Source organism: Streptomyces sp. MS191 (assembly GCF_008042125.1).
Classification (GTDB): Bacteria; Actinomycetota; Actinomycetes; order Streptomycetales; family Streptomycetaceae; genus Streptomyces.
Genome location: NZ_RDBI01000065.1, coordinates 120,204 through 166,422 on the forward strand (window position 1 = coordinate 120,204; position 46,219 = coordinate 166,422).

Genomic DNA, 46,219 nt, shown 5'->3' on the forward strand with positions numbered 1-46,219 from the left:
CGGTACCGCCCGCTCCCCCGTCCCGCCGTCCCGGCCCGTCCCGTCAGCGGATGCGGCCCCGCTTCGCCTCCATGGCCGCGCGGCCCGCCGCGCCCTTGCGCTTCCAGTCCTTGAGGATCTCGGCACGGACGCGGGCGTCCGTCTTGGCGACGATGCGCTGGTTCTCGCGCAGCAGCTTGCGGTAGCTCTCCAGCCGGCGGACCGGCAGCACGCCCTCCTCGACGGCGGCCGTCACCGCGCAGCCCGGCTCCGACTCGTGGGCGCAGTCGTGGAAGCGGCAGTCGGCCGCCAGGCCCTCGATCTCCGAGAAGACCTGGCCGACACCGGTCTCGGCGTCCCACAGGCCCACGCCCCGCAGCCCCGGGGTGTCGATGAGGACGCCTCCCCCGGGCAGCAGGAGCAGGTTGCGGGTGGTCGTGGTGTGGCGGCCCTTGCCGTCCACGTCACGGGCCGCCTGGACGGTCATCACGTCCTCGCCGAGGAGCGTGTTGGCGAGCGTCGACTTGCCGGCGCCGGACGCGCCGAGCAGCACGCTCGTCCCGCCGGAGACGACGGCCGAGAGCACTTCGACGCCCTCACCGGTCGCGGAGCTGACGGGCAGCACCTGCACCCCCGGCGCCGTCGTCTCCACGTCCTCGRCGAGGTACGAGAGCCCCGTCGGGTCGGGGACGAGGTCGGCCTTGCTGAGCACGACCAGCGGCTGCGCGCCCGACTCCCACGCCAGGGCGAGGAATCGTTCGATACGGCCGAGGTCCAGCTCGACGGCGAGCGAGACCGTGATGATCGCGTGGTCCACGTTCGCGGCGAGGATCTGGCCCTCGGACCGCTTGGAGGAGGTGGACCGCGCGAAGGCGGTCCTGCGCGGCAGCAGCGTCCGTACGTACCGGGGGTTGCCGCCGACGGGTTCCACCGCCGCCCAGTCACCGGTGCAGACGACCTTGAGCGGGTCGTGCGGTGTCACGAAGGCGGTGTCGGCCCTGATGAGGCCTTCGGTGGTGACGAGGTCGCACTGCCCGCGGTCGACGCGGACGACGCGACCGGGGAGCAGTCCCTGCTCGGCGTGGCGGGCGAACTCCGCCTCCCAGCCCGCGTCCCAGCCATAGGGAGCGAGGGCGTGCGAGGGCGAAGCCTGAAGAGAAGTGGAAGCCTCGGAAGAGGAGAAAGACAAGGGGAACCCTTCGAAGGGTGGCCCCGGCGGCGCGCTCCGCGCGCGGAAGTCGAGTGGGTGTCAGCCGGAGACCACAGGGGTGGGAACGATGAACTCCTGAATGCGGGCAGCGCCCGTCACCATGACAGTCATCAATGTCCTCACCTCCTGCTTCTTCTCGACGATCCGACACCGTCCTCCTCGGGAACGGACAGGCGACACCCTAGCCCCGCTCCAGGGCGCCGCACCACCGATTTAATCGGACACCTCACCCGCCGGCATCAGCTGCGGAACCGGTACGACCGTCCCTGCTGATCCCCGGCATCCGGGCGGAGGCCACGGCGCACCGTGCTCCGTGGCCTTCGTGGTCGTCCGCGGCTCCACGGCTTTCGTGGTCAGCGGGCCCCCTGAGCGGCGGCCGAGACGGCCCTGTCCGCCGGGGAGTCCGGGCCCGCCCGTTTTCGGTGTCGGGGCCCCTGCCGGCCGCTCCCGGTGACCACGAGCCCTCACCGGCCACGGAACGCGCGACGGTCCATGACGCGAGGTCGCCGTTTTCGCACTCCACGAGAGCGTGGCCCGGCGGACGACGTCCCGGCCGCCGGGGACGGGCGGCCCGCCGACGGCCGCGGTCGCCTCATCGGACGAAGTCGCGAGTCAGCTGGGAGACGTTCTCGCTGACCACCAGCCAGGCATGTTCCACACAGCCCACGTTGGTGTTGGCCGCTCCCGACAGCACCGTGCTGCTGTCGGGGTTGATCAGTTCGTCGCAGGACGACCAGAAGGTGCCGTAGTTCACCGCGCCAGGCGTCTCGTCACCCGAGTTGAGCTGGGTCAGGAAGGAGCTGCCCGTGGCCATCTCCTTGCAGGACGCGAGCGCCCAGTCGCAGACCTGGGCCGCGTTCGTCCCGTGGTTGGGTCCGCCCAGCGACACCCAGTCGTCCACGTACGAGGTGCCGCCCAGGAACTTCAGGTACCAGCGCGAGCCCAGGCCGCCCATCGAGTGCGTCACCACGTCCACCTTGGCCGCACCGGTACGCGCTCGCAGCGCGTTGACCTGGTCGCGAATCTGCTCGGCCGTCGTCACATTCGACTGGAACGGGTTGTAGGACATCGCGTAGAGCCGGTCGGCCGGCCAGCCGGAGGCCTTGAAGTCGGCCACCATCAGATCGAAGTTCCATGCGCCGCCCTTGTAGCCGTGGACGAACAGCACCGGGTCGGGCGTGGCCGCCTGGGCCGGCGCCGAAGGCACGAGAACGGCCGCCGTGGCGGCGCAGGACAGCGCGATCGCGGCCAAGGCACGTCTGAGTGGGCGCATCGGGGCTCCTCGGGTTGTCGGGAGCCCACAGGGTGCGGTCGCCCACACCGTGCTGCCATCGGTTGAATCGCCAGTCTTTACACGGGAGTAACTTCCTCCTAACTTCAACGACCGTGACGCAAGTTTCAGCAAGTTTGACGCATGCGCCTGTTGACGATGTCGCGCTCGCCGCGCAGCCGCCGCATGGGCAGGCCTCCGTGCCCCTCTCCGAAGGCGTCGCCGTCCGCGTCCTTCGCGCTGTCCACGGCCACTCCACAGCCGCCGCCGAACTCGCCGCCACCCTCACCCCCGGCGAACGCACCGGTCAGTTGCCGCTACCGGACCCCCTCGCCCGCCGGCTTCCCACCACCGAGGGCCACCGGGCCCGGCTGGCCCGCCTCCCCGCACCGAGCCGCCGGTTGCTGCTGCTCGCCGCCGCCGACCAGCACCCGGTCGACAGCCGGGCCTTCCTGCGGGCGGTCGCCGCCACCGGACTCGACACCGCCGACCTGGCCCCCGCCGAGGAGGCCGGGCTGGTGCGGTCCACCGCCGCGGGGCCCGTATTCCCCGACGCCCTGCTGCGAGCCGTCGTCTATGACAGCGCCCGCCCCGAAGACCGGCGATCCGCCCATCAACTGCTGGCCCGCGTCCTGGACCCCCGGTCCGAGCGGGGCCCCTGGAACTGGCACCGCGCCTGTGCGGCCCTCGGCCCCAGTCGGCGGCTGGCAAGGGACCTGGCCGCCGCTCCCGCACCCGACCCCGTCACCGCCTCCCACCATTGCGAACGTGCCGCACTGCTCGACCCCGACCCTGAAGGGAGGCTCCGCGGTCTCGCCACCGCCGCGGTTCACGCCTGGCAGGGCGGCCAGTCGGACCGGGCCCGCACGCTGCTCGCGGCCGCCGAGCACCTCGCCGCCAGGGTCTGCGACGGCGACTCCCGCGTCCCGCTGCTGCGCGGCATCATCACGCTCCGTTCCGGCCATGCCCCAGCGGCCCTCGACGACCTGGCCGCCGCGGCGACCGGCGAACCGCACACCCCGGCGCGCGCCGTCCGGGCCCTGGCCCTCGTCGCCGAAGTGGGCCACTACACCGGCGACCTGCGCCGCTGCCATCAGGCCGCCCGCGCATCCGAGGCCCTTGCGCGCCGGTGCCCGCCCTCGGCCGACCCGGCCGTCCACGCACTGCTCGCCGGGCTGATCGGCACGGCCGCTTCCGGGCGGGGTCGCGACGGAGAGGGCATCGATCGGCTGCGCGAGTCCGTCACCGAAGCCCGACGCAGCGACGACCCCGCCGCCCTGGTGCTCGCCACCGTCTCAGCCCTCTGCCTCGGCGACGACGACCAGGCCCTCGCCGCCTCCCGCCACGCGGAAACGGCTGCCCGCGCCCAGGGCGACGCGGCCGCCCTTCCCCGGGCGCTGGAGTTCCGCGCGTACGCGGAGGTGTGGTCCGGGCGGCTCCCCGCCGCCACGTCGACGGCCTTGCGCGCTCTGCGCCTCGCCCACGAGACCGGCCAGGACAACATCGCCTGCCATCTCCAGGCCGGACTCGCCCTCATCGCCGCCATCCAGGGCGACGCCGGCACCTGTCTGGCCCGTGTCCGAAGCGCACAGGCTCACGCCGCAAGCCACGGCCTCGGGCTCGCCACCGCCCTGAGCATATGGGCCCTGGCCTATCTCGACCTGACCCGCGGCCTCCCCGCCGAAGCGGCCTCCCGGCTGCGCGCACTCGCCCGTATGCGACCAGGTGACGGACACCCCGCCATCCGCCGCCTCGCCACTCCCCACTACGTCGAGGCAGCCGCCCGAGCAGGCGACGAGCCCGCGGCCCGGGCCGCCCTCGCCGCGTACGAGCGCTGGGCCACCACTGCCACCAGCCCGTCCCATCTCGCGCTCGTCGCCCGTTGCCACGCCCTGCTCGCCACCGGCGAGGAGGCCCTCGACCGCTACCGCGAGGCCCTGGAGCTGCACGACGCGGACGGCCGCCACCTCGAACGCGCCCGTACCGAGCTGCTGTACGGCGTCGCCCTGCGCAGAATGCGACGGCGTACGGAGGCCCTCGACCGGCTGCGCTCCGCCCATCAGGCGTTCGAGCGGTTCGGCGCACTCCTCTGCGCCCAGCATGCCGCCGCGGAACTGCGTGCCATGGGCGACTCCACCCCCCGCCCAGCCAGTACCGCAGCCGAGGGTTCCGGTGGTGCGCCGACCGCCCCAGCGCTCCAGGCCCTCACCGCCCAGCAGTTGGTGGTCGCCCGGATGGTCGCCGAGGGCGCCACCAACCGGGAGATCGCCACCCGCCTGACCCTCAGCCCGCGCACCGTCGACCACCACCTGCGCAGCGTCTACGCGCGGCTCGGCATCTGCTCCCGGGTCGAACTGGTCCGTCTGGTGGACGCCTGAGTCCGACCGACTCGGCTTGCGCACGCGGGGCGCTTCCCTCGACCWCGCGWGGTCGAGGAAGCGTTCGATACGGCCGAGGTCCGGCTCGACGGCGACCGAGACCGAGACCGTGGTGATCGCGTGGTCCAGGTTCGCGTCGAGGATCCGGCCTCGGACGGCCCGCCGACCGGTCTCGGCCGACCGCCGCCCGGCGGGACCCCGGCCCGCCGGAGCCACCCCCGACGCCTCGCCCGGGTCGGCCGGATGGAGCACCACGCAGGCGGCGGGCCGGCGGAACTCCGATGCTGAGTCGGACGCGACCCGCCGGACGGCCGCCCGCCCGGCACCCCCAGCTCAGGAGGAACCCTCGTGCCGGCACGCCTCGCAGTCCGCTCCCGTACGCGCTCCCGCTACCGCTCCCGTACGCGCCTGTCCGTCGCGGCGCTCTCCGCCGCCGCGGCGCTGTGCGGCCTCGTGCAGCCCGCGCAGGCGGCGGCGACACCGCCGTCCCCCGAGCGGAACCTCCAGCGGGAGCTGGAGGAGATCGTCGCCACACCCGGCGGACCGCCCGGGGTGATCGCCCTGCTCCGCCGAGGGAACCGGACCGAGGTCGTCCGGGCCGGCGTCGCCGACGTCGAGACCGGCCGGCCGCCGCGGGCGACCGACCACATGCGGCTCGCGAGCGTCGCCAAGGCGTACAGCGGTGCCGTCGCCCTGCGCCTGGTGGACCGGGGCGTTCTGCGGCTCGACGACACGATCGGGAAGTGGCTGCCGACGCTGCCGGCCGACTGGCACCGGGTGAAGCTCCGTCAGCTGCTGAACCACACCAGCGGACTGCCCGACTACACGTCGGCGCCCCGGTTCCTCGAGATCCTGAGGGCGGACCCCCGGCACCACTTCGACTCGCGCCGGCTGCTCGACTTCGTCGCGGACCAGGACCTGGCCTTCACCCCGGGGTCGCAGTACGCGTACTCGAACTCCGACAACATCGCCGTCGCCCTGATGGCCGAGGCCGCGACCGGCCGTCGCTACGAACGGCTCCTGGAGCAGCAGGTGTACCGGCCGCTCGACCTGCGGCAGACCAGCCTTCCCGCGGGCTACCGGCTGCCGCGGCCGTACCTGCACGGCTACGACGTCACCCCGCCCGCCGCTCCGGAGGACATCAGTGAGGTCCTGAGCGCCTCCGGCATCTGGGCCTCCGGCGCCGTGGTCGCCACGCCGAAGGACCTCGCCTCCTTCATCAGCGGCTACACGAGCAGGGACTACCTCTCCGAGCGGACCCGTCGGCAGCAGCGGACGGTCGTGCCGGGCGGGGCGTCCGAGCCCGCCGGACCGGGGACGAACGCGGCCGGACTCGGGATCTTCCGCTACACGACCCGCTGCGGGGTCGTGTACGGCCACACCGGCAACTTCCCCGGCTACACCCAGCTGGCCGCCGCGACACCCGACGGCAAGCGGTCCCTGACGTTCTCGATCAACACGCAGACCAACAAGACGACGAAGCCGGAGCTGCTGGCCCGGGTGCGCGCCGTGCAGGAGGACTTCGTCTGCGCCCTGCTGCGGAAGCGCTGAGCCGTCCCGCCGGCCGGACACACGGCCGGCGGGGCCGGGTCCCCGATGACCGGGGACCCGCCGCGCGGCCGGGGCGGGCGGGCCACCCTCCGCCCGGACCGCCACGCCACGTCCGATTCGTACAAGACGTCCGCGCCGGACCCTGCCTACGGTGCGGGCATGAACGCACCACGACTCGATGTCATCGGCCTGGTGGTCTCCGACATGGCCGCCTCGCTCGCCTTCTACCGACGGCTCGGGCTGGACCTCCCGCCCGGAGCCGAGGACGCGCCGCACGTGGAGGCCGACCTGCCCGGCGGGATGCGGATCGCCTGGGACACGGAGGACGTCATCCGCTCCTTCGACCCGGGCTGGACCCGCCCGGAGGGCGGCGACCGGATCGGCCTCGCCTTCCGCTGCGGCACCCCCGAGGAGGTGGACGCGACGTACGACTCCCTGGTCGCCGCCGGCCATGCCGGCCACCTGAAGCCCTGGGACGCGTTCTGGGGTCAGCGCTACGCGGTGGTACTCGACCCGGACGGCAGCGGCGTCTCGCTCTTCGCCCCGAACGCTCCCGACGAGACGGACGCCCCCTAGGTCCTGTCCGGGATCTCGCGCCGGGCCGCGGCGTACGCGCCGACCGTCGTGCCGGCGAGGGCGCGCATCTCGCGGGCCAGGTGCGCCTGGTCCGCGCAGCCCGCGGCGATCGCCGCCTCCGCGAAGGGCGACCCCGCCCCGACCAGGGCGAGGGCGCGCTGCAGTCGCAGGATCCGGGCCAGCGTCTTGGGTCCGTAGCCGAAGGCGTCCAGCGACCGCCGGTGCAGTTGCCGGGCGCCGAGCCCGACCGCGTCGGCGGTCTCCGCGACCGGCCGCCCGGCGTCCAGCCGGGCCGCGACGGCCCGCATCAGCGGATCCGGCGCCGGGGAGTCCGCGGCCCGCCGCAGGACCAGGTCCTCCAGGGCGACGGCGGGGTCCGCGGCTCCGGCGATCCGCTCGCCGAGCCGCCGCGCCTCCGCCCCGCCCCACAGGGCCCCGGCGTCGACCCTCCGGTCGCGGACCTCCCGCGCCGGCACCCCGAGGATCGCCGGCGCGTCACCGGGTGCGAAGCGGATCCCCGCGTACTGCCTGACCGGGCCCTCGGGAACGTACGCCCGGGTGTCGGGGCCGGCCACGAACAGCCGCCCGTCGGACCAGAGCAGGTCCATGCAGCCGTCCGGCAGCACGGGGTACGGGCCGTCCCCGGTCCCGGGCCCGACGGTCCGGGACCAGACGACGGCACCGTCCAGCCGTGAGGGACGCTCTTCGTACACCCCTCCAGGGTAGGCATCGAGGCGGCGCGAGCGGGGGGCACCTCCCGGGTGAAGCCCAGGGGGAGCGGCTTCGAACACGGGCCCCGGGCCCGAGCCCTCGGTCCTCCCCCACCCCGTGACCCGGGCCCCTCAGTCCTTCTCCCACCCCGAGTGCAGGCGTGACTTCACGTCGTCCGGCGGCAGGAACTTCGACCAGCGTTCCGGGAACTCCGACGGCATGTCCGGGTCGTCGTCGTCCACCTCGTCCGCCTCCGCCCGCAGTCGGGCGACCAGGTCGGCGGCCTGGGCGGCACGGGCCCGGTCGGAGGCCTCGCGGGCCGCGGCGGTGGCGACCGACGGCCAGACGCGGTCGATCGCCGCGTTCACCGCCGCGCCGACCAGCACCGCGAAGGCCGAGATGCCGATCCAGAGCAGCACGGCGATCGGCGCCGCGAGGGAGCCGTAGATCGTGGGTCCCTCGACCTGGCTCGTCAGGTAGATGCGCAGCAGGAAGCTGCCGAGCACCCACATGCCGAGGGCCACCAGGGCGCCGGGGATGTCCTCGATCCAGGGCGAGCGGACGGGCACGGAGACGTGGTACAGCGTGGTGAGGAAGGCGACCGAGAGCAGGATGACGGCCGGCCAGTACAGGACGGAGACGACCTCCGTGCCCCAGGGCACCAGCTCCACCACGCGGTCGGGGCCGACCACCGCGAGCGGGAGGACGACCGCGCCGATGATCAGGGCCACGATGTAGAGCAGGAACGCGAGGAGGCGGGTCTTGACGATGCCCCGGTGTCCGTCGAGGCCGTACATCACGGTGATGGTGTCGATGAAGACGTTGACGGCGCGCGATCCGGACCACAGGGCGATGGCGAAGCCGAGCGAGATGAGCTCGGGCCGTTTGCCCTGGGTGACGTCGTCCAGGACCGGTTTGGCGATGTCGCGGACGCCTCGGTCCGACAGAACCGTTCCGGCGGCGTTGAGGATGTTCTGCTCGATGCTGGCCACGGTGTCGGTGTTGGTCCAGTCGTCGGCGTAGCCGAGGAGCGCGATCATGCCGAGCAGCAGGGGCGGGAGCGACAGCAGCGTGAAGAACGCCGCCTCGGCGGCGAGGCCGAGGATGCGGTACTCGATGCACGAGTTGACGGTGTCCTTCAGGAGCAGCCAGACCAGCTTCCGCTTCGACACGTTGCGGTAGAGGACTCGGGCCCGGTGGAGTCTGCTCCCGGGCCGCCGCTCGGGTGTTTCGTTTGCTGCCTGCACCTCCTTACCGTATCGGCATGGCAGCCGGCACCCACACCGTGACCAACCAGGCTCCGCCCCTGGTGGGATATGACGTCTTCATGTCCGACCGGGCCCTGACGGAGGCGGTGGAACGACATCTGACACCCGAGGTCTTCGCGGAGGCACGTGAGGAACTCGTGACCCTGGGCCGGGCCGCCGGTTCGGCCCAGGTGCGGGAGTGGGGCGAGCTCGCCGACACCTGCCCGCCGCGGCTGCGGACGCACGACCGGTACGGGAACCGGATCGACGAGGTCGTGTTCCACCCGGCCTGGCACCGGCTGCTGGGCAAGGGGGTCAACGCGGGGCTGACGGACGCGTGGGGCCGTCCGGGTGGTCATGTGCGGCGGGCGGCGGGCTTCCTGGTGGCGTCGCAGGCCGAGCCGGGGCACGGCTGCCCGCTGTCGATGACGCACGCGGCGGTCCCCGCGCTGCGCACGGATCCGGAGCTGGCCGCCGTCTGGGAGCCGCTGCTCACCTCGCACGTCTACGAGCAGGGCCTGCGGCCGCCGCGGGAGAAGGCCGGGGTGCTCCTCGGGATGGGGATGACCGAGAAGCAGGGCGGCAGCGACGTCCGGTCCAACACGACCGAGGCGCGTCCGCTGGCCGAGGACGGCACGTACGTGCTCACCGGGCACAAGTGGTTCTGCTCGGCGCCGATGTCGGACGGGTTCCTGGTCCTGGCGCAGGCCCCCGGCGGTCTGACGTGCTTCCTGGTGCCGCGGGTCCTGGAGGACGGCACGCGCAACGCGTTCGCGATCCAGCGTCTGAAGGACAAGCTCGGCAACCGGGCGAACGCCTCCGCCGAGGTGGAGTTCGACGGGACGACGTGGGCGCGCCGGGTCGGCGAGGAGGGCCGCGGGATCCGGACGATCATCGGGATGGTGGCGGCGACCCGGCTGGACTGCGTGCTGGGGTCGGCGGCGCTGATGCGGCAGGCGGTGGCGCAGGCCGTGCACCACACCGCCCACCGCCGGGCGTTCGGCGGCGTGCTGATCGAGAAGCCGTTGATGCGGAACGTGCTGGCCGACCTGGCGCTGGAGTCGGAGGCGGCGACGGTCCTCGGGCTGCGGCTGGCCGCCGCGTACGACACCGACTCGGAGGCGGAGCGGGCGTTCCTGCGGATCGCCGTGCCGACGGCGAAGTTCTGGGTGACCAAGCGGTGCACGCCGGTCGTGGCGGAGGCCCTGGAATGCCTGGGCGGCAACGGCTACGTGGAGGAGTCGGGCATGCCGCGGCTGCTGCGCGAGTCGCCGCTCAACTCGATCTGGGAGGGGTCGGGGAACGTCCAGGCTCTGGACGTGCTGCGTGCGCTGCAGCGCGAGCCGCGGGCGCTGAACGCGTTCCTGACGGAGGTGGGGAGGGCGCGGGGCGAGGACCACCGGCTCGACGGCGCCATCCGGGGGGTGCTGACCGAGCTGGCCGACCTCGACGGGATCGAGGGGCGGGCGCGGCGCCTGGTGGAGCGGATGGCGCTGGTGCTGCAGGGCTCGCTGCTGGTGCGGTGGGCGCCGCCCGAGGTGGCGGACGCCTTCTGCGCCTCGCGGCTGGGGGGCGACTGGGGATCGGCCTTCGGCACGCTGCCGACCGCCCTGGACCTGGGCGCGGTGGTGGAGCGGGCGCGTGCCGTGGGCTGAGGTCCCGTCAACCTGCGGGCGCGTCGGACGGTCGCGCGCGGGTGCAGCTGCGGGGCGGGTGGTTCGCGTCCCGCGTCCCCGCGCATCCGTTCCGTCCGCGCGTGCCAGGGGTGGACCCGAGGGGTCGGCACGCGCGGAAAAGCCGGGGGTGGTGCTGCGCCGACACGGCACCACCCTCGGCTGTTGCACCACCCTCATGCACCTGGCGGGTGTCCGCCAGAGTTGCAAAGGGTTGCAGGATTACCCGAACCGTCCTTCACCGGGGAGCACCGGGCGGCACGATGGGCTCCGACACTCCGGAAATCTGCAGAACCGATACAGCACCGCAGGTGGCTGGGAGAGACCGATGAAGAACACGCAGCTCGACATGCACCGGCTCGCCGCCATGGACGCCGCCCAGGCCACACGGCTGCTGTACCGGGTACGGGAGGAGACCCTCGCGGGCCGCACGCCCCCGATCGCGCCCCGCCCGGTGATCGACGCGTCGTGGCAGCGGATGTTCCGGCTGGGCGTCGATCCGGACCAGGGCACCAGCAGTGTGCTGCTGCGCCGCGACGAACTGGAGGAGCGGCGGCGCACGACGGTCCTGGGCGAGGTGATGCGGACCCTGAGCGAGGGACTCGCGGCGATGGCCGACGCCTCCCTCCAGATCATGGTGGTGACGGACGAACAGGGCCGGGTGCTGTGGCGCGAGGGGAACCTCGCCGTGATGCGGCAGGCCAACGGCATCTGCCTGGAGGAGGGCGCGGCCTGGACCGAGCACACCACCGGCACGAACGCGGTGGGGACGGCGCTCGCCATGCGCCGGCCCGTGCAGGTCCACTCGGCCGAGCACTACGTCCACACCCTGCACCGGTGGACCTGCGCGGCGGCCCCCGTGCACGATCCGCGCGACCAGCGTCTGCTGGGGATCGTGGACGTCAGCGGTCCGGCGTCGACGTTCCACCCGGCGACGCTGGCGCTGGTCGGCTCGGTCGCGCAGCTCGCGGAGGCGGAGATGCGCGAGCGTCATCTGCGATCGATCGAACGGCTGCGGTCGGTGGCCGCACCGATCCTCTGCCGGGTGGGGGGCCGGGCGATCGCCGTCGACACCCACGGCTGGACGGCGGCGGTGACCGGGATGGCGCCCCAGGACCGGATCGCCCTGCCGAAGTCCTTCCGCGCGGGGCGGGTCTGGCTGCCGTCGCTGGGGGCGTGCGCGGTGGAGCCGCTGCCGGGCGGCTGGCTGCTGCGGGTGGACGACGAGGAGCGTCCGGAGTCAGGCGGGCCGGTGGTCCCGGCGAGCAGCGTGGTGCTCGACCTGAGCCGGCCGCGGCGCTGGTCGGTGGCGGTCGCGGGGGCGGCGGGCAGCTGGACGCAGGAGCTGAGCCCGCGCCACGCCGAGCTGCTGTTCGTGCTGGCGCTGCACCGGGACGGGCGGACGGCGGCACAACTGGCGCAGGACGTGTTCGGGGACCGGACCCGGACCGTGACGGTACGGGCGGAGATGTCACGGATCCGACGGAATCTGGCGGGGGTGCTGGCGCACCGTCCGTACCGCTTCAGCGAGGAGGTCGGGGTGGAAGTGCTGCGCCCGCCCCACCCGGAGGACCTGCTGCCGCACTCGACGGCGCCGGCGGTACGGGCGGAACGGGCGAACCGCGCGGAACGGCGGAGGTAGTAGGGAAGAGAAGGAAGAGGGCTGTACAGGGCCCCGGGGACCGAAGGGCGCCCGGGGTGGCCCTGCGGACACGACCTAGAGCTTGCTCATCTTGTTGTACGGGCTCACGATCCGCCGTTGCGCCGAGCCGAAATCCACGACAGCCGCGATTCCGTCCTCGATGCCGACGACGCGGCCGAGGCCGTACATGTCGTGGGTGACCTTGTCGCCTACGGCGAACTCCTTGGGGGGCAGCGCGACCGGGGCCTTGAAGGGGCTGGTGGGCAAATGGCGCTTCGGTGCAGATGGCTTCGTCATTGCCCCCAGTATGCGCCAGCGCGCACCCGTTCGGTGCGGCCGTCCGGCTCCCTTTCTCGCTCGGGGGGCCGGGACGGCCACCCGCGGCCGGGCCCGCGCGGCGGATCGCGGGCGCCGACACGGGCGCGCGACCCGTTCCGGTGCCCGCCGGACCGCCGCGGACCGGATGCCGGAGGCGGGTGTCCACGATCCGGACAGTCCGTTCACGGCGGCGGGGGCCGCCTGGGCGTCGCCGCCGCGGCCGTGATGCGATGAGCGCATGAGCACTACTGTCACCACCTGGTCCCTCGAACAGACCTCGCCGTCCGATCTCCGCCCCGCCGTCGCGCCGGAGGGTGACGACCTCACGATCGTGCGGGCCGAGGTGCCCTCCCCCGAGTTCAGCCGCTTCCTCTACACGGCGGTCGGCGGCGACATCCACTGGAACGACCGCTTGCACCTGTCCTACAAGGAGTGGCAGGAGATCGTCGAGAAGCCGGGGTCGGAGATCTGGGTGGCGTACGAGAAGGGCACGCCGGCCGGGTACGTGGAGCTCGACCCGCAGGACGACGGCGTCGTGGAGATCATCTACTTCGGGCTGATCGCCTCCTTCCGGGGTCGCCGGATCGGCGGTCACCTGCTGACCGAGGGCGTGCGGCGGGCCTGGGACCTGGCCGAGCGCTGGCCCGACCGCGAGCCGACGCGCCGGGTGTGGCTGCACACCTGCTCGCTGGACGGCCCGCACGCGATGGACAACTACCGGCGCCGCGGCTTCCGGCTCTTCGACACCAAGGTGGAGGAGGCCGAGGAGACGGCGACCCCGGGCCCCTGGCCGGGCGCCCTGGGCTGACGCCCCCGCCCCGCCGCCGGACACGCCGGGGCCGGTCCGTCCGGGCCCCGGACGCAGAACCCGGACGCTGAACCCGGCCGCTCGGCACCAGGGGCCCGGCCCCGCCCGTACCCGTACCTCCCGGACGCGGCGGGCGGCACCCGCGGCGCGCCGCCGAGGGCCCCGGAAACGGCGCCCCGCGCGCGCCCCGCGCCGGGCCGCTCCCACCCCGCCTGCGGACCACGGACCCCGACAGGCCCCCGGCGCACGACCCTTGGGCACCGCCCGCCGAAAGTGACCCACAGCACACCGTCTCGCCATGCGGGACGTCTGTGTCCACATCCTGGACGAAGCTGGACTGGGTCCAAAGTCCCGTGACACGCTTCCGTCATGTCTGGAACTGGAATTGCCTTGGTGAGTCGGCGGCACGTCGACCTCGGCCGCATGTCCAGCGCCATCTGTCCGGCGCGCTGAGAGAACCAGCACCGCCGCGATCACTTCTCTGCCCGACCCTGCTGCGCACCGCCGCGCCATCATCACACCTGCGCGCGAGTGTGCAGGTCAGAGCCGCCCTCCCGCAGTCCCGAAGGACGAAAAGCCATGGCCGCCACCCCGGAAAACCCCGCACCCGCCACGCCCCGCCGCAAGGTGAGCCGTCACCGTGGCGAGGGTCAGTGGGCCGTGGGGCACTTCACCCCGCTGAACGGCAATGAGCAGTTCAAGAAGGACGACGACGGTCTCAATGTGCGGACACGCATTGAGACGATCTACTCGAAGCGTGGATTCGACTCGATCGACCCCAACGACCTCCGCGGGCGCATGCGGTGGTGGGGCCTCTACACCCAGCGCAAGCAGGGACTGGACGGCACCAAGACCGGCGTCCTGGAGCCGGAGGAGCTGGACGACGAGTTCTTCATGCTCCGGGTCCGTATCGACGGCGGCCGGCTGACCACCGAGCAGCTCCGGGTGATCGGTGAGATCTCGCAGGAGTTCGCTCGGGGCACGGCGGACATCACCGACCGGCAGAACGTGCAGTACCACTGGATCCGGATCGAGGACGTCCCCGAGATCTGGAACCGCCTGGAGGCCGTCGGCCTGTCCACCACCGAGGCCTGCGGCGACACGCCCCGCGTCATCCTCGGCTCCCCGGTGGCCGGCATCGCCGAGAACGAGATCATCGACGGCACGCCCGCCATCGACGAGATCCAGCGGCGGATCGTCGGCAACAAGGACTTCTCGAACCTGCCCCGCAAGTTCAAGTCCGCCGTCTCCGGATCTCCGCTCCTCGACGTGGCGCACGAGATCAACGACATCGCCTTCGTCGGCGTGCACCACCCGGAGCACGGTCCCGGCTTCGACGTCTGGGTGGGCGGCGGCCTGTCCACCAATCCCAAGCTGGGCGTCCGGCTGGGCACCTGGGTCTCGCTCGACGAGGTCCCGGACGTCTACGAGGGCGTCATCTCGATCTTCCGTGACTACGGCTACCGCCGGCTGCGCACCCGCGCCCGCCTGAAGTTCCTCGTCGCCGACTGGGGCGCGGAGAAGTTCCGCCGGGTCCTGGAGGACGAGTACCTGAAGCGGAAGCTGACGGACGGGCCCGCCCCCGAGCAGCCCGCCGGCCGGTGGCGCGATCACGTCGGTGTCCACCGGCAGCAGGACGGCCGCTTCTACGTCGGCTTCGCGCCGCGCGTCGGCCGGGTCGACGGAGCCACGCTCACCAAGATCGCCGAGATCGCCGAGGCGCACGGTTCGGGCCGGATCCGCACCACCGCCGAGCAGAAGATGATCGTCCTCGACATCGAGGAGGGCCGGGTCGACTCGCTCGTCTCCGCCCTGGAGGCCCTGGACCTGCGGGTGAACCCCTCGACCTTCCGGCGCGGCACGATGGCCTGCACCGGTATCGAGTTCTGCAAGCTGGCGATCGTCGAGACCAAGGCGCGCGGCGCGTCCCTGATCGACGAGCTCGAGCGCCGCATCCCCGACTTCGACGAGCCGATCACCATCAACATCAACGGGTGCCCCAACGCCTGCGCCCGTATCCAGGTGGCGGACATCGGCCTCAAGGGCCAGCTCGTCCTGGACGACGACGGCAACCGGGTGGAGGGCTACCAGGTCCACCTGGGCGGCGCACTCGGCCTGGAGGCCGGCTTCGGCCGCAAGGTCCGTGGCCTGAAGGTGACCTCGGCCGAGCTGCCGGACTACATCGAGCGGGTCCTGGAGCGCTTCCGCAAGGAGCGCGAGGACGGCGAGCGCTTCGCCACCTGGGCGGCGCGCGCGTCCGAGGAGGCCCTGTCATGAGCGAGCGTGCCGCGCCGTTCCACTGCCCGTACTGCGGCGACGAGGACCTGCGCCCGAACGAGCAGGGCCACGGCGCCTGGGAATGCCGGGCATGCGGTCGAGCCTTCCAGCTGAAGTTCCTGGGGCTGCTCGCCCCGGGCACTTCGAGCGATTCCGACGGAGGGGAAGAGATATGACGACGACTCAGGTCACTGAGGGCGCCGATCTGAAGGACCTGGCCGAGCGGGCCGGGCGCGACCTCGAGGACGCGACCGCGCTGGAGATCCTCCAGTGGGCCGCCGACACCTTCGGCCGGGACTTCTGCGTCACCTCTTCCATGGAGGACGCCGTCGTCGCCCATCTGGCGTCACGAGCCCTGCCCGGCGTGGACGTCGTCTTCCTCGACACCGGCTACCACTTCCCGGAGACCATCGGCACCCGTGACGCGGTCGACGCGGTGATGGACGTCAACGTCATCACCCTGACCCCGCGCCGGACGGTTGCCGAGCAGGACGCCGAGCACGGCCCGGCGCTGCACGACCGGGACCCCGACCTCTGCTGCGCCCTGCGCAAGGTCAAGCCCCTCGAGGAGGGGCTGGCCGCCTATCGCGCCTGGGCCACCGGTCTGCGCCGCGACGAGTCCCCGACCCGGGCGAACACCCCGGTCGTCGGCTGGGACGAGAAGCGGCAGAAGGTCAAGATCTCCCCCATCGCCCGCTGGTCGCAGGACGACGTCGACGCCTACGTCGCCGAGCACGGCGTCCTCACCAACCCGCTGCTGATGGACGGTTACGCCTCGGTCGGCTGCGCGCCCTGCACCCGCCGGGTCGTGGACGGCGAGGACGTCCGCGCGGGCCGCTGGGCCGGCCGGACCAAGACCGAGTGCGGACTGCACGGATGACGGACACTCAGGAACTTCAGGAGAAGCACGTGACGGGTGCCACCATCTGGCTGACCGGGCTGCCCAGCGCCGGCAAGACCACCATCGCCCACGAGCTGGCCGGCCGGCTGCGCGGCGAGGGCCACCGCGTCGAGGTCCTCGACGGCGACGAGATCCGCGAGTTCCTCTCGGCGGGCCTCGGCTTCAGCCGCGAGGACCGGCACACCAACGTGCAGCGGATCGGCTTCGTCGCCGAACTGCTCGCCTCCAACGGCGTGAAGGTCCTCGTCCCGGTGATCGCTCCGTACGAGGACAGCCGCGAGGCCGTCCGCAAGCGTCACATGACCGAGGGCACGCCCTACGTCGAGGTGCACGTCGCCACTCCGGTGGACGTGTGCTCGGTACGCGACGTGAAGGGGCTGTACGCCAAGCAGGCCGCGGGCGAGATCAGCGGGCTGACCGGGGTCGACGACCCGTACGACGAGCCGCGGAACCCGGACCTGCGGATCGAGTCCCAGAACCAGACCGTGCAGGAGTCCGCGGCGCAGCTCCACGCGCTGCTCACCGAGAGGGGTGTCGCATGACGACCGTCGCTCATGTCCACGACGCGACCGACAGTCCGTTCGCGCTGTCGCACCTGGACTCCCTGGAGTCCGAGGCCGTGCACATCTTCCGTGAGGTCGCGGGCGAGTTCGAGCGGCCGGTGATCCTGTTCTCCGGCGGCAAGGACTCCATCGTCATGCTGCACCTGGCGCTGAAGGCCTTCGCGCCGGCCCCGGTGCCGTTCACGCTCCTGCACGTCGACACCGGGCACAACTTCCCCGAGGTCCTGGAGTACCGCGACCGCACGGTGGCGCGCCACGGGCTGCGCCTGCACGTCGCGTCGGTGCAGGAGTACATCGACGCGGGGAAGCTGCGCGAGCGTCCCGACGGGACGCGCAACCCGCTCCAGACGGTGCCGCTGACCGAGGCGATCCAGCAGCACCGTTTCGACGCGGTGTTCGGCGGCGGTCGGCGCGACGAGGAGAAGGCCCGCGCCAAGGAGCGCGTCTTCTCGCTGCGCGACGAGTTCTCGCAGTGGGACCCGCGCCGGCAGCGGCCCGAGCTGTGGCAGCTGTACAACGGCCGGCACGCCCCCGGCGAGCACGTCCGGGTCTTCCCCCTGTCCAACTGGACCGAGCTGGACGTCTGGCAGTACATCGCCCGTGAGGGGATCGAGCTGCCGGACATCTACTTCGCCCACGAGCGCGAGGTCTTCGCCCGCAACGGCATGTGGCTGACCGCCGGAGACTGGGGCGGCCCCAAGGACACCGAGACGGTGGAGAAGCGGCTGATCCGCTACCGCACCGTGGGGGACATGTCCTGCACCGGCGCCGTCGACTCCGACGCCACCACGCTCGACGCCGTCATCGCCGAGATCGCCGCGTCCCGACTGACCGAGCGGGGCGCGACCCGCGCCGACGACAAGATGTCCGAGGCCGCGATGGAAGACCGCAAGCGCGAAGGGTACTTCTAGCCATGACGAGCACCACCGAGCAGTTCACCGACGTCTCGGCGACGACCCTGCTGCGGTTCGCCACGGCCGGCTCCGTCGACGACGGCAAGTCGACCCTGGTGGGCCGGCTGCTGCACGACTCCAAGTCGGTGCTGACCGACCAGCTGGAGGCCGTCGAGCACGCCTCCCGCTCCCGCGGCCAGGAGGCACCCGACCTGGCCCTGCTCACCGACGGCCTGCGCGCCGAACGCGAACAGGGCATCACCATCGACGTCGCCTACCGCTACTTCGCGACGGCCCGCCGCCGGTTCATCCTCGCCGACACCCCCGGCCACGTGCAGTACACCCGGAACATGGTCACCGGCGCCTCCACCGCCGAACTGGCCGTGGTCCTGGTCGACGCCCGCAACGGCGTCGTCGAGCAGACCCGCCGCCACGCGGCGGTCGCCGCCCTGCTGCGGGTGCCGCACGTGGTCCTCGCCGTCAACAAGATGGACCTGGTGGACTACGCCGAGCCCGTCTTCGCGGCGATCGCCGAGGAGTTCACGACGTACGCCTCCGAGCTCGGTGTCCCGGAGATCACCGCGATCCCGATCTCGGCGCTGGCCGGCGACAACGTGGTGGAGCCGTCCGCGAACATGGACTGGTACGGCGGTCCCACCGTCCTGGAGCACCTGGAGACCGTCCCGGTCAGCCACGACCTGACGGCCTGCCACGCACGCTTCCCGGTGCAGTACGTCATCCGCCCGCAGACCGCCGAGCACCCCGACTACCGGGGCTACGCCGGTCAGATCGCGGCCGGTGCCTTCCGGGTCGGCGAGCGGGTCACCGTGCTGCCGTCGGGCCGGACCTCCACCATCTCGGCGATCGACGCCCTCGGTGAGCCCGTCGACATCGCCTGGGCCCCGCAGTCGGTCACCATCCGGCTCGCCGACGACATCGACATCTCCCGCGGCGACCTGCTCGCGCCGGTCGACGACGCCCCGGCGACCAGCCAGGACGTCGAGGCGACGGTCTGCCACGTGGCCGACCAGCCGCTCGTCGTGGGCCAGCGGGTGCTGCTCAAGCACACCACGCGCACGGTCAAGGCGATCGTCAAGGAGATCCCATCGCGGCTGACCCTGGACGACCTCTCCCAGCACCCCGAGCCGGGGCAGCTGGTCGCCAACGACATCGGCCGGGTCAAGGTGCGCACCGCCGAGCCGCTCGCGCTCGACGCGTACGCGGACTCGCGCCGCACCGGTTCGTTCCTGCTGATCGACCCCGCGGACGGCACCACGCTCGCCGCCGGCATGGCGGGCGAGTCCTTCGCCGGCGCCAAGGCCGCGGCGGCCGTCGCCCCCGCAGACGAGGAAGGGTGGGACTTCTGAGATGAGAAACGACGTCTACGCCACGTTCGCCAAGGAAGGCGGCCGGGTCGGCTCCGGTGCCCTCGGTGCGGGCCGGGGAGGTGTCGCGCGATGTGCGTGCTGACGCCGATGCGCCGCGCTCGCGGCGCCACCCCGCTCCACCTCCGACATCACCGACGAAGAACACTTCGAAGACCCTGAGGGGAACCCGTGCCTGCCTCCCGTACCACCCTGCGCCGCTCACTCGCCGCCGCCGCGGCCCTGCCGCTGCTGATCGGCGCGCTCGCTTCCTGCGGCTACGGCTCCGAGGCCAAGAACGACGAGAAGAAGGTGGCCGCCGAGGGTGAGAAGCTCTCCGCCGACACGGTCCGGCTCGGGTACTTCCCGAACCTGACGCACGCCACCGCCCTGGTGGGCGACCAGGAAGGCATCTTCCAGAAGGAGCTGGGCGGCACGCAGCTGAAGGTCTCCACCTTCAACGCCGGCCCCTCCGAGATCGAGGCGCTGAACGCCGGCTCGATCGACATCGGCTTCATCGGCCCGTCGCCGTCCATCAACGGCTACACCAAGTCCAAGGGCTCCAACCTCCGCATCGTCGCCGGCTCCGCCTCCGGTGGGGTCAAGCTCGTGGTGAACCCGGACAAGATCAAGACCCTGGACGACATCAAGGGCAAGAAGATCGCCACTCCGCAGCTCGGCAACACCCAGGACGTGGCGTTCCTGAACTGGATCTCCGAGAAGGGCTGGAAGGTCGACGCCCAGAGCGGCAAGGGCGACGTCTCCGTGGTCCGCACCGACAACAAGGTGACGCCCGACGCCTACAAGTCCGGTTCCATCGACGGCGCCTGGGTGCCGGAGCCGACCGCGTCGAAGCTCGTCAGCGAGGGTGCCAAGGTGCTGCTCGACGAGTCGGACCTGTGGCCCGACAAGAAGTTCGTGATCACGAACATCATCGTGTCGCAGAAGTTCCTGAAGGAGCACCCGGACGTCGTCGAGGCGGTGCTGCGCGGATCGGTGAAGACCAACGCGTGGATCAACGCCAACGCCGACAAGGCGAAGGCCTCCGCCAACGCCAAGCTGAAGGAGCTCTCCGGCAAGGCGCTGGGCGACAAGGTCATCGACGGCGCATGGCCGTCGATCCAGTTCACCAACGACCCGCTGGCCGCCACGCTGCAGGCCCAGGCGGACCACGCGGTGAAGGCCGGTCTCCTCAAGCAGCCCGACCTGAACGGCATCTACGACCTGAAGCCGCTCAACAAGGTCCTGAAGGCCGCGGGGCAGCCCGAGGTCGCCGACGCCGGTCTCGGCGTCAAGTAACCCTCGAATAAGCCCAGTTCAGGTTTCCCAGGAGGTGACGACCATGGCCACGACCGCGACGATCGCCAAGGCCGAGGACCGTGCGGCGGTGACCCACGCCGCCCGGCTCGAGCACGTCTCGAAGTCCTTCGGCGGACCCGCCGGTCAGCAACTCGTACTCGACGACATCTCTCTCGATGTCGCCCCGGGCGAGTTCGTCACCCTCCTGGGGGCCTCGGGGTGCGGCAAGTCCACCCTGCTCAACCTGGTCGCCGGACTCGACCGGCCGTCCGCGGGGTCCATCGAGACCCCCGGCGGCCGGCCGGCCCTGATGTTCCAGGAGCACGCCCTCTTCCCGTGGCTGACCGCGGGCAAGAACATCGAACTGGCCCTGCGGCTGCGCGGGGTGCCGAAGGCCGAGCGCCGCGACGAGGCCGAGCGCCTGCTCGAACTCGTCCGGCTCAACGGCTCGTACGGCAAGCGGGTGCACGAGCTGTCCGGCGGCATGCGGCAGCGGGTCGCGCTGGCCCGGGCCCTGGCCCAGGACAGCGATCTGCTGCTGATGGACGAGCCGTTCGCGGCGCTCGACGCGATCACCCGCGACGTCCTGCACGACGAGCTGACCCGCATCTGGCGCGAGACGAAGCTGTCGGTCCTCTTCGTCACCCACAACGTGCGCGAGGCCGTGCGGCTGGCCGAGCGCGTGGTGCTGCTGTCGTCCCGTCCCGGCCGGATCGCCCGGGAGTGGACCATCGAGATCCCGCAGCCGCGCCGCATCGAGGACGCCGCCGTGGCGGAACTCTCCGTCGAGATCACCGAAGAACTGCGTGGGGAGATCCGCCGCCATGGCCAGCACTGACACCACACCCAAGACCGACGACCTGGCCGGCCTGGAAGCGGGCCTGGACGCGCTGGACAGCGTGCAGATCCGCCGGACCCCGGTGCGCGAGGTCCTGCTGAAGAAGGTCCTGCCGCCCGTCCTGGCCGTCGTGCTGGTGCTCGTGGTCTGGCAGCTCCTCGTGGTGGCCGAGGTCGCCGACGAGGGCAAGCTGCCCTCTCCCGGAGCCGTCTGGGAGTCCCTCTCCGCGATGTGGCTGGAGGGCACGCTCCTCGAGGTGCTGTGGACCAGCGTCTCCCGGGCGCTGCTCGGCTTCCTGCTGGCCCTGGCGATCGGCACCCCGCTCGGGCTCGTCGTGGCCCGGGTGTCCGTGGTGCGGACGGCGATCGGCCCGATCCTCTCGGGTCTGCAGTCGCTGCCCTCGGTCGCCTGGGTGGCACCCGCGGTGCTGTGGCTCGGGCTCAACGACCAGATGATGTTCGCCGTGATCCTGCTGGGCGCGGTGCCGTCCATCGCCAACGGTCTGGTGGCCGGCGTGGACCAGGTGCCGCCGCTGTTCCTGCGGGCCGGCCGGACGCTCGGCGCGACCGGCCTCAAGGGCGCCTGGCACATCGTGATGCCGGCCGCGCTGCCCGGATACCTCGCGGGCCTGAAGCAGGGCTGGGCCTTCTCGTGGCGCTCGCTGATGGCCGCGGAGATCATCGCGTCCTCGCCCGATCTCGGCCTGGGGCTCGGTCAGCTGCTGGAGAACGGCCGGAACAACTTCGACATGCCGGGGATCTTCCTGGCCATCATCCTGATCCTGCTCGTCGGTGTCGCCATCGACCTGCTCGTCTTCAGCCCGCTGGAGCGCGCCGTGCTGCGCCGCCGCGGTCTGCTGGTCAAGAGCTGAGAGCGCCGTGAACGGCCCCGTCCTCCTCGTCATCGCCCACGGCAGCCGCGATCCGCGGCACGCGGCGACCGTGCGGGCGCTGGTCGCCCGCGCCCGGTCGCTGCGGCCGGGGCTGCGGGCGGAGACGGCGTTCCTGGACTTCGACCTGCCGTCGGTGGGCGGGACGCTCGACCGGCTCGCGGCCGAGGGCGTGCGGGACGTGGTGGCGCTGCCGCTGCTGCTGACCCGCGCCTTCCACGCCAAGGCGGACATCCCCGCCGTCCTGCGGCAGGCGCCGCCCGTCCTGCGGGTCCGGCGGGCGGAGGTCCTCGGCCCCTCGCCGCTGCTGGTGGCGGCGGTGGAACGGCGGCTGTACGAGGCCGGGCTCACGCCCGGCGACAAGAGCTCGACCGGGGTCGTCCTTGCCTCGGCGGGCTCCACCGACCCGGAGGCGATCGCAGTGATCGCAGAAACGGCGCGGGAGCTGCGGCGCACCGGTTGGTGCTCCGTGCGGCCTGCGTTCGCCTCCGCATCCCTTCCCCGGACCGAGGACGCCGTCCGGACGCTGCGCGCCGACGGGGTGCGCAGGGTCGCGGTGGCCCCGTACGTCATCGCCCCGGGCCGGCTGCCCGACCGGATCGCGGCGGGTGCCGCCGAGGCCGACGTCCTGGCGGACGTGCTGGGCCCGGCCCCCGAGCTCGCGCGGCTGCTGACGGAGCGCTACCAGGAGGCCCTGGCCGGCCGCCGGGTTCCGGTCGCCGGCTGAGGCGGGCGCGTCCCACCCGTACCGGACACCGGCAGCCCGGCCGAAGGAGCGCTACCGGAGCGGGTCGCGTCCGCTCAGGGCGAGGGCGCGGCTGAAGGCGGAGGCGTCCGGCGCGCTCTCGACCGGGGCGGCGAATCCGTCGTAGCTGCGGTAGACCTCTGCGTGTTCGGCCACCACACCGAGCAGGAACTCCCCCGTCGGGTCGGGCACCTCGAACCGCTGGCCGGTGGAGCGTGCCAGGTCCCAGCCGTGCACGGCGAGTTCCTTGACGAGCAGCGAGGCGACCACGGTGGCCGGCATGGCGGTGAAGCCGAGGTCGACCTCGCCGTCCCAGACACCGGGGCGTTCCCAGGCGGCCAGGGCCCGGTCCAGCTGGGCGGCGTACCGGTCCGCCCAGTCGGGGTCCGCGGCGAAGTCGCGGGCCGTGAGCTCCTCGGGGAGCTGCTCGCGCAGGGCGCGGTGCTCCAGGCCGTGCGAGGAGTAGAGGACGAGGTGGTTGGCGAGCTCGCCCACCGTCCAGTCGGCGCAGACGGAGGGTGCGGCGAGCTGTTCCCGGGTGACGCCGCGGGCGACGCGGGCCGCTTCGGCGGCGCATACGCGGAGGTGCGTGTGGATGTCGTTCATGGCCTCGACGCTAGGAGGGCACCCGCGTCGCGGTCTTGAAGTTTCGCGACACCTGGGCGCGGTCGTGGCCGTCGGCCGGATCAGCCGAAGTCGAGGCCGCCGGTGCGGGTCCGCTTGAGCTCGAAGAGGTCGGAGTGGCCGGCGAGGACGCGGAAGCTGTCGAAGAGTTCCACCGCCTCCCGTCCGCGCGGGATGGCGCGCAGGACGGGGCCGAACCAGACCGTTCCGTCGACGTGGAGGGTGGGGGTGCCGACGTAGCCTCCGGCCTGCGGGTCCTGCCCCGCGTCGTGGCTGCGCCGCACGGCCTCGTCGTGGCGGGTGTCGTGGGCGGCCCCGGCGAGCCGTGCGGGCAGTCCCAGCTCGGCGAGGGACTCGGTGATGACGGTGTCGAAGTCCGGCTCCTTGCGCTCGTGGATGCGGGTGCCGAAGGCGGTGTAGAGCGGGCGGAGGATCTCCTCCCCGTGCTCCTCGGCCGCGGCGGCGGCGACCCGCACCGGGCCGATCGACCTGTCGACGAGTTCCCGGTACCAGTCGGGCAGCTCGTTGCCGATGTTGTGGAAGTACAGGCTCATCACGCGGAAGCGCAGCTCCACGTCGCGCTGCCGCTCCACCTCGAGCATCCAGCGGGAGGTGATCCAGGCGAAGGGGCAGGCGGGATCGAAGTAGAAGTCGACGACGGGGACGGCGGGCCGGGACGGGGCGTCGGTGGTCATGGCGGGGAGCCTAGCCAGCCGATGGCCCGCGACCTCGGGCCATTCGCCGCTTCTTCGACTGGGCCACTTCGAGGCCTTCCGACGTCCTGCCGTACGGTGCCCGTATGGTCTCGGAGACGTTCGTCCTCGGCGGTGTTCCCGTACGGCGGCTCGGCTACGGAACGGCGCAGCTGACCGGTCCCGGCTACTGGGGTCCGCGCGGCACGCGGGCGGACGCCGTCGCCGTGCTGCGGCGGGCGGTGGAGCGGGGTGTCACGCTCGTGGACACCGCGGACAACTACGGGCCGGGCCTGGCGGAGGAGCTGGTCGCCGAGGCGCTGCGTCCGTACCGCGAGGACCTGGTGATCGCCACCAAGGGCGGGGTGGTCCGGACGAGCGACAGCGCCTGGCACGTCGAGGGGCGCCCGGAACGGCTGCGGGCGATGTGCGAGGCGAGCCTGCGCCGGTTGCGGACGGACCGGATCGATCTCTACCAGCTGCACCGCTTCGATCCCGGGGTGCCGATGGCGGAGCAGCTCGGCGCGCTGGACGAGCTGCGCGCGCAGGGGAAGATCCGGTACGTCGGCCTGGACTCGGTGACCGCGGGGCAGCTGTCGGAGGCGCTGGCCCTCACGTCGTCCGTGGTGTCCGTGCAGAACCGGTTCCATCTGCTGGACCGCGGCTCCGCGGCGGTGCTGGAGCTCTGCGAGGCGCACGGTCTGGGCTTCCTGCCGTGGTTCCCGCTGGGCAACGGCGCCCTGACCGGCCGGGCCGCGGCCTCGGTCGACACGGTCGCGGCGGCGCACGGCGCGACCCGGGCGCAGATCGCCCTGGCCTGGCTGCTCCACCGTTCGCCGGTGCTGCTGCCGACTCCGGGCACGGGCTCGCTCGCGCACCTGGAGGAGAACCTGGACGCGGCCGCGCTCCGGCTCGACGCGGCCGAACTCAGTCTGCTGGACTCTCTGGCGGACTGACGGGCGTGCCCTGGTGGAAGTAGAGGAGCCAGTGCCCCTCGGTCAGCCGCCAGATCGAACTGCGGTGGGAGCGGACGCCGTGGGACTCGGTGGTGAAGGTCAGGTGCACCACGTCGGGGGCCAGCTGCACGCCCTGCATGTCGCTGGCGGTGATCGGCCGAGGGCTGGCCCCCGCGGTCATCGCGGCGATGATCGACGCCCGGTCCCAGCGGCGTCCCGACGTGCCGAACTCCTCGAAGTCCGGGTGCAGCAGCTCGGAGAAGAGCGTCACCGAGCTGCGGACCGTCGGGTCCAGGAGGCGCAGCTCGCCCTCGACGGCCGCGGCCACGGCGGGGGGGATGTCAGTCACGGGTCATCTCCACGAGCTTGGTCACGGTGTTCCAGTTGCGGGAGGTGGCGACGACGCCCTTGAGCAGGGAGGGCCGGGAGACCGCCTCGGCCAGCTTGGAGCGCCCGAGGCCGTCGGGGGCGTAGAGGTAGAGGACGCGGTCGCCGAGGCGGAACTCCTCCGGCAGGAAGGCGGCCTGGTCGATCGATGCGAAGTGCTCGGCGCCGAGGGCCTCCGAGAAGTACGTGACGTGCAGCTGCTTCGCCTCCAGCTCGGCGGCCGGGAAGGGGCAGGCGTCGGCCACCTCGGCCAGATAGGCGGCACTGCGCACGAGGGTGTCGACGCGGAAGCCGAAGTGCTGTTCGAGGGCCTTCTCGACGGCGGCGGCGAGGGTGTCGTCGGTGTCGTCGGCGTCGGTGGTGAAGACGGCGTTGCCGCTCTGCAGGTAGGTCCGGACGTCGCGGTGGCCGAGCTCTTCGAGGAGTGAACGGAGCTCCGCCATGGGCACCTTGCGGTGCCCGCTCACGTTGATTCCGCGCAGCAGTGCGGCATAGGTCGTCGTCATGGTCACACGATAGGGCGGCCGTCGCGCCCCGTGGGGGAGGGCGCGACGGCCGCCGGGCATCAGGCGGCTGCGACTACTCGACGATCTTGAGCAGCTTGTTGGCGGTGCCCTGACTCGGGTTGCTGATCTTGTCCGCGGTGGCTCCCGCGACGAGCGCCTGGGCGACCTGGTCCGGGGTGGCGTCGGGGTGTGCCGCGAGGTACACGGCGGCGGCGCCGACCACGTGCGGGGTCGCCATGGAGGTGCCCGAGATGGTCTTCGTACCGGTGTCGCTGTCGTTCCAGTCCGAGGTGATGTCCGAACCCGGGGCGTACAGGTCCACCACGGAGCCGAAGTTGGAGAAGTCGGACTGCTGGTCGTCCTTGGTCGAGGAGGCGACCGTGATGGCCTCCTGGACGCGGGAGGGGGAGCCCTGGCCCGCGTCGGAGGACTCGTTGCCGGCCGCGACGGCGAAGGTGACGCCGGAGGCGATCGCCTTCTTGACCGCGTCGTCGAGCGCCGGGTCGGCGCCGCCGCCGAGGCTCATGTTGGCGACGGACGGGCCCTGGTGGTTCTTGGTGACCCAGTCGATGCCGGCCACGACCTGCTCGGTGGTGCCGGAGCCGTTGTCGTCCAGGACGCGGACGGCGACGATCTTCGCCTTCTTGGCGACACCGTGGGCCGTGCCGGCGATGGTGCCGGCGACGTGCGTGCCGTGACCGTTGCCGTCCTGGGCCGTCTCGTCGTTCTCGACGGCGTCGAAGCCGTCGGAGGCCCGGCCGCCGAAGTCCTGGTGGCTGACCCGGACGCCGGTGTCGATGACGTACGCGGTCACTCCTTCACCGGCACCGTCGGGGTAGGTGTACTTGGAGTCCCCGGCGGTCTCGGTCTGGTCGACGCGGTCCAGGCCCCAGGAGGGCGGATCGGCCTGGGTGGCGCTGATGGAGAACTTCTTGTTCTGGACCACCTTGGAGACGGCCGGGTCGGCCGCGAGGCGCTTGGCCTCGGTCACCGAGAGGTCGTTGACCGAGAAGCCGTTGACGGTGGAGTCGTAGCTGCGGCGCAGGGTGCCGCCGTACTCCTTCGCCAGCTTGCCCTTGTCCGTCTTCTCGTCGAGCAGGACGATGTAGCTTCCGCTGACCGCGCCTTCCGCTCCGAGGCCGTAGACCGTGCCGAGGGCGGGCGTGGGGGCCGCGCCCGCGAACGGACTGGTGAGGACGGTCACTCCGGCGGCTGCTGCTATCGCGGTCGTGACGGCGATGAGCTTGGTCCGGCGAACGCGCTTGTGTGTAGCCATGAAGAGGGGTCTCCTCGTCAGGATTTGTGGGGGGTTGAGCCACTGGAAGAAAACTCTCCGGTAGCTGCCTCGAAACCCTGACCGATTGACGGGCTCAGTTCAAGGGCTTCCCGGCCCTGCGGCTTACTCAACAAGGTTTCTTAAAGAGAACCCCGCCAACCCCCCGCATTTCATTCACACATGAGGCCCCCGGGGACCCCGGGGGCCTTGCTAGTGCAATCAGCAACGAACTCGGTGATGCGTCACCGGCTCCGAAATGCGAACGCGCTCAGGGCAGTTCGGCCTCGATCAGGTCGGCGGCCCTGAGGGTTCCACCCTCGGCCGCCATTCCCTCCCGGATCTCCCGTGCCCGGTGGGCGACTTCGGGGTCGTCGGCGAGGGCCAGCACGGCCTCGCGCAGCCGCTCGGCCGTCACCTCCTCCGTCGCCAGCCGGCGGGCCACGCCCAGGGACACGAGCATGTCCGCGTTGCCGAACTGGTCGACGGCCTGCGGGACCGCCACCATCGGGGTGCCGGTGGCCAGGCCCTCCTGGCTGCCGCCGGCGCCGGCGTGGGTGACGAACGCGTCCGCCTGCCGGAGGATCGCCAACTGCGGTACCCAGGAGTGGACTTCCACGTTGCCCGGCAGCTCGCCCAGCTCCTCGGGATCGACGAACGAGCCGATCTGGAGGACGACGTGCCAGTCGGGACGGTCCGCGAAGGCCGCGGCGGCGGCCCGGTAGAGCGCGGGCTGCTTCGTGTAGGCGGACCCCAGGGATACCAGGAGGACCCGGTCGGCGCCCTCGGGGCGGCGCCACTCCCCCTGGTCGGCGCGACCGCCCTGGCAGGCGCCGACGAAGCGGAAGACGGACTCGTCGACCCGGTCGGCCTGCGGCTGCAGGGCTCGCGGGATGAGGACGACGGCGCGGCGCGGGCGGGCCACCAGGCGGTCGGGCGGGGTGTCGACGCCGTGCTCGGCGAGCCACCGCTCGAAGCGCGCGTAGTACGCCTTGCCCCGCGGCGAGGCCTTGAGCTCCGCGAACATCGGCTCCGCGACCTCCTCCTCGTACCCCTCCCAGGGCACGAGGTTGGGCCAGAGCGAGACGGCGGGGACGCCCCAGCGGTGGGCGAGGACCGGTGCCGGATAGGAGGTGATGTCGTGCAGGACGAGGTCGGGTTCGTCGCCGGCGAAGGCCGCGGCGAGCTGGGGGAGCGCCTGGACGGCGTCGTCCAGGAAGGGCTCGAGGTTGTCGATGAGCTCGGTGCCCCAGGCGTCGGGGTCCTCGTCGGTCGGGAGCGTGGAGGTGTAGACGACGGGGGTGGCGCCGGTGGCGGCGACCTTCTCGGCGAAGGACGCGGGCACGGCGTAGCTGACGCGGTGCCCTCGGGCGACGAGCTCGCGGATCACTTCGAGGCTCGGGTTCACGTGCCCGTGGGCGGCGATGGAGAACATGGCGATGTGGGCGCGCGGGGTCGTGGTCATGAGCCGACCATAACGAGACGAGACGTCTCGTGCAACCAAGAAGGCGTCCGCTTCCCTGTCCCGTCAGGGGCGTTGATACCGGGCCAGCACCAGGTTCCCGTCCTCCACCAGACGCCTTCGCAGCTCGGCCGCGTCGATGGCGCCGCTGTAGTACTCCTGGAACGCCGGCGTCGCCACCTTGTCCTTCCACTCCGGATAGCCCCGTACCGACTGCGCGGGCGCCGAGCGCAGGTGCTCCGCGACCGCCGCCCCGGTCGCCCAGCCGTCCCGCGCGGTCCGCAGCGAGGGATCGGCCAGCGCCGCCGTACCCGTCGGCAGCATCCAGTCGCCCCGGGCCAGCCGGACCATGTTCCGGGGCTGCAGAAGGAAGTCGAGGAACTGTGCGGCCTCCTTCTTGTGAGGGCTGTCCTCGGCGATGGAGAGCGTCTGCGGGCTGACGCCCTGGGCGAGGCCCTCCCTTCCGGCGGGCGCGGGCAGCACCGTCCACTCGAAGCCCGGAGGTGCCTGCTGGGCGATCTGCTGCCGGTACGAGAAGCCCAGCGGGACCATGGCGTACCGGCCGCCGAAGAAGCCGGGCAGCGTGTCCGAGCCGCCGGTGCCGAGCGTGGAACGCGCCGCGCTGCGGTCGGTGTTCACCTGGTCGTGGACCGTGCCGGGGACGATGCCGTCGGCCGCGTCGAAGTCGATCGTCACCCGGCCGTCCGCGCCCCGGTGGAAGAGCCTCCCGCCCGCCGACAGGCCCAGGTTGAGGCTCACCGAGACCGGCTCCTTGAGGGGCCAGGCGATCGCGTACCGCCCCGGCCCCATCGTCGCCGTCAGCTCCCGGGTGACGGCACGGAACTCCTCCCAGCTCCACGGGGCTTCGGGGGTCGGGATGCGGACGCCGGAGGACTCCAGGATCCGCCGGTTCGCGATGATCACGCGCGGCTCCTGGAGGAACGGAACCCCGTAGATCCCGTCCCCGAAGGTCGTGGTCTCCCAGCTGCGCGCGGGGATGTCCGCCTTCAGGCGCGCCGGCAGCAGGTCGCTCAGATCCGCGAGCCGGCCTCCGTAGGCGAAGTCGGCCAGGTCGTCGGAGGCGTCGTGGATGAGGTCGGGTGCCTCACCGCCCTCGAAGGAGGTCAGGAGCTGGTCGTGGACGGAGTCCCAGCTGCCCTGGACGTACTCGACCCGGATGCCGGGATGGGCGGCGTTCCACTCCGCCACCAGTTTTTTGTTGGCGTCGACCGACTCCTTCTGCCAGGCCAGCGACTGGAAGCGGAGTCGAACGGTCCCGTCGTCCCGATCGTCTCCGCCGGCGGCGCAGCCGGTGAGCAGCAGGGCGACGGCGGTGGTGACGGCGGCCCAGATCCGCGGGCGCATCAGGACTTCACCGCCCCGGCCAGCGCGCCCCCGGTGATCCGTTTCTGGATGACCGCGAAGACGACGAGCGACGGGATCGTGGCCAGGAACGCGGCCGCGGCCAGCGGGCCCAGGTCGGCGACCCCCTCCGCGCCCAGGAAGTGGGTCAGGACGACCGGCAGGGTCTGCTTCTCCGGGCTCTTGAGCAGCACGAGCGCGAAGAAGAACTCGTTCCAGGAGGTGACGAAGGCGAAGAGCGCGGTGGCGACGATCCCGGGGGCGAGGAGCGGGGCGGTGACCGAGACGAGCGTCCGGACCCGGCCGGCGCCGTCGACGGCGSCGGCCTCCTCCAGCTCGGCCGGCACGGCCCGGACGTATCCCACCAGCATCCACAGCGCGAACGGCAGCGACCAGACGACGTACACCAGGACGAGGCCGAGAAGGCTGTCGATCAGCCGCAGGTTCTTCAGGACCAGGAAGAGCGGGATGATCACCAGCACGAAGGGGAACGCCTGGCTGACCACGACCCAGCCGGTGACGGCCGAGGCGGCCTTCCCGCGGGCGCGGGCCGTCACGTAGGCCAGGGGGGTGGCGACGGCGACCGAGACGAGGGCGGCGGCGAGCGCGGCGAGCAGGCTGTTCGCCGCGGCCCGGAGCAGCGGCTGTTCGTCGAAGGCCTGCCGGAAGTTGGCCCAGGTGGGGTCCCGGGGGATCCAGGTGGGGTGGAGCGAACCGAGTTCCKGGGCGGGCTTGAAGGCGGTGGAGATCAGCCAGAGGAGGGGGAAGGCGAGGAAGGCCAGGTACGCGAGGAGGGCGAGGTACTGGCCGAACCGCGCGGGCCTGCTGGGGCGAAGAGCGCTCACCGGTCCCGGTCCCCCTTCAGTCGTCCGACGAGATGGAAGGCGAGGAGTACGGAGACGACGGCCACGAGCACGCAGCCCATGGCGGCGGCGTAGCCGAACTGTCCGTAGCGGAAGGCCTCTTCGTAGGCGAAGAGCATGGGGAGCCGGGTCCGGCCGCCGGGACCGCCGTTGGTCAGCACGTAGACCAGGGCGAAGGAGTTGAGATTCCAGACGAGGTTGAGCGCCGTGATGGCCAGTGCCACCGGTCTGAGGGCGGGCCAGGTGACCGCGCGGAAGCGGCGCCAGGCTCCGGCGCCGTCGAGGGCGGCGGCCTCGTGGAGCTCGCGCGGGGTGTTCTGGAGGCCGGCGAGCAGGGCGACCGTGGTCTGCGGCATCCCCGCCCAGACCCCGACCACGACGACCGCGGCCAGCGCGGTGGACGGTCCGCCGAGCCAGTCGTGTCCGTCCCCGAGGCCCAGGTCGCGGGCGGTCTCGTTGAGGATGCCCGCGTCGGCGTTGTAGACCAGGCGCCACATGATGCCGACGACGACCTCGGGCATGGCCCAGGGGACGATCGCGAGCGCCCGGGCCAGCCAGCGCAGGCGGAGGTCCTGGTCGAGCAGCAGCGCGAGCCCGAGGGCGAGGAGGAACTGCGGGACGGTGACGCCGAGGGCCCACACCAGACCGATCCGGAAGGACTCCCAGAACAGCGTGTCGTGCAGCAGGTCCTGGAAGTTGAGGGTGCCGACCCACTGGGTCGAGCGGGTGCGGCCGGACTGGGCGTCGGTGAAGGCGAGGGCGATGCCGTAGAGCAGGGGCCCCACGCTCAGGACCAGGATGGGGATCAGCGCCGGCAGCACCAGGAACCACGCGCCGTGGTCCCGCCCGGGGCCGGGGCCCGCTCCGGCGGCCGTCCGCCCGCCGGACCGCTTCGTCGCGGTCACCACACTCACCGATACGACCCCTTATGTGCGCTATGTCACATGCTCCGGTCTCCGTCATGGTCCTGACAGGGCGTCGGTCCCGTCAAGGCCGCCCGCACGGATGCGAGACTTTGGCTGATTCGCACAGGCAACGGGAGAGACGGAGATTCGGATGGACGAGGCGCGGGCACGGGAGATCCTGGCCGCCACGGGGCTGCCGGCCCGGGAACAGGACGCCCCCCTCCTCTCCCTGGGGGAGAACGCGGTCTTCGGCGCGGGCGATCTCGTGGTGAAGATCGGCCGGGACGCCGAGCTGCTGCCGCGCGCCGAACGCGAACTGACGCTCGCCTCCTGGCTGGCCGAGACCGGCATCCCCGCGGTGCGGGCGGCGGAAGCCGCGCCCCGCATGGTGGAGGGCCACCCGGTCACCTTCTGGCACCGGCTGCCCGCAGCCGTACGTCCAGCCGAGCCGCGCGATCTGGCCCCGCTGCTGCGGCGGATCCACGCCCTCCCGGAGCCCGCCTCCCTCGCCCTGCCCCGCCGCGACCTGCTCGGCGGGGTCGAGCGGTGGCTGCGGCTCGCGGGCGACGCCGTCGACCCGGCCGACGCGGCCTATCTGCGGGAACGGCGCGACTCCTTCGCGCCGGCGGCCGCCGCGCTCACCCCGCACCTGCCTCCGGGCCCGATCCACGGGGACGCCCTGCCGCGCAACGTCCATGTCGGCCCCGACGGTCCCGTCCTCGTCGACCTGGAGACCTTCTCCTCCGACCTGCGGGAGCACGACCTGGTGGTCCTCGCGCTCTCCCGCGACCGGTACGGCCTGGATCCGGCGGCGTACGACGCCTTCACCGAGGCCTACGGCTGGGACGTGCGCGCGTGGGACGGGTGCGCTGTGCTCCGCGGCGCCCGGGAGACCGCCAGCTGCGCCTGGGTGGCCCAGCACGCGCCGACCAACCCCAAGGCCCTGGCCGAATTCGAGCGGCGGGTGGCCTCGCTGCGGGACGGCGACCCGGAGGTGCGCTGGTACCCGTTCTGACATGATTCCCGGGACCGATCCTCCTTGTCCGAACGGGGTGTTGCGATGCGCGTGGAACTGTCCGGGGCGACCCTCGACGTCGAGGTCAGCGGCGAGGGTCCGGCCGTGCTTCTGGTCCACGGCTTCCCCGACACGCACCACCTCTGGCGTCACCAGGTCCCGGCCCTGACCGCCGCCGGGTACACGTGCGTCGCCCCCACGCTCCGCGGCTTCGGCGCCTCGGACCGGCCCGAGGGCGGACCGGAGGCCTACGCCCCGGCGCGGTCGGTCGGCGACCTGCTGGAGCTGCTGGACCGGCTGGGGATCGACCGGGCCCATCTGGTGGGCCACGACTGGGGTTCGGGCATGGTGCAGGGGCTGGCCATGGCCGCGCCGCAGCGGGTCGCCTCGCTGAGCATCCTGTCGGTGGGCCACCTCTCGGCGGTCCGGGACGCCGGCTGGGAGCAGAAGCAGCGGTCCTGGTACCTGCTGCTGTTCCAGCTCGCGGGCCTCGCGGAGGACTGGCTCTCGCGTGACGACTTCGCCCACCTGCGGGAGATGCTGGCCGAGCACCCCGAGGCCGAGGCCGTCATCGAGCCGCTGCGGGCACCGGGCGCGCTCACCGCCGCGCTGAACGTCTACCGGGCGGGGCTGCCGCCCGAGGCGCAGTTCGGCCCCGACGGGCCGGCCTTCGCGCTGCGCGGCCCCGTGATGGGCGTCTGGAGCACCGGCGACCGCTTCATGACGGAGGCGTCGATGGCGGGCACCGCCAAACACGTCGACGGCACCTGGCGCTACGAGCGGATCGAGGACGCGGGCCACTGGCTGCCGCTGGAGAGGCCGGAGCAGGTCAACGCGCTGCTCCTCGACTTCCTGTCCGAGAACCCGATCGGCTGAGGCCGGTCCCGGCCGCCGACCCGTCACCGCGGGGGTCCAGGGGTGTCTTGTCGATCAGGCCGGAGAGGTGCGCCGGGAGCCCGGCAAGACACCCCTAGGGCGTCAGTGGGACACCGGGGCGAGATCCCGCAGCGGCCAGACCGGGTCGACGACCGCGTCCGGATTCCCCTTGCGGCGCAGGAAGTCCTGGAAGTCCTCGGCCCAGGCGCGGTACCAGCCGATCTGGCGCTCGTGCAGTTCGGCCGGGGTCAGCGCGGCCACGGCCGGGTGCCGCTCGGCTATCGCCACGGCCACCCGCACGGCGGCCAGCGCGTCGGCGGCGGCCTGGTGGGCCGCGTCGAGGACGACTCCGTACTCGCCGCAGACCGCTTCCAGGGTCCGCTTGCCGCGGCGGTAGCGGTCGACGGCCCGGTCGATGGTGTACGGATCGACGACCGGGCCGGTGGCGGCGCCGCCGAGCCGGTCGGCGAGCGAGGGCAGCGCGTGCCTCCGCAGCTCGGCCGAGAGGAGGGTGAGGTCGAAGGCGGCGTTGTAGGCCACGACGGGCACGCCCTGGGCCCAGTACCCGGTCAGGGTCTCGGCGATCTCGTCGGCGACCTCGCGCACCGGTCGCCCCTCGGCCGCCGCGCGCTCACTGCTGATGCCGTGGATCGCGGACGCCTGCGCCGGGATGCGGATCCCCGGATCGGCGAGCCAGTCCCGCTGCCTCACCACCCGTCCGCCGTGGACCCCGACGATCGAGGCCGTCACGATCCGTGCCTCCAGCGGTTCGGTGCCGGTGGTCTCCAGGTCGAAACCGACCAGCGCTTCCCCATGCCAAGCCATCGGGCCTCCTTACGTGATCTCCCCCGTGGTGCTGCTCACCCTCCCACGCGCCACTGACACCGCCCCCGGCACGCGGCTCAGGAGACCGGCCGGGAGTCGAGCCAGACGGACTCGAACTCCTCCCGGTACGTCTCGAAAAGTCCGTGTTCTCCGTCGCGCACCGGCTGGCCGGAACGCACCAGGTTGCGCCCGCCGCCGCGCAGCACCAGCACCGGCGCCTCCATCCCCCGCGCCCGCCGCAGATAGGACTGGACGACCGCGAGACCGTCCGGGCCGTCCCCGTCGACCAGGTACGCGGTGAAGCGCGGCGTCTCGTCGAAGACGTGGATCTGGAAGGCGCCCGGGTCACGCAGCCGCGAGCGGACCCGCCGCATGTGGAGGATGTTCATCTCCACCGAGCGGCTCAGCTCACCCTTCTTGAGCCCGAGTTCGCGCTCGCGTCGTTTGACGGCGCTGCTGGCCGGGTTCAGGAAGAGCAGCCGGATCCGGCAGCCGGATTCGGCCAGTCTCACCAGACGCCGCCCGGAGAAGTTCTGGACGAGCAGGTTCAGGCCTATCCCGGTGGCGTCGAGGCGCCGGGCCCCGCCGAAGAGGTCCTCGGCGGGCAGCTGCCGCTGCAGGCGCACCCGGTCGGGATGGACGGAGACCACGTCGGCGTAGCGGTCGCCGACCAGGTCCTCGACGGCGTCCACGGGCATCCGGTCGGCGGACGGCACCCCCGCCCCGCTCCCGAGGATCTCCAGGAGCCGGGCGGAGGCCCGCTCCGACTGGGCCAGCACGGTCAGCGACAGCGCCCGGTTGCGGGAGACGACGTTGCGCGTCACCTCCAGCTCGTCCAGGGCGAGCTCCACCTCGCGCCGGTCGTCGAAGTACGGCTCGAAGCACGGCCAGTGCTGCACCATCAGCTCCCGCAGCTGCGGGAGCGTGAGGAAGCTCAGCACGTTGTCGTCGGCCGGGTCGAGGAGATAGCCCTTGCGCCGCGAGACCTCGCGCACGGCCACGGCGCGCTGCACCCACTCCTGGCCCGCCGGCCCGGCCGCGGCCACCACCCAGTCGTCGCCGTGGACGGGCTCGTAGACGGGCCGCAGCACGGCCGCCACGACGGCCCGCAGCCGCTGCTCGACGAGATTCAGCCAGATGTAGGCGCGGCCGGCCCGCTGGGCCCGGGTCCGCACCTCGCTCCAGGCGTCGGCCCCCCAGTCGAGCTCCGCGCCGATCTCCATCGGCCGGGCGACGGACACCGCTCCGGGCGGCGCCTCCCCGGGGTCGGGGGAACTCCCCTCGTGACCCGCGTCACCTGGGGGCAGCTCCAGACCTCCCGAGCTCACCCACGCACCGCCTTCTGCTCCTGGACGCCCCGTCTGACAAAGATCAACGAAGGGTACTCCGGGAACGGAAGGCGGTGCAGCAGGATCGGCAGGCTGCTTGCTCAACTCCCCTGGTTCGGAGCGCCGTTCTGGTCGGCGAGATCGGCCGGAGTGAGCGGATTCATAGCGGTTACGTCCCTGGGTGCCAGGTGGAAGCCCTGCCAGTGGACCGGCATCGGCTGCTGGTCCTCGTCCCGCGCGATGTGGTGGAACCCGATGTTGACCCACACGGCCGGGTCGGTCAGCGTCTCACCGTTGACCCACTTGTCCACGCTGTCGGGCGCGTTGCGTCCGCAGTCGAGGATGTTGTTGCTCGCGAACTGCTCGCAGGCCCGGTTCTGGGTGAAGAAGATGTCGTGCTTGGTGAAGCCGCGGCCGGCGTGCGTGTTGGACGGACCCGGCACGATCTCGTACGAACGGGCGTGCCCGTCCTTGTTCTTGCCGGTCGCGCTCACCACCCGCCACCAGCGCATGTTCCGGGCGTCCCCGGCCAGTTCCCTGGTGACCGCCGTCCGGGTGGTCTTCACCTTGGGACCGCCGCCCGAGCTCGGCGCGGTGACCTTGGAGTCGTACTGCTCGATCCGGTCCTTGACGGCGCCGTCGAGGCCGAAGTCGAGCCGCCAGAAGACGTTGTGGGCGTGACTGGTGGCGTAGGAGCGGGCGCCGGGGCCGATCGGCCAGCCACGGCCGTCGGTCCCGTTGTAGTCGCCGGGGGCGAGGCTGCCGGTCGCGCCGACGTTGGCGGCGATGGTGCCGTCGGAGGAGAAGCGCCATTCGGTGATGTACTCGTACCAGGCGACCTTGTTGACGGTGTAGACGAGCAGGTCCTTGCCCTGCGCCTGCCAGACCTTGGTGCCCTCGTCGTTGGCCATCCGGTACGCGTGGCCGCGCGCCCTGGTGGTGGTGCACAGGCCGTTGACCTTGCCCATCTCCGGGACCTTCACGGAGGTGATGGTGCCGCCGGGGCACTCGCCCGGCTTGAGGTCCTGCAGGCCCCAGCCGAAGCCGGCACCGGTCAGGTCGTCGTACTCGGCGTTGCCGTCGTCGTACGGGACGTGGATCTGGGCGAGCTTGGCGCTCGTCAGCACCCGTATCGGGGCGCTCTCCCCCTTGGGCTGGTAGGTGACCTTGTCGAGGATCAGGCCGGAGTCGGTGCTGTAGCGCCAGCACATGCGCCAGGTGGTGCCGCCGTCGAGCTTCTGCTCGATGCGGTACGCGGCGGAACAGTCGGGGCGCGGTGCCGGCGGCGCCGCGGTGGCGGCGCTCACGGGGCCGGCCGCGGCGGTGGCGGTGCCGAGGAGGGCGGCCGCGGCCAGGACGGCGCCCTGCCTGCGGGCGCGCGAGGACGAACGGATGTGCATGAGGACGAACTCCCTCGTACGGAAGTGCGGAAGGTGTGGTCGTTGGCGCCGGTGGTCAGCCGACGCGGGTCACGGTCCGGGCGCTGAGGTCGACGATCAGGTTGCGGGTGTCGATCCAGGAGCCGTTGAGGATCTTGGTGACGAGCCGGACGCAGCGGTGCTCGCCGCACTTGGCCAGGGCCGCGGGGACGTTCGCCTCGCGGTACGTGCGGTAGACGTCGCCGTTGAACCAGAGCTGCTCCGTCGAGGTCAGCTCCTTGCCCGTGGCGTCCTTGTAGTCCTCCTCGACGCCCTTGCCCAGCGGGCTCTTCAGGATCAGCTCCAGGGCCTCCCGCAGTTCCTCGGGATGCGCCGAGGGCTGGACCCCGCGCTGCGCGGCCGTCGCCTCGACCTTGCCGGTGTCGAGGTTGACGGTGCTGGTGATCAGCTCGTCGCGGCCGTAGTCGTAGAACCGCACCTCGGCGCGGCGCGGCTGCGTGGCGGCGCTCGCGTCCGCCGGCAGCGGGTCGGCCAGTTCGGTGGCCAGGTGCTGGGGCCCGCGGGCCCCCTCGACGTCACGCCGGGCGGTCCGGGCGGGCGGGGTCAGCGCCAGCTCCTCGGCCCTGCGCAGTTCGTCGTCGGTGAGCGGGTCGGTGCCCACTCCCTTCGCCCCCTCGGGCGGCGCGGTGGCCAGGGTCGCGGGCTCCGGCGCCGTTCCGGCGGAGCCCCCCTCCCCCGCGGTCGATCCGGGTGCCGCGGACGCTGCCGTCCGGCCGCCCGCGGTGCCGCTGCCCGCCGTGTCGTCCGCGCCTGCGGTCCCCGGGAGCGTGATCCCGACCATGACGGCCGTTCCGGTCACGGCCATGGCGGCGCCCGCCACCACCTTCCCCAGGTGGCGGCGCACTATTCCGTGCACTTTTCCCCCACTCTTCTCAGAGTCTCCCCGATTTCTCTGCGGTCACCCGGTAGGACGGGCCGAAGTCCTAGGAGGTTGCCCTACTTTCGGGCAGGATCTGGCCGAAGTACCCCCCAACACCCGGATCAGAATGGAAGAGTCTTATCTATGCAGGTCTGGCCGGGACAGGCGTATCCCCTGGGCGCCACCTACGACGGCGCCGGAACGAATTTCGCGGTCTTCTCGGAGGCCGCGCACCGCATCGAGCTCTGTCTGCTCCACGACGACGGCTCGGAGACGGCGGTGGAGCTGCGCGAGACGGACGCCTTCGTCCGCCATGCCTATCTGCCGGGCGTGATGCCCGGTCAGCGGTACGGGTTCCGGGTCCACGGACCCTACGCGCCCGAGCACGGGCAGCGCTGCAACGCGGCGAAGCTGCTCCTGGACCCCTACGCCCGCGCGGTCTCGGGCCGGGTCGACTGGGGCGAGGCGGTGTACGGCTACCACTTCGGGAAGCCCGACTCGCGCAACGACCTCGACTCGGCGCCGCACACGATGACGTCGGTCGTGGTCAACCCGTACTTCGACTGGGGTGACGACCGCCGGCCCCGGACCGACTACCACCGGACGGTGATCTACGAGGCCCATGTGAAGGGCCTGACCATGCTCCACCCCGAGCTTCCGGAGGAGTTGCGGGGCACCTACGCCGGGCTCGCGCACCCGTCGGTCATCGGACACCTGAAGGAACTGGGCGTCACGGCACTGGAGTTGATGCCCGTCCACCAGTTCGTCAACGACCACCGGCTGGTCGACGCCGGGCTGTCGAACTACTGGGGCTACAACACCATCGGCTTCTTCGCCCCGCACAACGCCTACGCCTCCTGGGGCGACCGCGGCCAGCAGGTGCTGGAGTTCAAGTCGGCGGTGCGGGCGCTGCACCAGGCGGGCATCGAGGTCATCCTCGACGTGGTCTACAACCACACCGCCGAGGGCAACCACCTGGGCCCGACGCTCTCCTTCCGCGGCCTGGACAACCCGTCGTACTACCGGCTCACCGACGATCCCCGGTACTACATGGACACCACCGGCACCGGGAACTCGCTGCTGATGCGGTCCCCGCACGTACTCCAGATGATCATGGACAGTCTGCGGTACTGGGTGACGGAGATGCACGTCGACGGCTTCCGCTTCGACCTGGCGGCCACGCTGGCCCGGCAGTTCCACGAGGTGGACCGGCTGTCGTCGTTCTTCGACCTGGTGCAGCAGGACCCGGTCGTCAGCCAGGTGAAGCTGATCGCCGAGCCCTGGGACGTCGGCGAGGGCGGCTACCAGGTGGGCAACTTCCCGCCGCTGTGGACCGAGTGGAACGGCAAGTACCGCGACTGCGTCCGGGACCTGTGGCGCGGCGAGCCCCGCACGCTGGCCGAGTTCGCGTCCCGGCTGACCGGCTCGTCCGACCTCTACCAGGACGACGGCCGCCGTCCGCTCGCCTCGGTGAACTTCGTGACCTGCCACGACGGCTTCACACTGCGCGACCTGGTCTCGTACAACGGCAAACACAACGAGGCCAACGGCGAGGGCAACCGGGACGGCGAGAGCCACAACCGGTCCTGGAACTGCGGCGAGGAGGGCGACACCGAGGACATCGGCATCCGGGAACTGCGGGCCCGGCAGATGCGGAACTTCCTGGCCACGCTGATGCTCTCGCAGGGCGTGCCGATGCTCAGCCACGGCGACGAGTTCGGCCGCACCCAGGGCGGCAACAACAACGCCTACTGCCAGGACAACGAGGTCGCGTGGGTGCGCTGGCCGGATCCGGACAGCGAGGAGGACGGCACGCTGCTCGCCTTCACCCGGGCGATGGTGCGACTGCGCCGTGACCATCCGGTCCTGCGGCGTCGCCGCTTCTTCCACGGCCGGCCGGTGGAGGGCACCCACGACGAGCTGACGGACATCGCGTGGTTCACCCCCGAGGGCGAGGAGATGACGGCCCAGGACTGGCAGGCCGCGCACGCCCAGGCGCTGTCGGTCTTCCTCAACGGCAACGCGATCTCGGAGCCCGGCCCGCAGGGGGAGCGGATCGCCGACGACTCCTTCCTGCTGATGTTCAACGTGTCCTCGCAGGAGCTGGAGTTCGAGGTCCCGGTCAACCACGGGCAGACCTGGCGGGTCGTGGTCGACACCTCCCACCCCGAGGGCATCCCTCCGCTGGAGGGCCCGAAGGTGGCGGCCGGCGAGCGGGTGACGCTGGCGCCGCTCAGCCTGACGGTGCTCCAGCGGCCCGCCTGAGGGCTGTCCCGGGGACCGGGCTCCGCGGCCGGTCCCCGGGTCAGGCGCGGCGCGCCGGTCGCGGGCCGGCCGGGAGCGGGCGCGGCGCCGGTGCGAGGGGGTCGACCGCCCACGACAGGGCCGCGCACAGGGCTGCCGCGACGACCGCCACCGCGAAGGCGGCGGGCGCCCCGTGGCCGTCCGCCAGGCGGCCCGAGAGTGCCAGGGCGAGCGCCTGGCCCCCGACGATCCCGCTGGTCAGGAAGGCCATCGACTCGGCGAGCCGGGCGCTCGGGACGGTCCGCTCGGTGAGGCCGAACACCGTGATGAGGTGCGGCGCGTAGGCGGCGCCCAGGAGGGTCACCACCGCGTACAGGGCGCCGAGCGAGTCGACGAGGAGCAGGGGCAGGGAGAGGACGACCAGTGCGGCGGTGGCCGCGCGCCAGCGCGTGGCCGGTCCGATCCGCGCCGGCACGGCGGCCATGGAGAGGCCGACGGCGGCGCTCATCACGCCCATCGCGGCGTACACGAGACCCGCCTGGGCGGGCGCCCCGAGTTCCTCGGTGAACGCGGTGATGCCGGCCTGCGAGGCGCCGAACATGGCCCCCTGGAGCGTCATGGCGACCCGCAGGACGTAGGCCGATCGCGGCAGCCGTCCCCGTTCGGCGGCGCCCGTAAGGGTGGTACCCGAGGAGAGCGGCGGCGCGACGGGGTCGGTGGCCGCGCCGGGAGGCGTCCGGTCCTTCGGGGCCGAGGGCCGGACGGCAGGGGCCGGGCGGTCCCGCGCGGCCCGCGCCGAGGGATGCAGCGCGAAGGCCGTGCCGAAGACGGCGAGCAGCGCGGCGGCCAGGAGAAGGGCCGCCGCCGGGTGCGCGAACGCGGCCGCGAGCCCGACGAGCGCCGGCCCGAGCACGAAGGAGACCTCGTCGAGGGTTCCTTCGAAGGAGAGGACCGCGCCGACGAGCCGGTCGTCCGCGCCGGCGCACCGGGCCAGGGCCACGGAGCGGGTCCGGGCGAGCGGTCCGGCCTGCGGGACCGTCGCACCGGCGAGAGCGCCCAGCAGGACGAGCCAGCCGGTCGCCGCGTGCGCGAGTGCGGCGAGCACCAGCGCGGCGACGGCCACCGCGTTGGCGGCGGAGGCCGCGAGCACCACGCGGCGCTGCCCGCGCCGGTCGGCGAGCCGGCCGATGACGGGTCCGGCGCACGTCTGCCCCGCCGCGAGCGCGCCGCCCGCCAGGCCCGCCGTCGTCAGGGAGCCGCTCGTCTCGGCGACGAGGAGGAGACTGCCGAGCTGGCACATGGCGGTCGGCAGCCGGGCGAGGAACGAGACCACCGGCAGCGCCGGTCCGAGAAGGCCGAGGGTGTCGCGATACATCCGGAGCATCGGCCGAACGTAACGCGATGCACACGAACGGACGCATGGGGCGATGACACAGAAGCCGTCCAGCGGGGTACGTACGTTCGCATGACGCCCTCGCCCCTCGCTCCGACGGTTCCCACCGCCACCTACCGGCTGCAGCTCCAGCCGGAGTTCCCGTTCGCGGCCGCCGAGCGGGCGGTCCCGTATCTCGCCGGCCTCGGAGTCTCGCACCTGCATCTGTCGCCGGTCCTGGAGGCCGTGCCCGGCTCCGGACACGGCTACGACGTGACCGACCACCGGGCCGTCCGTGCGGAGCTGGGCGGCGAGGCGGGCCTGCGGGCGCTCGCCGCCACCGCGCGGAGCCACGGACTCGGGCTGGTCGTCGACCTGGTGCCCAATCACATGGCCGCCTCGCCGCGGCACAACCACGCGCTGTGGGAGGTGCTCCGCGAGGGTCCCGGATCGCCGTACGCCCGCTGGTTCGACGTGGACTGGGAGGCGGAGGACGGGCGGATCCTGCTGCCCGTGCTGCCGGACCGGCTGCCTGAGGTGCGGGAGCGGTTCGTGGTGGCGGACGGGGTGCTGCGGCTCGACGGCCAGGAGTTCCCGCTGCGGGAGGGGACGGCGGACCTGCCGCTGGACGAGCTGCTGGACGCGCAGTGGTACCGGCTTTCGTGGTGGCGCCTTGCCCGAACGGAGCTCAACTACCGCCGCTTCTTCACGATCTCGGACCTGATCGGGGTGCGGGTGGAGGACCCCGAGGTCTTCGAGGCGACCCACGCGAAGATCGTGGAGCTGGTGCGGGACGGGGTGGTCGAGGGTCTGCGGATCGACCATCCGGACGGGCTGGCCGACCCGCTGGGATATCTGGAGCGGCTCCGGGAGGCGACGGGCGGCCGGTGCTGGACGGTCGTGGAGAAGATCCTCACCGGCACGGAACCGCTGCCCGCGGACTGGCCCGTCGCCGGCACCACCGGCTACGACGCGCTGCGCCATGTGGACGGGCTCTTCACGGACCCCGTGGGCGCGGACGAGCTGCTGGACGTCTACCGGCAGTTCGCCGGGCGGGCCGGCGACCGCGGCGGCTACTGGGAGGCGACCGCGCGGCGCGCGGCGTACAAGGTCGTGACGCACGAGCTGGCCGCCGAGACGGCCGTGCTGAGCCGGATGGCGGGGCGGCTCTGCGCGGCCGACCCGGAGCTGCGCGACCACGCGCCGTGGGCGCTGCTGACGGCGATCCGCGAACTCCTGGTCCGGGTCCCCGTCTACCGCACCTACGGGACCGGCGGCGAGGAGGTGCTGACCCCGGAGGCGGCCCGCGGCGCGAAGGCCGCGTTCGCCGTCGCGGAGGAGGCCTCGGCGGTCGACACCGTACGGGACCTGGCGCTCGGCCGGCGCGGGGACGGGCCCGGACACCGGGCGTTCCGGGCGCGGTTCGAGCAGACGTCGTCCGCGCTGCGCGCCAAGTCCGTCGAGGACACGGCGTTCTACCGCTACACCCCGCTGCTGTCGGCGAACGAGGTGGGAGGGGATCCGGGCCGGCCGGCGATCACGCCCGAGGAGTTCCACGCGTACTGCCTGCGGCTGGCCCGGGACTGGCCGGCCACCGGGACGGTGCTGACCACGCACGACACCAAGCGCAGCGCGGACGTTCGGGCGGGCATCGCGGTGCTGTCCCAGTGCCCGGGCGCGTGGGCGGAGTTGCTGGAGGAGGTGGCGGGGGTGCCGGCGCCCGATCCGCACCTGGCGTGGACGGCGTGGCAGACCGCGTTCGGCTTCGGCGCGGCGGACGCGGCCCGGCYCGGCCCCGCGGTGCTCAAGTCGGTACGGGAGGCGGGGCTGCACACCAGCTGGACCGAGCCCGATCCGGCCTACGAGCGGGCGGTGAGCGACTTCGTGGCGGCGGGCCCCGGCCGGATCCCGCTGCGGGCGGCGTCGGAGACGGCCTTCGCGCTGGAACCGCACATCCGCGCCGCGATGCTGGGCGCGGCCCTGGTCCAGCTGACGATGCCGGGCGTGCCGGAGCTCTACCAGGGCACCGAGCGGGAGTACCGGGCCCTGGTGGACCCGGACAACCGGGAGCCGTTCGCGGTGGGCACGGACGACGACAAGACCGCGCTGGTCCGGGCGGCGCTGGGGCTGCGCCGTCGGCACCCGGAGCTGTTCGGCACCTCGGGCACGTACACCCCGCTGACCGCGGCCGGGCCGGGCGCGCCGCACTGTCTCGCCTTCGCCCGCTCCGAGGAGGTGGTCACGGCCGTCACCCGGCTGCCGTTGCGGCTCGCCGAGTCGGGTGGCTGGCAGGACACGGAGCTGACGCTTCCGGCGGGCCGCTGGTTCGATCTCCTGGACGGGGTGCGGGAGTTCGCCGGTGGCGCGGTGAAGGTGGCGGAGCTGCTGGCGGAGCGCCCGGTGGCGCTGCTCAGCCGCCGGGCCGTACGAGAAGGCTCCGCGGGGCTCGGGTGATGAGGCCGGTCCGCTCGGGCCGGAAGCCGTCGGCGAGGCGCAGCCGCGGCATGGCGTCGAGCAGGGCGCGCAGGGCGTACTCGGCCTCCAGTCCGGCCAGCACGACCGCCGGGCAGAAGCCGGTGCCGTAGGTGAGCTGGCCGGGGTCGTCGCGCCGGGGGTCGTAGCGGTCGGCCTCCCGGAAGCGCTCCGGGTCGCGGCCGGCGGCCCCGATGAGCAGGGCGACCGGCTCGCCGGCGGGGATCGTGCCGCCGGTGACCGGCACGTCGGCGCCGGTCCGGCGGACCGCGATCTGCACGGGCGGGTCGCGGCGCAGCGACTCGGTCCAGGCCCGTGCGAAGGGGCCGGTGGGTCCGGTGGGGGCGTCCCGGAGCTCCGCCAGCCGGTCGGGGTCGGCGAGCACGTTGGCGAGGAACGAGGCCAGGGCCTTCTCCCGGACGGAGATCTGGGCGGTGCACTGGCCGGCGAGGGCGGAGGCGGCCCGGCCGCGCACCAGCCGCATCATGTCGCGGTACGGCACCCCGACGGCGGCGGCGACCGTGCCGGCGGGCAGCCAGTGGCAGAAGTCGGCGACCAGGTCGGCCTGGGGGCGGTCGGCGATCCGGCGGGCGAGTACGTGGGCCGTGCGCTCGGCGACGGCCCGCAGTTCCTCCACGTCGACGTCGACGTGGGTCTCGGCGCAGGGCGGGTCGCCGGGCCGGTGGCCGTGGGTGAAGCGGGCGTCGGTGAGGGCGGTGGCGACGTCGGCGTACCGGCTCAGCACCCAGGAGCGCAGCAACGGGTCGTAGGTGAGGGGGAACTGCTCCCGCAGGACCCGGTGGACGCGATGGGGGTCGCGGGTGGCGCCGGGGTCGAGGAGGCTGGGCGCGACGGTCCGGCTCCGCCGCTGCCCGGCGGCGGGCGGCACGGCACCGGCCCGGCCCGCGAAGGGGGCCGTTCGGGGCGTCCTGGCGCGCGCCATGGGAGGGAGGTCCGTCCAGTTGTCCTGCCGTATGCCCGGGTTCGCTTCCTCGCGCATCGTGCCCCCTGTCGGTCCGATGTGGGTCTCCCCACCCCACCACCAGGCTGGCCCTGACGCAGCTCGTACACCGCCAAACGGGTTAAAAGTGCTGGGAAAGAATGGCCCAACGGTGGAGCCGGTCACGGACGCCCGGTCATCCAGCGGGGAGCCCGCCCTGCGCGGGCTTCAGATCAGTGCGGAGAGAGCCGGAACGACATCTGGCCGAAGGCGACCATGTCACCGGGCCGGACGGCGACCGCTCCCGTCACCCGGCGCCCGTTGACGGTGGTGCCGTTCGTCGAGCCGAGGTCGCGCAGCACCCACATACCGCCCTGCAGGGAGAGTTCGGCGTGCAGCCGCGAGACCGTCTCGTGGCTGAGCCGCAGGCCGTTGACCGGATCCCGGCCGATCCGCAGCGGATGGGGGCCCGGTTGGGGCAGCAGCAGCTTCGGCAGCCGCTCCACCCGCCACGCCCGCCCGACCTTGGCCGTGAACGCCGACATCCGCTCGACCGCGCCCACCACCCGCCGGGTCCACGGCCCCTCGGGCTCCAGGTCGGCGGTCAGCAGCGCGAGTTCGTCGGGGCGACGGGCCGTCTCTCGCACGACACCTTCCTCTACCGCATGGAGCGGGTGCTCGTCGCCC

General features: G+C 72.6%; 42 protein-coding genes and 1 pseudogene. 22 read left to right on the plus strand and 21 right to left on the minus strand.

Going from position 1 to position 46,219, the window contains the following annotated elements:
- Nucleotides 1-43: 43 nt before the first annotated feature.
- Together rsgA and EAO71_RS27465 are read right to left on the minus strand one after the other, a co-directional pair.
- Entirely contained in the window at nucleotides 44-1,168 is a 1,125-nt protein-coding gene (rsgA, locus tag EAO71_RS27460; RefSeq protein WP_147980509.1) for a ribosome small subunit-dependent GTPase A, read from the minus strand.
- 613 nt (nucleotides 1,169-1,781) lie between these two features.
- Nucleotides 1,782-2,462, minus strand: a complete 681-nt coding sequence (locus EAO71_RS27465; protein WP_147980510.1) for an esterase/lipase family protein — start codon at nucleotides 2,460-2,462, stop codon at nucleotides 1,782-1,784.
- A 197-nt stretch (nucleotides 2,463-2,659) separates the two neighbouring features.
- Between EAO71_RS27465 and EAO71_RS27470 the strand changes: the two genes are divergently transcribed.
- From EAO71_RS27470 to EAO71_RS27480, 3 genes are all read left to right on the plus strand, one after another.
- On the plus strand, nucleotides 2,660-4,837 hold the full coding sequence (locus EAO71_RS27470) for a helix-turn-helix transcriptional regulator (protein ID WP_147980511.1): 2,178 nt from the start codon (nucleotides 2,660-2,662) through the stop codon (nucleotides 4,835-4,837).
- A 348-nt stretch (nucleotides 4,838-5,185) separates the two neighbouring features.
- Nucleotides 5,186-6,388: a serine hydrolase domain-containing protein gene (locus EAO71_RS27475; RefSeq protein ID WP_147980512.1), complete on the plus strand. Its 1,203-nt coding sequence runs from the start codon at nucleotides 5,186-5,188 to the stop codon at nucleotides 6,386-6,388.
- Between the two features lie 159 nt (nucleotides 6,389-6,547).
- On the plus strand, nucleotides 6,548-6,964 hold the full coding sequence (locus EAO71_RS27480) for a VOC family protein (protein WP_261992382.1): 417 nt from the start codon (nucleotides 6,548-6,550) through the stop codon (nucleotides 6,962-6,964).
- Here the strand turns inward: EAO71_RS27480 and EAO71_RS27485 are convergent.
- Nucleotides 6,961-7,677 carry a helix-turn-helix domain-containing protein gene (locus EAO71_RS27485; protein ID WP_147980514.1) on the minus strand — a complete coding sequence of 239 codons (717 nt, stop codon included), beginning with the start codon at nucleotides 7,675-7,677 and terminating at the stop codon, nucleotides 6,961-6,963. The genes EAO71_RS27480 and EAO71_RS27485 overlap by 4 nt on opposite strands.
- A gap of 129 nt (nucleotides 7,678-7,806) precedes the next feature.
- Entirely contained in the window at nucleotides 7,807-8,922 is a 1,116-nt protein-coding gene (locus tag EAO71_RS27490) for a YihY/virulence factor BrkB family protein (RefSeq protein WP_147980515.1), read from the minus strand.
- A 17-nt stretch (nucleotides 8,923-8,939) separates the two neighbouring features.
- On the opposite strand from EAO71_RS27490, the gene EAO71_RS27495 reads away from it, so the two are divergent.
- Entirely contained in the window at nucleotides 8,940-10,577 is a 1,638-nt protein-coding gene (locus tag EAO71_RS27495) for an acyl-CoA dehydrogenase family protein (protein WP_147980516.1), read from the plus strand.
- A 346-nt stretch (nucleotides 10,578-10,923) separates the two neighbouring features.
- Nucleotides 10,924-12,237, plus strand: a complete 1,314-nt coding sequence (locus EAO71_RS27500; protein ID WP_147980517.1) for a helix-turn-helix domain-containing protein — start codon at nucleotides 10,924-10,926, stop codon at nucleotides 12,235-12,237.
- 75 nt (nucleotides 12,238-12,312) lie between these two features.
- Here EAO71_RS27500 and EAO71_RS27505 read toward each other — a convergent pair whose 3' ends face one another.
- Nucleotides 12,313-12,534, minus strand: coding sequence for a CarD family transcriptional regulator (locus EAO71_RS27505; RefSeq protein WP_147980518.1), 222 nt, complete (start codon nucleotides 12,532-12,534; stop codon nucleotides 12,313-12,315).
- 259 nt (nucleotides 12,535-12,793) lie between these two features.
- On the opposite strand from EAO71_RS27505, the gene EAO71_RS27510 reads away from it, so the two are divergent.
- The 12 genes from EAO71_RS27510 to EAO71_RS27560 all read left to right on the plus strand — a co-directional run bounded on the left by EAO71_RS27510 (nucleotide 12,794) and on the right by EAO71_RS27560 (nucleotide 23,114).
- Complete coding sequence (locus EAO71_RS27510) at nucleotides 12,794-13,363, plus strand: GNAT family N-acetyltransferase (RefSeq protein ID WP_147980519.1); 570 nt, start codon at nucleotides 12,794-12,796, stop codon at nucleotides 13,361-13,363.
- A gap of 369 nt (nucleotides 13,364-13,732) precedes the next feature.
- Complete coding sequence (locus EAO71_RS39785) at nucleotides 13,733-13,816, plus strand: putative leader peptide (RefSeq protein ID WP_310591794.1); 84 nt, start codon at nucleotides 13,733-13,735, stop codon at nucleotides 13,814-13,816.
- A gap of 126 nt (nucleotides 13,817-13,942) precedes the next feature.
- Nucleotides 13,943-15,640, plus strand: a complete 1,698-nt coding sequence (locus EAO71_RS27515; protein ID WP_147980520.1) for a nitrite/sulfite reductase — start codon at nucleotides 13,943-13,945, stop codon at nucleotides 15,638-15,640.
- Complete coding sequence (locus tag EAO71_RS27520; protein WP_147980521.1) at nucleotides 15,637-15,816, plus strand: hypothetical protein; 180 nt, start codon at nucleotides 15,637-15,639, stop codon at nucleotides 15,814-15,816. Before EAO71_RS27515 ends, EAO71_RS27520 begins: the two co-directional genes overlap by 4 nt.
- Nucleotides 15,813-16,520, plus strand: a complete 708-nt coding sequence (locus EAO71_RS27525) for a phosphoadenylyl-sulfate reductase (protein WP_147980522.1) — start codon at nucleotides 15,813-15,815, stop codon at nucleotides 16,518-16,520. The genes EAO71_RS27520 and EAO71_RS27525 overlap by 4 nt, the downstream gene beginning before the upstream one ends.
- Nucleotides 16,517-17,083, plus strand: coding sequence for an adenylyl-sulfate kinase (gene cysC, locus EAO71_RS27530; protein ID WP_147980523.1), 567 nt, complete (start codon nucleotides 16,517-16,519; stop codon nucleotides 17,081-17,083). The genes EAO71_RS27525 and cysC overlap by 4 nt, the downstream gene beginning before the upstream one ends.
- On the plus strand, nucleotides 17,080-18,015 hold the full coding sequence (cysD, locus tag EAO71_RS27535; RefSeq protein ID WP_147980524.1) for a sulfate adenylyltransferase subunit CysD: 936 nt from the start codon (nucleotides 17,080-17,082) through the stop codon (nucleotides 18,013-18,015). Before cysC ends, cysD begins: the two co-directional genes overlap by 4 nt.
- A gap of 2 nt (nucleotides 18,016-18,017) precedes the next feature.
- A complete protein-coding gene (locus EAO71_RS27540) occupies nucleotides 18,018-19,364 on the plus strand; it encodes a sulfate adenylyltransferase subunit 1 (RefSeq protein ID WP_147980525.1) in 1,347 nt (448 codons plus the stop codon).
- 189 nt (nucleotides 19,365-19,553) lie between these two features.
- Nucleotides 19,554-20,660 carry an aliphatic sulfonate ABC transporter substrate-binding protein gene (locus tag EAO71_RS27545; RefSeq protein ID WP_147980526.1) on the plus strand — a complete coding sequence of 369 codons (1,107 nt, stop codon included), beginning with the start codon at nucleotides 19,554-19,556 and terminating at the stop codon, nucleotides 20,658-20,660.
- A gap of 43 nt (nucleotides 20,661-20,703) precedes the next feature.
- On the plus strand, nucleotides 20,704-21,498 hold the full coding sequence (locus EAO71_RS27550) for an ABC transporter ATP-binding protein (RefSeq protein ID WP_147980527.1): 795 nt from the start codon (nucleotides 20,704-20,706) through the stop codon (nucleotides 21,496-21,498).
- The gene (locus tag EAO71_RS27555) at nucleotides 21,485-22,369 is read left to right on the plus strand and encodes an ABC transporter permease (RefSeq protein ID WP_147980528.1); all 885 of its coding nucleotides are present in this window, start codon (nucleotides 21,485-21,487) and stop codon (nucleotides 22,367-22,369) included. Before EAO71_RS27550 ends, EAO71_RS27555 begins: the two co-directional genes overlap by 14 nt.
- A 7-nt stretch (nucleotides 22,370-22,376) precedes the next feature.
- Nucleotides 22,377-23,114 (plus strand): sirohydrochlorin chelatase, encoded by a 738-nt coding sequence (locus tag EAO71_RS27560; protein WP_147980529.1) that lies wholly within the window; start codon nucleotides 22,377-22,379, stop codon nucleotides 23,112-23,114.
- A 51-nt stretch (nucleotides 23,115-23,165) separates the two neighbouring features.
- On the opposite strand, the gene EAO71_RS27565 is transcribed toward EAO71_RS27560, so the two are convergent.
- Both EAO71_RS27565 and EAO71_RS27570 read right to left on the minus strand, forming a co-directional pair.
- Entirely contained in the window at nucleotides 23,166-23,738 is a 573-nt protein-coding gene (locus EAO71_RS27565) for a TIGR03086 family metal-binding protein (RefSeq protein WP_147980530.1), read from the minus strand.
- 80 nt (nucleotides 23,739-23,818) lie between these two features.
- On the minus strand, nucleotides 23,819-24,451 hold the full coding sequence (locus EAO71_RS27570; protein WP_147980531.1) for a mycothiol-dependent nitroreductase Rv2466c family protein: 633 nt from the start codon (nucleotides 24,449-24,451) through the stop codon (nucleotides 23,819-23,821).
- A 104-nt stretch (nucleotides 24,452-24,555) separates the two neighbouring features.
- Here EAO71_RS27570 and EAO71_RS27575 point away from each other — a divergent pair, with 104 nt between their 5' ends.
- Nucleotides 24,556-25,404, plus strand: a complete 849-nt coding sequence (locus EAO71_RS27575) for an aldo/keto reductase (RefSeq protein ID WP_147980532.1) — start codon at nucleotides 24,556-24,558, stop codon at nucleotides 25,402-25,404.
- On the opposite strand, the gene EAO71_RS27580 is transcribed toward EAO71_RS27575, so the two are convergent.
- From EAO71_RS27580 to EAO71_RS27610, 7 genes and pseudogenes are all read right to left on the minus strand, one after another.
- Nucleotides 25,376-25,753 carry a nuclear transport factor 2 family protein gene (locus EAO71_RS27580; RefSeq protein ID WP_147980533.1) on the minus strand — a complete coding sequence of 126 codons (378 nt, stop codon included), beginning with the start codon at nucleotides 25,751-25,753 and terminating at the stop codon, nucleotides 25,376-25,378. The genes EAO71_RS27575 and EAO71_RS27580 overlap by 29 nt on opposite strands.
- A complete protein-coding gene (locus EAO71_RS27585; protein ID WP_147980534.1) occupies nucleotides 25,746-26,297 on the minus strand; it encodes a DUF1697 domain-containing protein in 552 nt (183 codons plus the stop codon). The genes EAO71_RS27580 and EAO71_RS27585 overlap by 8 nt, the downstream gene beginning before the upstream one ends.
- 73 nt (nucleotides 26,298-26,370) lie before the next feature.
- A complete protein-coding gene (locus EAO71_RS27590) occupies nucleotides 26,371-27,573 on the minus strand; it encodes a S8 family peptidase (protein WP_147980535.1) in 1,203 nt (400 codons plus the stop codon).
- Nucleotides 27,574-27,841: 268 nt separating this feature from the next.
- A pseudogene (mgt, locus tag EAO71_RS27595) lies at nucleotides 27,842-29,070 on the minus strand (macrolide-inactivating glycosyltransferase).
- Between the two features lie 28 nt (nucleotides 29,071-29,098).
- Nucleotides 29,099-30,397, minus strand: a complete 1,299-nt coding sequence (locus tag EAO71_RS27600) for an ABC transporter substrate-binding protein (protein ID WP_147980537.1) — start codon at nucleotides 30,395-30,397, stop codon at nucleotides 29,099-29,101.
- Nucleotides 30,397-31,239, minus strand: coding sequence for a carbohydrate ABC transporter permease (locus EAO71_RS27605; protein ID WP_147980538.1), 843 nt, complete (start codon nucleotides 31,237-31,239; stop codon nucleotides 30,397-30,399). Before EAO71_RS27605 ends, EAO71_RS27600 begins: the two co-directional genes overlap by 1 nt.
- Nucleotides 31,236-32,165, minus strand: a complete 930-nt coding sequence (locus EAO71_RS27610; protein ID WP_399757753.1) for a carbohydrate ABC transporter permease — start codon at nucleotides 32,163-32,165, stop codon at nucleotides 31,236-31,238. Before EAO71_RS27610 ends, EAO71_RS27605 begins: the two co-directional genes overlap by 4 nt.
- Before the next feature lie 148 nt (nucleotides 32,166-32,313).
- On the opposite strand from EAO71_RS27610, the gene EAO71_RS27615 reads away from it, so the two are divergent.
- Nucleotides 32,314-33,177 (plus strand): phosphotransferase enzyme family protein, encoded by an 864-nt coding sequence (locus EAO71_RS27615; RefSeq protein WP_147980540.1) that lies wholly within the window; start codon nucleotides 32,314-32,316, stop codon nucleotides 33,175-33,177.
- 45 nt (nucleotides 33,178-33,222) lie between these two features.
- On the plus strand, nucleotides 33,223-34,053 hold the full coding sequence (locus tag EAO71_RS27620) for an alpha/beta fold hydrolase (RefSeq protein ID WP_147980541.1): 831 nt from the start codon (nucleotides 33,223-33,225) through the stop codon (nucleotides 34,051-34,053).
- Nucleotides 34,054-34,155: 102 nt separating this feature from the next.
- Here EAO71_RS27620 and EAO71_RS27625 read toward each other — a convergent pair whose 3' ends face one another.
- The 4 genes from EAO71_RS27625 to EAO71_RS27640 all read right to left on the minus strand — a co-directional run bounded on the left by EAO71_RS27625 (nucleotide 34,156) and on the right by EAO71_RS27640 (nucleotide 38,501).
- Entirely contained in the window at nucleotides 34,156-34,878 is a 723-nt protein-coding gene (locus EAO71_RS27625; RefSeq protein ID WP_147980542.1) for a 3'-5' exonuclease, read from the minus strand.
- 77 nt (nucleotides 34,879-34,955) lie between these two features.
- Complete coding sequence (locus EAO71_RS27630; RefSeq protein ID WP_147980543.1) at nucleotides 34,956-36,206, minus strand: SAV2148 family HEPN domain-containing protein; 1,251 nt, start codon at nucleotides 36,204-36,206, stop codon at nucleotides 34,956-34,958.
- A 101-nt stretch (nucleotides 36,207-36,307) separates the two neighbouring features.
- Nucleotides 36,308-37,606 (minus strand): copper amine oxidase, encoded by a 1,299-nt coding sequence (locus EAO71_RS27635; protein ID WP_147980544.1) that lies wholly within the window; start codon nucleotides 37,604-37,606, stop codon nucleotides 36,308-36,310.
- Nucleotides 37,607-37,661: 55 nt separating this feature from the next.
- Entirely contained in the window at nucleotides 37,662-38,501 is an 840-nt protein-coding gene (locus tag EAO71_RS27640) for a TrbL/VirB6 family protein (RefSeq protein WP_147980545.1), read from the minus strand.
- Between the two features lie 147 nt (nucleotides 38,502-38,648).
- Between EAO71_RS27640 and glgX the strand changes: the two genes are divergently transcribed.
- Complete coding sequence (glgX, locus tag EAO71_RS27645; protein WP_147980546.1) at nucleotides 38,649-40,769, plus strand: glycogen debranching protein GlgX; 2,121 nt, start codon at nucleotides 38,649-38,651, stop codon at nucleotides 40,767-40,769.
- 40 nt (nucleotides 40,770-40,809) lie between these two features.
- On the opposite strand, the gene EAO71_RS27650 is transcribed toward glgX, so the two are convergent.
- Complete coding sequence (locus EAO71_RS27650; RefSeq protein WP_147980684.1) at nucleotides 40,810-42,123, minus strand: MFS transporter; 1,314 nt, start codon at nucleotides 42,121-42,123, stop codon at nucleotides 40,810-40,812.
- Nucleotides 42,124-42,213: 90 nt separating this feature from the next.
- Here EAO71_RS27650 and treY point away from each other — a divergent pair, with 90 nt between their 5' ends.
- A complete protein-coding gene (treY, locus tag EAO71_RS27655; RefSeq protein ID WP_147980547.1) occupies nucleotides 42,214-44,574 on the plus strand; it encodes a malto-oligosyltrehalose synthase in 2,361 nt (786 codons plus the stop codon).
- Here the strand turns inward: treY and EAO71_RS27660 are convergent.
- Together EAO71_RS27660 and EAO71_RS27665 are read right to left on the minus strand one after the other, a co-directional pair.
- Complete coding sequence (locus tag EAO71_RS27660; RefSeq protein WP_147980548.1) at nucleotides 44,531-45,592, minus strand: cytochrome P450; 1,062 nt, start codon at nucleotides 45,590-45,592, stop codon at nucleotides 44,531-44,533. The two genes, treY and EAO71_RS27660, sit on opposite strands and share 44 nt — an antisense overlap.
- Before the next feature lie 173 nt (nucleotides 45,593-45,765).
- Nucleotides 45,766-46,219: FHA domain-containing protein (locus EAO71_RS27665; RefSeq protein ID WP_147980685.1), on the minus strand; the 454-nt coding region annotated here is incomplete at its 5' end.

Excerpts from the sequence above, each read along its gene's own strand:
- glgX (WP_147980546.1), top strand. The coding sequence starts at position 38,649 with ATGCAGGTCTGGCCGGGACAGGCGTATCCCCTGGGCGCCACCTACGAC.
- EAO71_RS27480 (WP_261992382.1), top strand. The coding sequence starts at position 6,548 with ATGAACGCACCACGACTCGATGTCATCGGCCTGGTGGTCTCCGACATG.
- EAO71_RS27635 (WP_147980544.1), bottom strand. The coding sequence starts at position 37,606 with ATGCACATCCGTTCGTCCTCGCGCGCCCGCAGGCAGGGCGCCGTCCTG.
- cysD (WP_147980524.1), top strand. The coding sequence starts at position 17,080 with ATGACGACCGTCGCTCATGTCCACGACGCGACCGACAGTCCGTTCGCG.
- EAO71_RS27650 (WP_147980684.1), bottom strand. The coding sequence starts at position 42,123 with ATGTATCGCGACACCCTCGGCCTTCTCGGACCGGCGCTGCCGGTGGTC.
- EAO71_RS27620 (WP_147980541.1), top strand. The coding sequence starts at position 33,223 with ATGCGCGTGGAACTGTCCGGGGCGACCCTCGACGTCGAGGTCAGCGGC.
- EAO71_RS27525 (WP_147980522.1), top strand. The coding sequence starts at position 15,813 with ATGACGACGACTCAGGTCACTGAGGGCGCCGATCTGAAGGACCTGGCC.
- EAO71_RS27615 (WP_147980540.1), top strand. The coding sequence starts at position 32,314 with ATGGACGAGGCGCGGGCACGGGAGATCCTGGCCGCCACGGGGCTGCCG.
- EAO71_RS27520 (WP_147980521.1), top strand. The coding sequence starts at position 15,637 with ATGAGCGAGCGTGCCGCGCCGTTCCACTGCCCGTACTGCGGCGACGAG.
- EAO71_RS27515 (WP_147980520.1), top strand. The coding sequence starts at position 13,943 with ATGGCCGCCACCCCGGAAAACCCCGCACCCGCCACGCCCCGCCGCAAG.
- EAO71_RS27550 (WP_147980527.1), top strand. The coding sequence starts at position 20,704 with ATGGCCACGACCGCGACGATCGCCAAGGCCGAGGACCGTGCGGCGGTG.
- EAO71_RS27505 (WP_147980518.1), bottom strand. The coding sequence starts at position 12,534 with ATGACGAAGCCATCTGCACCGAAGCGCCATTTGCCCACCAGCCCCTTC.
- EAO71_RS39785 (WP_310591794.1), top strand. The coding sequence starts at position 13,733 with ATGTCTGGAACTGGAATTGCCTTGGTGAGTCGGCGGCACGTCGACCTC.
- EAO71_RS27495 (WP_147980516.1), top strand. The coding sequence starts at position 8,940 with ATGGCAGCCGGCACCCACACCGTGACCAACCAGGCTCCGCCCCTGGTG.
- EAO71_RS27575 (WP_147980532.1), top strand. The coding sequence starts at position 24,556 with ATGGTCTCGGAGACGTTCGTCCTCGGCGGTGTTCCCGTACGGCGGCTC.
- EAO71_RS27540 (WP_147980525.1), top strand. The coding sequence starts at position 18,018 with ATGACGAGCACCACCGAGCAGTTCACCGACGTCTCGGCGACGACCCTG.
- EAO71_RS27510 (WP_147980519.1), top strand. The coding sequence starts at position 12,794 with ATGAGCACTACTGTCACCACCTGGTCCCTCGAACAGACCTCGCCGTCC.
- cysC (WP_147980523.1), top strand. The coding sequence starts at position 16,517 with ATGACGGACACTCAGGAACTTCAGGAGAAGCACGTGACGGGTGCCACC.
- EAO71_RS27565 (WP_147980530.1), bottom strand. The coding sequence starts at position 23,738 with ATGAACGACATCCACACGCACCTCCGCGTATGCGCCGCCGAAGCGGCC.
- EAO71_RS27465 (WP_147980510.1), bottom strand. The coding sequence starts at position 2,462 with ATGCGCCCACTCAGACGTGCCTTGGCCGCGATCGCGCTGTCCTGCGCC.
- EAO71_RS27600 (WP_147980537.1), bottom strand. The coding sequence starts at position 30,397 with ATGCGCCCGCGGATCTGGGCCGCCGTCACCACCGCCGTCGCCCTGCTG.
- EAO71_RS27625 (WP_147980542.1), bottom strand. The coding sequence starts at position 34,878 with ATGGCTTGGCATGGGGAAGCGCTGGTCGGTTTCGACCTGGAGACCACC.
- EAO71_RS27660 (WP_147980548.1), bottom strand. The coding sequence starts at position 45,592 with ATGCGCGAGGAAGCGAACCCGGGCATACGGCAGGACAACTGGACGGAC.
- EAO71_RS27570 (WP_147980531.1), bottom strand. The coding sequence starts at position 24,451 with ATGACCACCGACGCCCCGTCCCGGCCCGCCGTCCCCGTCGTCGACTTC.
- EAO71_RS27585 (WP_147980534.1), bottom strand. The coding sequence starts at position 26,297 with ATGACGACGACCTATGCCGCACTGCTGCGCGGAATCAACGTGAGCGGG.
- EAO71_RS27555 (WP_147980528.1), top strand. The coding sequence starts at position 21,485 with ATGGCCAGCACTGACACCACACCCAAGACCGACGACCTGGCCGGCCTG.
- EAO71_RS27590 (WP_147980535.1), bottom strand. The coding sequence starts at position 27,573 with ATGGCTACACACAAGCGCGTTCGCCGGACCAAGCTCATCGCCGTCACG.
- EAO71_RS27500 (WP_147980517.1), top strand. The coding sequence starts at position 10,924 with ATGAAGAACACGCAGCTCGACATGCACCGGCTCGCCGCCATGGACGCC.